At 58.7% G+C, this 57,378-nt stretch carries 52 protein-coding genes (1 of these 52 cut by a window edge); 31 read left to right on the top strand and 21 right to left on the bottom strand.

Going from position 1 to position 57,378, the window contains the following annotated elements:
* Positions 1-251 precede the first annotated feature (251 nt).
* The 3 genes from ACR0JW_RS11930 to ACR0JW_RS11920 all read left to right on the top strand — a co-directional run bounded on the left by ACR0JW_RS11930 (position 252) and on the right by ACR0JW_RS11920 (position 4,047).
* Complete coding sequence (locus ACR0JW_RS11930; RefSeq protein WP_480713947.1) at positions 252-611, top strand: hypothetical protein; 360 nt, start codon at positions 252-254, stop codon at positions 609-611.
* Positions 608-1,825: an HlyD family secretion protein gene (locus tag ACR0JW_RS11925; RefSeq protein ID WP_480713946.1), complete on the top strand. Its 1,218-nt coding sequence runs from the start codon at positions 608-610 to the stop codon at positions 1,823-1,825. The genes ACR0JW_RS11930 and ACR0JW_RS11925 overlap by 4 nt, the downstream gene beginning before the upstream one ends.
* A gap of 278 nt (positions 1,826-2,103) precedes the next feature.
* Positions 2,104-4,047, top strand: a complete 1,944-nt coding sequence (locus tag ACR0JW_RS11920; protein ID WP_480713945.1) for a DUF3604 domain-containing protein — start codon at positions 2,104-2,106, stop codon at positions 4,045-4,047.
* A 95-nt stretch (positions 4,048-4,142) separates the two neighbouring features.
* Here the strand turns inward: ACR0JW_RS11920 and ACR0JW_RS11915 are convergent, their stop codons facing one another.
* Entirely contained in the window at positions 4,143-5,780 is a 1,638-nt protein-coding gene (locus tag ACR0JW_RS11915; protein ID WP_170681812.1) for a sulfatase-like hydrolase/transferase, read from the bottom strand.
* A 114-nt stretch (positions 5,781-5,894) separates the two neighbouring features.
* Between ACR0JW_RS11915 and ACR0JW_RS11910 the strand changes: the two genes are divergently transcribed.
* The 6 genes from ACR0JW_RS11910 to ACR0JW_RS11885 all read left to right on the top strand — a co-directional run bounded on the left by ACR0JW_RS11910 (position 5,895) and on the right by ACR0JW_RS11885 (position 11,014).
* A complete protein-coding gene (locus ACR0JW_RS11910; protein WP_480713944.1) occupies positions 5,895-7,397 on the top strand; it encodes a metallophosphoesterase family protein in 1,503 nt (500 codons plus the stop codon).
* A 198-nt stretch (positions 7,398-7,595) separates the two neighbouring features.
* Entirely contained in the window at positions 7,596-8,180 is a 585-nt protein-coding gene (locus ACR0JW_RS11905; protein ID WP_170681959.1) for a VOC family protein, read from the top strand.
* A 97-nt stretch (positions 8,181-8,277) separates the two neighbouring features.
* The gene (locus ACR0JW_RS11900; RefSeq protein ID WP_170681814.1) at positions 8,278-8,775 is read left to right on the top strand and encodes a GNAT family N-acetyltransferase; all 498 of its coding nucleotides are present in this window, start codon (positions 8,278-8,280) and stop codon (positions 8,773-8,775) included.
* Between the two features lie 216 nt (positions 8,776-8,991).
* Entirely contained in the window at positions 8,992-9,711 is a 720-nt protein-coding gene (locus ACR0JW_RS11895) for a hypothetical protein (RefSeq protein ID WP_170825248.1), read from the top strand.
* Positions 9,708-10,334, top strand: coding sequence for a hypothetical protein (locus tag ACR0JW_RS11890; RefSeq protein WP_170681816.1), 627 nt, complete (start codon positions 9,708-9,710; stop codon positions 10,332-10,334). The genes ACR0JW_RS11895 and ACR0JW_RS11890 overlap by 4 nt, the downstream gene beginning before the upstream one ends.
* 299 nt (positions 10,335-10,633) lie before the next feature.
* Complete coding sequence (locus ACR0JW_RS11885) at positions 10,634-11,014, top strand: carbohydrate porin (RefSeq protein WP_170681817.1); 381 nt, start codon at positions 10,634-10,636, stop codon at positions 11,012-11,014.
* A 204-nt stretch (positions 11,015-11,218) separates the two neighbouring features.
* Here the strand turns inward: ACR0JW_RS11885 and ACR0JW_RS11880 are convergent, their stop codons facing one another.
* From ACR0JW_RS11880 to ACR0JW_RS11865, 4 genes are all read right to left on the bottom strand, one after another.
* Positions 11,219-11,890, bottom strand: a complete 672-nt coding sequence (locus tag ACR0JW_RS11880; RefSeq protein ID WP_480713943.1) for a nucleoside triphosphate hydrolase — start codon at positions 11,888-11,890, stop codon at positions 11,219-11,221.
* Entirely contained in the window at positions 11,887-12,669 is a 783-nt protein-coding gene (locus tag ACR0JW_RS11875) for an ATP-binding cassette domain-containing protein (RefSeq protein WP_170615755.1), read from the bottom strand. Before ACR0JW_RS11875 ends, ACR0JW_RS11880 begins: the two co-directional genes overlap by 4 nt.
* Complete coding sequence (locus ACR0JW_RS11870) at positions 12,669-13,739, bottom strand: ABC transporter permease (protein WP_170615753.1); 1,071 nt, start codon at positions 13,737-13,739, stop codon at positions 12,669-12,671. The genes ACR0JW_RS11875 and ACR0JW_RS11870 overlap by 1 nt, the downstream gene beginning before the upstream one ends.
* A gap of 117 nt (positions 13,740-13,856) precedes the next feature.
* Positions 13,857-14,876: a sugar ABC transporter substrate-binding protein gene (locus tag ACR0JW_RS11865; protein WP_170681818.1), complete on the bottom strand. Its 1,020-nt coding sequence runs from the start codon at positions 14,874-14,876 to the stop codon at positions 13,857-13,859.
* 186 nt (positions 14,877-15,062) lie between these two features.
* Here ACR0JW_RS11865 and ACR0JW_RS11860 point away from each other — a divergent pair, with 186 nt between their 5' ends.
* Positions 15,063-16,262 (top strand): ROK family transcriptional regulator, encoded by a 1,200-nt coding sequence (locus ACR0JW_RS11860; RefSeq protein ID WP_170681961.1) that lies wholly within the window; start codon positions 15,063-15,065, stop codon positions 16,260-16,262.
* Between the two features lie 148 nt (positions 16,263-16,410).
* Here the strand turns inward: ACR0JW_RS11860 and amaB are convergent, their stop codons facing one another.
* The 4 genes from amaB to ACR0JW_RS11840 form a co-directional block, all read right to left on the bottom strand.
* Positions 16,411-17,907, bottom strand: a complete 1,497-nt coding sequence (gene amaB, locus ACR0JW_RS11855; protein WP_480713942.1) for an L-piperidine-6-carboxylate dehydrogenase — start codon at positions 17,905-17,907, stop codon at positions 16,411-16,413.
* 18 nt (positions 17,908-17,925) lie between these two features.
* Entirely contained in the window at positions 17,926-19,032 is a 1,107-nt protein-coding gene (locus ACR0JW_RS11850; protein ID WP_170681820.1) for a saccharopine dehydrogenase NADP-binding domain-containing protein, read from the bottom strand.
* Positions 19,033-19,452: 420 nt separating this feature from the next.
* Complete coding sequence (locus ACR0JW_RS11845) at positions 19,453-19,728, bottom strand: hypothetical protein (protein WP_170681821.1); 276 nt, start codon at positions 19,726-19,728, stop codon at positions 19,453-19,455.
* A gap of 301 nt (positions 19,729-20,029) precedes the next feature.
* The gene (locus ACR0JW_RS11840) at positions 20,030-21,688 is read right to left on the bottom strand and encodes an NAD+ synthase (protein WP_170681822.1); all 1,659 of its coding nucleotides are present in this window, start codon (positions 21,686-21,688) and stop codon (positions 20,030-20,032) included.
* Positions 21,689-21,844: 156 nt separating this feature from the next.
* Here ACR0JW_RS11840 and ACR0JW_RS11835 point away from each other — a divergent pair, with 156 nt between their 5' ends.
* Positions 21,845-23,317 (top strand): 2-isopropylmalate synthase, encoded by a 1,473-nt coding sequence (locus tag ACR0JW_RS11835; RefSeq protein ID WP_170825250.1) that lies wholly within the window; start codon positions 21,845-21,847, stop codon positions 23,315-23,317.
* 7 nt (positions 23,318-23,324) lie between these two features.
* On the opposite strand, the gene ACR0JW_RS11830 is transcribed toward ACR0JW_RS11835, so the two are convergent.
* Entirely contained in the window at positions 23,325-23,990 is a 666-nt protein-coding gene (locus tag ACR0JW_RS11830; protein ID WP_170681824.1) for an SDR family NAD(P)-dependent oxidoreductase, read from the bottom strand.
* Between the two features lie 286 nt (positions 23,991-24,276).
* Between ACR0JW_RS11830 and ACR0JW_RS11825 the strand changes: the two genes are divergently transcribed.
* Positions 24,277-25,851 (top strand): 2-isopropylmalate synthase, encoded by a 1,575-nt coding sequence (locus tag ACR0JW_RS11825; RefSeq protein ID WP_170615737.1) that lies wholly within the window; start codon positions 24,277-24,279, stop codon positions 25,849-25,851.
* 167 nt (positions 25,852-26,018) lie between these two features.
* On the opposite strand, the gene ACR0JW_RS11820 is transcribed toward ACR0JW_RS11825, so the two are convergent.
* Complete coding sequence (locus ACR0JW_RS11820; RefSeq protein WP_170681825.1) at positions 26,019-26,804, bottom strand: 23S rRNA (adenine(2030)-N(6))-methyltransferase RlmJ; 786 nt, start codon at positions 26,802-26,804, stop codon at positions 26,019-26,021.
* A gap of 156 nt (positions 26,805-26,960) precedes the next feature.
* Between ACR0JW_RS11820 and ACR0JW_RS11815 the strand changes: the two genes are divergently transcribed.
* From ACR0JW_RS11815 to ACR0JW_RS11790, 6 genes are all read left to right on the top strand, one after another.
* The gene (locus ACR0JW_RS11815) at positions 26,961-28,007 is read left to right on the top strand and encodes a rod shape-determining protein (RefSeq protein WP_039523195.1); all 1,047 of its coding nucleotides are present in this window, start codon (positions 26,961-26,963) and stop codon (positions 28,005-28,007) included.
* A gap of 61 nt (positions 28,008-28,068) precedes the next feature.
* Positions 28,069-28,971: a rod shape-determining protein MreC gene (gene mreC, locus ACR0JW_RS11810; RefSeq protein WP_170681826.1), complete on the top strand. Its 903-nt coding sequence runs from the start codon at positions 28,069-28,071 to the stop codon at positions 28,969-28,971.
* Positions 28,964-29,500, top strand: a complete 537-nt coding sequence (locus tag ACR0JW_RS11805) for a rod shape-determining protein MreD (protein WP_170681827.1) — start codon at positions 28,964-28,966, stop codon at positions 29,498-29,500. Before mreC ends, ACR0JW_RS11805 begins: the two co-directional genes overlap by 8 nt.
* Positions 29,497-31,446 carry a penicillin-binding protein 2 gene (gene mrdA / locus ACR0JW_RS11800; RefSeq protein ID WP_170681828.1) on the top strand — a complete coding sequence of 650 codons (1,950 nt, stop codon included), beginning with the start codon at positions 29,497-29,499 and terminating at the stop codon, positions 31,444-31,446. The genes ACR0JW_RS11805 and mrdA overlap by 4 nt, the downstream gene beginning before the upstream one ends.
* On the top strand, positions 31,443-32,582 hold the full coding sequence (gene rodA / locus ACR0JW_RS11795; protein ID WP_170615727.1) for a rod shape-determining protein RodA: 1,140 nt from the start codon (positions 31,443-31,445) through the stop codon (positions 32,580-32,582). The genes mrdA and rodA overlap by 4 nt, the downstream gene beginning before the upstream one ends.
* Before the next feature lie 15 nt (positions 32,583-32,597).
* Positions 32,598-33,530, top strand: a complete 933-nt coding sequence (locus ACR0JW_RS11790) for a 2-hydroxyacid dehydrogenase (protein ID WP_170681829.1) — start codon at positions 32,598-32,600, stop codon at positions 33,528-33,530.
* Between the two features lie 13 nt (positions 33,531-33,543).
* Here the strand turns inward: ACR0JW_RS11790 and ACR0JW_RS11785 are convergent, their stop codons facing one another.
* Positions 33,544-35,559, bottom strand: a complete 2,016-nt coding sequence (locus ACR0JW_RS11785; RefSeq protein WP_480713941.1) for a M3 family metallopeptidase — start codon at positions 35,557-35,559, stop codon at positions 33,544-33,546.
* A 142-nt stretch (positions 35,560-35,701) separates the two neighbouring features.
* On the opposite strand from ACR0JW_RS11785, the gene ACR0JW_RS11780 reads away from it, so the two are divergent.
* Complete coding sequence (locus ACR0JW_RS11780; RefSeq protein WP_170681831.1) at positions 35,702-36,913, top strand: aminotransferase class I/II-fold pyridoxal phosphate-dependent enzyme; 1,212 nt, start codon at positions 35,702-35,704, stop codon at positions 36,911-36,913.
* A gap of 90 nt (positions 36,914-37,003) precedes the next feature.
* On the opposite strand, the gene ACR0JW_RS11775 is transcribed toward ACR0JW_RS11780, so the two are convergent.
* From ACR0JW_RS11775 to ACR0JW_RS11755, 5 genes are all read right to left on the bottom strand, one after another.
* On the bottom strand, positions 37,004-38,047 hold the full coding sequence (locus ACR0JW_RS11775; protein WP_170681832.1) for a molybdopterin-synthase adenylyltransferase MoeB: 1,044 nt from the start codon (positions 38,045-38,047) through the stop codon (positions 37,004-37,006).
* The gene (dut, locus tag ACR0JW_RS11770; protein WP_170615717.1) at positions 38,047-38,502 is read right to left on the bottom strand and encodes a dUTP diphosphatase; all 456 of its coding nucleotides are present in this window, start codon (positions 38,500-38,502) and stop codon (positions 38,047-38,049) included. The genes ACR0JW_RS11775 and dut overlap by 1 nt, the downstream gene beginning before the upstream one ends.
* Positions 38,503-38,539: 37 nt before the next feature.
* The gene (gene coaBC, locus ACR0JW_RS11765; RefSeq protein ID WP_480713974.1) at positions 38,540-39,736 is read right to left on the bottom strand and encodes a bifunctional phosphopantothenoylcysteine decarboxylase/phosphopantothenate--cysteine ligase CoaBC; all 1,197 of its coding nucleotides are present in this window, start codon (positions 39,734-39,736) and stop codon (positions 38,540-38,542) included.
* 63 nt (positions 39,737-39,799) lie between these two features.
* On the bottom strand, positions 39,800-40,624 hold the full coding sequence (locus tag ACR0JW_RS11760; protein ID WP_170681834.1) for a ChaN family lipoprotein: 825 nt from the start codon (positions 40,622-40,624) through the stop codon (positions 39,800-39,802).
* Positions 40,621-41,499, bottom strand: coding sequence for an RNA polymerase factor sigma-32 (locus tag ACR0JW_RS11755; protein WP_170615711.1), 879 nt, complete (start codon positions 41,497-41,499; stop codon positions 40,621-40,623). The genes ACR0JW_RS11760 and ACR0JW_RS11755 overlap by 4 nt, the downstream gene beginning before the upstream one ends.
* A 99-nt stretch (positions 41,500-41,598) precedes the next feature.
* On the opposite strand from ACR0JW_RS11755, the gene cobU reads away from it, so the two are divergent.
* From cobU to ACR0JW_RS11735, 4 genes are all read left to right on the top strand, one after another.
* Positions 41,599-42,120 carry a bifunctional adenosylcobinamide kinase/adenosylcobinamide-phosphate guanylyltransferase gene (gene cobU, locus ACR0JW_RS11750; protein WP_170615708.1) on the top strand — a complete coding sequence of 174 codons (522 nt, stop codon included), beginning with the start codon at positions 41,599-41,601 and terminating at the stop codon, positions 42,118-42,120.
* Positions 42,117-42,695: a histidine phosphatase family protein gene (locus tag ACR0JW_RS11745; protein WP_170825253.1), complete on the top strand. Its 579-nt coding sequence runs from the start codon at positions 42,117-42,119 to the stop codon at positions 42,693-42,695. The genes cobU and ACR0JW_RS11745 overlap by 4 nt, the downstream gene beginning before the upstream one ends.
* A gap of 58 nt (positions 42,696-42,753) precedes the next feature.
* On the top strand, positions 42,754-43,626 hold the full coding sequence (locus tag ACR0JW_RS11740; RefSeq protein WP_170825254.1) for a glutathione S-transferase: 873 nt from the start codon (positions 42,754-42,756) through the stop codon (positions 43,624-43,626).
* 70 nt (positions 43,627-43,696) lie between these two features.
* Complete coding sequence (locus ACR0JW_RS11735) at positions 43,697-45,211, top strand: YifB family Mg chelatase-like AAA ATPase (RefSeq protein ID WP_480713940.1); 1,515 nt, start codon at positions 43,697-43,699, stop codon at positions 45,209-45,211.
* Here the strand turns inward: ACR0JW_RS11735 and gshB are convergent.
* From gshB to rsmI, 3 genes are all read right to left on the bottom strand, one after another.
* Positions 45,208-46,140 (bottom strand): glutathione synthase, encoded by a 933-nt coding sequence (gene gshB / locus ACR0JW_RS11730; RefSeq protein WP_170681839.1) that lies wholly within the window; start codon positions 46,138-46,140, stop codon positions 45,208-45,210. The genes ACR0JW_RS11735 and gshB overlap by 4 nt on opposite strands.
* Before the next feature lie 61 nt (positions 46,141-46,201).
* Complete coding sequence (locus tag ACR0JW_RS11725; protein WP_170681840.1) at positions 46,202-46,573, bottom strand: YraN family protein; 372 nt, start codon at positions 46,571-46,573, stop codon at positions 46,202-46,204.
* Between the two features lies 1 nt (position 46,574).
* Positions 46,575-47,432, bottom strand: a complete 858-nt coding sequence (gene rsmI / locus ACR0JW_RS11720; RefSeq protein WP_170681841.1) for a 16S rRNA (cytidine(1402)-2'-O)-methyltransferase — start codon at positions 47,430-47,432, stop codon at positions 46,575-46,577.
* Between the two features lie 88 nt (positions 47,433-47,520).
* Here rsmI and ACR0JW_RS11715 point away from each other — a divergent pair, with 88 nt between their 5' ends.
* Genes ACR0JW_RS11715 through murJ form a run of 3 tightly spaced genes read left to right on the top strand, consistent with a single transcriptional unit; the run spans position 47,521 to position 52,989 of the window.
* On the top strand, positions 47,521-48,693 hold the full coding sequence (locus tag ACR0JW_RS11715) for a penicillin-binding protein activator (protein WP_170681842.1): 1,173 nt from the start codon (positions 47,521-47,523) through the stop codon (positions 48,691-48,693).
* Positions 48,653-51,451, top strand: coding sequence for a [protein-PII] uridylyltransferase (locus ACR0JW_RS11710; RefSeq protein WP_170681843.1), 2,799 nt, complete (start codon positions 48,653-48,655; stop codon positions 51,449-51,451). Before ACR0JW_RS11715 ends, ACR0JW_RS11710 begins: the two co-directional genes overlap by 41 nt.
* On the top strand, positions 51,448-52,989 hold the full coding sequence (murJ, locus tag ACR0JW_RS11705; protein WP_170681844.1) for a murein biosynthesis integral membrane protein MurJ: 1,542 nt from the start codon (positions 51,448-51,450) through the stop codon (positions 52,987-52,989). The genes ACR0JW_RS11710 and murJ overlap by 4 nt, the downstream gene beginning before the upstream one ends.
* Positions 52,990-52,993: 4 nt before the next feature.
* On the opposite strand, the gene ACR0JW_RS11700 is transcribed toward murJ, so the two are convergent.
* Entirely contained in the window at positions 52,994-53,680 is a 687-nt protein-coding gene (locus ACR0JW_RS11700; protein WP_170681845.1) for a rhomboid family intramembrane serine protease, read from the bottom strand.
* 86 nt (positions 53,681-53,766) lie between these two features.
* Between ACR0JW_RS11700 and trpS the strand changes: the two genes are divergently transcribed.
* From trpS to ACR0JW_RS11675, 5 genes are all read left to right on the top strand, one after another.
* Positions 53,767-54,795, top strand: a complete 1,029-nt coding sequence (gene trpS, locus ACR0JW_RS11695) for a tryptophan--tRNA ligase (protein WP_170615686.1) — start codon at positions 53,767-53,769, stop codon at positions 54,793-54,795.
* Positions 54,796-54,853: 58 nt separating this feature from the next.
* Positions 54,854-55,717, top strand: a complete 864-nt coding sequence (locus tag ACR0JW_RS11690) for a branched-chain amino acid aminotransferase (protein WP_480713939.1) — start codon at positions 54,854-54,856, stop codon at positions 55,715-55,717.
* A gap of 77 nt (positions 55,718-55,794) precedes the next feature.
* Positions 55,795-56,250 carry a universal stress protein gene (locus ACR0JW_RS11685; RefSeq protein WP_170615682.1) on the top strand — a complete coding sequence of 152 codons (456 nt, stop codon included), beginning with the start codon at positions 55,795-55,797 and terminating at the stop codon, positions 56,248-56,250.
* A 9-nt stretch (positions 56,251-56,259) separates the two neighbouring features.
* Positions 56,260-56,853, top strand: a complete 594-nt coding sequence (locus ACR0JW_RS11680; protein WP_170681847.1) for a 2-hydroxychromene-2-carboxylate isomerase — start codon at positions 56,260-56,262, stop codon at positions 56,851-56,853.
* 69 nt (positions 56,854-56,922) lie between these two features.
* On the top strand, positions 56,923-57,378 hold the 5' portion of the coding sequence (locus tag ACR0JW_RS11675; protein WP_170615678.1) for a NifU family protein. It continues 108 nt past the right edge of the window; 456 of the gene's 564 nt are visible here — the first part of the coding sequence; its start codon is at positions 56,923-56,925; its stop codon lies beyond the right edge, outside the window.

Genomic DNA, 57,378 nt, shown 5'->3' with positions numbered 1-57,378 from the left:
TTTTAAGGCGATCCGGGACACCGCCAGACAAGAGTGGTCCGGCGCCAGCATTCACGGACTGCAACCCACGGCACTTGGCGAGAAATCTCCGCAAGGGCGGCGCTGGGATCCCCCTTATGCCCCGCAGGAACGGCCCTCCGAACCTTCACAGAAACCATCCGGGACCTGACGTTCCCAACAACCGAAACGCTTCGTTCGCAGCTTAGCTGCGTAAGAAAAGGACTTGAAACATGAAACCACCCGCGTTCCTGATGGCACCCGTACTTGGCGTCATCTCAACCCCTGCTTTCGCCTCTGGCGGTGACCCCCGTTGGTGGGTTACGCCGGGCCAAACCGATACTTATGCCTGGGTTGGCCTGATCGTTTTCTTTCTGGCGATCCTATTGGTCGTACATCTCTATGCACGTTTCGACCGCTATACCGAGCATAAGGCAAGCGGTACGCCCTTGCGCACAACCATTCCGATGATGCTGACCGTGGCTTTGGCCTACGAACTGATGCCGGCCCTCAGCCATTTCAGCATTCTGCTTCCCGCTGCCTTGCTGCTGACCGCTATTGCCCGCGACTTCATGTTGTGGTGGCGCCCGTCGAATGAGGAGGCGGTAAAATGATCGAACTGCTTGTCACATCCTTCCCGTTTGTTCTGCGCGTCTCCTACCTGAAGTGGCGCGGGATGCCCGTAACTCTGTACAACGTCCACCGCGCGGTCTTCATGTGGTTTGTACTGGCGCTGATCGTATTCTTCGCCGTTTTCTACTACTACCCCAAGTCTTACACGGGCCTTGTGCCCTTCAGAACCGTACCTGTTGTTGCCGAGAACGGCGGAACCGTCACAGACGTCTATGTAAAAGGCGGCGACCGCGTAAAACCGGGTGATCCATTGTTTGCTGTCGAGAATTCGTCTGAACGAGCTGCGGTGGATTTCGCAACGCGCAAAGTTGAAGAGATCGAAAGCGCAAAACTGGCAGCCGAGTTGCAGGTCCAAACTGCGCAAGCGGTGCTGGATGCGGCGGTCACTGCCAGAGAACAGGCCGAGTTGGTGCTGATGGACCACGAGGCGCTTCGGTCCAAGGGTTCCGCCGCTTTTCAGGTAAGCCAGCTGGAACGGGCGCAGGCAACCCTGGATACTCGTGAGGCCGAAGTCGAAGCCGCAGAAACACAATTGGGTGTGGCTCAGGTGCAGGCGACTGCCGTTTTTCCGGCCCAACTCGCATCGGCACGGGCGTCGCTGAAGCAGGCCCAGGTCGAGCTGTCCAAGACTTTGACACACAGCACTGTCGACGGAGTGGTTGAACAAGTCACCCTGAATGTCGGTTCGCGCGCAGCGCAAGCAGCGATGAGCCCCGCCATGCTGATCGTACCCGACCGGAAAGATGCCGAGCGTGGACGCATTGTCGCCGGGTTCTCGCAGGTCTCGCGCACCGAATTGTACGAAGGTATGGCCGCAGAGGTTGCTTGCGAAAGCAACTTCAACATTTCGATGCGCAACACCATCCTGCCTGCTCGTATCGTGCGCATTCAGGAGCCGATTTCCTCAGGCCAGCTTGCCCCAAGCGGTCGCCTGATCGAGCCTGGCGAAAAGGCGAAACGAGGCCAGATCGTCGTGCACCTTGACCTGGTGCACCCTGAACATCGCGCCCTTCTGGTGCCGGGTAGCGGCTGCATTGTTCAGTCCTACACCACGAGTTTGGACGGCGACCTGGAGGGAACAACCGTGGCACATGCCATCCAGGCCATGGGGATCATCAAGGCTGTCGGTTTGCGGGTCAAAGCATGGTTCGGCCTGGCGTCAGGCATCGGCCTGATTGGTGGCGGGCACGCCTGATCGCCTTGAGGCTGGCGTCTTCTTTACCTGCGGCTCCCGGCAAAAGCCGGGAGTCGTTTGGGCTGTTTTGGCCGGCCATCGCGTCAATCGCTCTCAAATTTGCGGTAGTCATTCGCTTCCGCGCAGAGTTCCGGAACCCGGAAAGTAGCCACTCAGAACAAATCAAAACTTTCTCAACCACGCACATGCCTCACTATTAAATTTTGGTCCTTCTCCTTGACGGACCACTGCGCCAAATGTTGCCATGGGCGGACATTCAGCTGGCCTGGGAGGCTCAAATGAAATTTTTTCTGACATCGACAGCAATTGTTTCTGTCGCATTTTTTGCGACCTCTTCCAAAGCTCAGGAGACCGCACAAGGTGGGCAGGTCGGGGAGATGACCATATCGGTAGACGATATGCGCGAACCCGCGCCCGCAGATTTCTCGCCCTATGCCGGGCGCGACTTTCCGACTCGTCCCCTGTGGGGCGATACCCACCTGCACACGTCCAATTCGCTGGATGCGCGTGGATTTGGGGTCATCCTGAGCCCGGATGACGCTTATCGATTTGCACGGGGTGAGGAGGTCACGACATCACACGGCCTCCGCGTACAGCTGTCTCGTCCGCTCGACTGGCTTGTTGTTTCCGATCATTCGGATGCCATGGGGGCAATGAATGAAATCATTGCGGGAAACTCGACGCTGATGCGTGATCCAACGCTTCGAGACTGGAGCGAGCGACTTAATGCAGGTGGAGACGTTGCTCTCGGTGCGACTATGGAGGTCATTGAGACATTTGCCGGAATTACCGGGGAAGCCCTTCCCGAGGCTGTGTCGGATCGCAGGTTCGTGCAGTCCGTTTGGGACGAGTTCACGCAAACTGCCGATCATCACGATGACCCTGGTACGTTTACTGCGTTCATTGGATACGAATGGACATCTACCGAAGCCGGCAACAACCTCCATCGCAACGTGATTTACCGTGATGATGCCATTCGCGCACGGCAAATGCTGCCCTTCACGACCGCAGAAACCTTTAATCCGGAAAAGCTGTGGGACTGGATGGAAACATATGAAATGGAAACCGGCGGTCGTGTTCTGGCCCTTGCCCACAACGGCAACGTTTCCAACGGCCTTATGTTTCCGGTCGAGACCAATCCGGAAACGGGTGAGCCTTTGACGGCGGACTACGCTGAACGGCGCGCGAAATGGGAGCCGATGTACGAGATCACCCAGATCAAGGGTGATGGGGAAACCCATCCGTTCCTAAGCCCGAACGATGAATTCGCGGACTATGAAACCTGGGATAAATCCAACCTTGGCCCGACGCCCAAAGAAGACTGGATGCTTCAGTACGAATATGCCCGCGAGGCTCTGAAGAACGGTCTCAAGCTGGAAGCGCAACTTGGCACCAATCCGTACAAATTCGGTGTTGTGGGTTCGACCGACAGCCATACCGCGTTGGCGACGGCGGAAGAGGACAATTTCTTTGGAAAGCACTCAGGCGTCGAGCCGGAGCCCGGTCGATGGCAGCATGTCGTAGGTGAATTTGACGCGTTGAGGATCCTCGGCTGGGAAATGGCAGCCTCTGGCTACGCGGCGGTTTGGGCCGAAGACAACACGCGCGAAGCCATATTCGACGCCATGGAGCGCAAAGAAGTTTATGGAACAACCGGTAGCCGCATGGCGGTTCGTTTCTTTGGTGGCTGGGACTTCACAGAGGAGGACGCGCGATCACGTCTGCCTGCCGAAATAGGATATGACAAAGGCGTTCCCATGGGCGGCGACCTCTCTGAAGTGCCTGAGGGCGCGGATGCACCGACATTCCTTATTGCTGCTCTCAAGGACCCGTATTCCGGCAATCTCGACCGTGTTCAAGTTGTGAAGGGTTGGGTAAATGCCAACGGCGACACGGAAGAGCAGGTGTATGACGTGGCGTGGTCGGGAGACAGGCAACCGGATGCCGATGGCAATCTACCCGCAGTGGGTAACACCGTGGATGTCGCAACGGGTACGTTCACCAACTCAATCGGTTCTCCGGAGCTGTTGACGGTTTGGAAGGATCCCGACTTCGATCCTTCATTGCGGGCATTCTACTACGTTCGTGTTTTGGAAATTCCAACGCCCAGGTGGACAGTTTACGATGCCGTTCGGTTCGGGGACGAACTGCCCGCAGATGTGCCTACCTCAACACAGGAGCGCGCGTACACTTCGCCAATCTGGTATACTCCAGAGGGCTGAGATGTCCGGCAGCCGACGTTGACCAGGACCAATGTCCGATGGCACCTGGGACATCGATACCAGGCGAACGCCTGGGCAGTCACCTGGAATGAACGTCATTGCCAGCTTGCGAAGACCTCGCGGGCCAGTTCGCTTTCCGGGCGCAGGTTTTCAATTCCCTCATAGGGAACACCTTTGCCGAGTGGCAGGTGCGGGTATTTTGCGATCATTTTCTGATGGCGCTTGACCATGTCCTGAAAGGACGCACCAGACCAAAGCGAGCCTCCAATGTCCGGCATCTCTTCCCGTGGGTCGCGCAGGAGATTGAAGACGGGTGCTGCTGCGCCGGGAACACCAGGCGGTGGCATGTGCATCTTGAATTCCTGCTTCACAACAGAGCGAAGAACCGGGCCCTCGTAGATGTAGACATAATCCCTGCGCGAGTTTCCTTCTCCCTCCAGGAACAACGCAGTTTGATCGATGCCGTCAATAATGCGGTCGCGCGGAATGAAGGCGCTGGCGCCACCAATTCTGGCCAAGGTGGTGAAAAGGTCTGATACGTGCACGATGTCGCCCGCATAACTGCCTTCCTCAATTGCACCGGGCCAGCGGATAAAGGCGTCAACCCGAACGCCGCCCTCCAGGTGTTCGGCTTTTCCGCCGCGATAGATCAATTGCTGCATCCCTGAATTCGGAGAGTATTGCTTGAAAATCCCGTTGTCGGCCATGAAGACGATCAGGGTGTTGTCAGCGAGGCCGAGTTCATCCACCTTGGCGAGCACCTCGCCAAACCAATCATCGATGACCTCCATCTTGTCGGCCATGAATCCGCCGTTTCTGGTCCGTTGTTGGTCTGAGTAGACAAAGTTCAGGGGATACAGCGGCCAGTATTGCAGGAAGAACGGCGCATCCTGGCCAGCCAATCGTTCCAGTTGTTCAAGTATTTGCTGCTGGTAGCGTTCGTTCATCCGCTCGTAATGTGCCTGGGTCCATTCCTCGCCGGCCTCGATGTCGACCTCACGCGCTAATCCACCCGCCTCGGCCTCCAGACCGGTCACCAGTCCGTACGGCTTGAAACGCTCATCGATCGCAAACTGATTGGACTGCCCCGAGGAATGGAAGCCCAGCATATTGTTGGCCACCATAGCCTCGCGCGTCATCAAACTGAGTTGCACTTGCTGATGGACGGGAAAGAAGGCGACATCAAATCCCTGATTATGAGGGAAGGATTGCTCGATATCGCCCTGATGCCATTTCCCGACATGTGCGGTATTGTAACCAGCTTGTTTGAGCACCTCGGGGAGCGTCACTTCCTCGGACGAAAGGCCTTCTCCGACAAGAGCAACCTTCACCTCTTCCTGACCGGCACGCACGGGGTGACGTCCAGTCAGGAAAGCTGTGCGCGTGGGCGTGCATGAAGGCTCGGTGTACATTCGCATCAAAGAAAGGCTTTCTTCAGCGAATTGGTTGATGTTGGGCGTGTCGAAACCCGCAACATAATTCATGGCCCGATTGCCCATTAGGCCAAAGCTCACATCGTCGATCAGGACGTAGAGGATGTTCGGAGGAGCATCGCCGTTTGCCTCGCGCAACTCCTCGAGGCGGGCGTCAATCTCAACGTCCTGCGCATCCCACTGCTCGCCAAATTGGACGCGCAGATATGCGAACTCACCATCGTGGATTATCCGGTTGTCTTGCGCACTTACGCTGCCCGCAGCCAACACGAACGCTACGACTTTTGCTCCAAATGACATCAGGACTCACTCCTCCAGATCGTTTTGCCGCCGTACTGCCTGATCACACAAGTAATTTTCATTTGTGTCAAAGGGGGCCAAGACCACGGCAGTCGTTGCTTCGATGTGCCGGCAATGTGGAACGCAAATGGAATTCTTTTGGTTTGCGGCGGCCATCAATCAAAAAAGTGTGGAAACCGCAAGTTGCAGGCACACCAGCCTTTCATTTCCAAAGATGTGTTTTCCGCTATTGTCACAAACTTTGGAGCTCGGTTACTGGATGCAATCCACATCGCAGCTTTACGGGATTTCCTTCCGACCAGCTTCAGCAGGATTTCATGTACACTGGACTTTCAAGGGCCCGACCGTAGATTTGGGGCATTCTTTGAAAGAGGTACCCGCGTGTTGGTCAGGACCGGTTCACTCGTTTTCGCGGCATTGAGTTTGCTTTGTTTCGGCGCTGCGTCTTCTGTCGCTGATGTTGTGCATCATTGGGTCCAGCTTGGGCCCGATGACGAAGTTGTTGTGCGCGCAACCTCTACGGCGCCTGACTGCCCCAACTTGCAAGTCGATGGCCATTTGGTCGCCATGAACAAAAGGGCGATATCAGACAGCCAGTTTCCGGAAATCGTCTGCGAGCATCGCGCGCCAAAAGGGGCGCAACAGATAATGCTTGAGGGAACCGCGCTGCCAATTCTGAATTCAAGCGTCCAGCGGATTGTCGTGATTGGAGATACCGGGTGCCGCATTCGGGGCGGCAGGGTTCAGGCCTGCAATGATCCGGTTGCCTGGCCATTGGAATCGATCGCGGCAGAAATTGCATCCAGATCACCGGATCTGGTCATCCACGTTGGCGATTACTTGTACCGGTCAAGTGAGTGCCCAGACCCGGAAAAGTGCGGTGGGTCTCCATTTGGTGACAATTTCCGGGCCTGGTCTGCAGATTGGTTGGACCCCGCAGAATCCCTGTTCGCTCTTGCCCCATTCATATTTGTACGAGGAAATCATGAAAGTTGTGGCCGCGGCGGAAAAGGGTGGTTCCGGTATTTCGCACCTGGGTTCGTTCCGGCTGATTGTCCGGCTGTGACTGAACCCTGGATAGCCTCTGTCGACGGGCTTGATCTGATTGCATTCGACTCGTCCGCCGGTCCTGCCCCACAAAGCAGCCCCGATCTGTTGCCCGAATACAGCCGAATGGCCCGGGATATGTTTGCAAACATCAGTGGCGAATCCTGGTTTCTTACTCATCGCCCACTTTGGGCGAACATGCATGCTTTCGGTGAGCTTATCGACGGCGACGACACACAGCGCGCGGCATTTGGTGAGGCCACGCCAGAACCTTTGAGCCTTGTCCTGTCCGGTCATATTCACGCGTTCCAGGCAATCGACTTGGCAGTTGGGCCGGTGCAGGGGATAAGCGGCAACGGCGGGACACAGCTGGATCCAATGCCCACAGGTGTTGCAACCAATGTTGAAGTCGCCGGAAGCCTGGCAAGCCTTGTGGTCAACAACAGCGATTTCGGCTTCCTGATGTTGACCAGAGAGACAGAAGGCACTTGGTCGATGGAGGCGATTGACGCAAAAGGAAACGCATTAAATCGATGCCGTCTGAGCAACCGGACGCTTTCCTGCGAGTGACATATAATCGGGCAATGTCACCGTTCATTTGTTCAGGTGTCCGTCAAGCGTCCGCTCAAGTACGGACAGCAGGTCCAAATTTACAAAAAGCCAAGGTCTGGTTTGCGGACGAAACCGACGGTTCGTTCTGGCGTTCCGCCGTTGTATGATAACTAAAGTCAAAACAGGGTGGTAACGGAAATGGAAAAGAGCGACGAACTGCGAAAAATCCAAACCCAGGGAGTTCACCATATCACGCTTGTCGGAGCGGATCGGCAAACCTCGATCGACTTTTGGGAAGGTGTGTTGGGTATGCCGTTTGTCTTTGATCAACCGAACCTCGACAATCCGAACGAAGGGCATCTTTACTTCGATCCCGGTGACGGTCGATTGATCACCGTCTTCACAAATGAGGACCGCAAGCCTGACCCAACCGTTGTTCCCGAAGACACCGGGTCACTGCACCACCTTGCCCTGAACGTAAGCCAAGCGACATTCTGGCAGGTCCCAGCACGGCTTGATGCGCGCGGCGTCGTGCATACTGGTCCTGTCGATCGCGGATTCATGGATTCGATTTACTTTCGTGATCCGCTCGGGCTGCGGATCGAATTGGCCTCGTACCGCTTTGAGCCACCCGAAGGCTGCCGGCACGCCGACGTTATGATAGAAGCGCACCGCATCCGGGTGGCTCGCGGAGATCACCATATCGACAAGGAACATCTCGCTGACGCCATTGAGCTTCTGGTGCGAAGGGATCAGCAAAGCCTGTCCGCGGACCGCTCAGCCAGAAATCCTTACTCCTGATCGATGTAAGGGATCTTTGCGAGAACGCTTGGCTCATTTCGACCGTGTTCCAACAAATTGAAGTGGGTAGACTGAAACAATGGAAGTCTTGATACGAATGGCATCGACTGAGGCCGAATTCGAACAAGTCCGCGACTTGTGCCAACAGTGGTTGGACTGGCATTGGAAAAACTACCCAACCGACTGGCCAACCAAAGGAAACCCGATGGACCCGGCCCGGTTTCAGGCAATACTGGACGATCTCCCCTCTCTACATGCCAGACCACATGGCGGCATTCTTCTCGCGTTGCTCGATGATCAGCCGGTTGGATGCGTGATGTACAACGAGGCGCGTCCCGGAGTTGCCGAGTTTAACCGCATGTTCGTGAACGACAATGGTCGTGGCTTTGGAATTGGTCGCCAGCTCTTGGATCACATGTTCGGGCAGTTGATCGAAGACGGTTATCAACGTGTGCGTTTTTCGTCGGCGAAGTTTCTCACACACGCCCGGTCAATGTATGAAGCTGCCGGCTTTGCGGACGCACCACATCCCGACGAATTTCCCAACGAATGGCGGCAGTATGTCTATTTCATGGAACGTCCTCTGACGAGCTAGTCTATTAGTTTTTTTAGAACAGAAGGACCGTGGTACCTCAACACCCACCAAATCTCGCGACCGAGATGGATGTTTGGCTGATTGCTGCTCGATATCAAATTGAACTGTGTCAATCAGATATCAGGGAGTATTGTGAACTGCGTCCAAGGAGCAGTTCTGCATTCAAGGACGCTAGTTTTCACAGATTGTCAGTCTTGGCATTGGGTGGAAACGGTGATGTCCCTCGGCTATCCAAAGCGGCTTTTCGAAGCACTTATGAAGCCCTTCATGGCGATGGTTCTTTTTTCTTTGTCAATTGCGGATCACGCCACCGCTGAACAAGCGCTGGAAGATCTTACAGAAAAAGACATTCGTGGAATGCGGTATTGCGAGTTTCTTTTGATCTACGATGATCGGGTGGACATTCATAATACAACCGGATCAAGTGATTGCGCCGAAGAAAACTGGCAATCACTTGATGTTGCTGCTCTTGCAAAAGAGAACGGTGCCAAAAATGCTCAGCCGAATGGGCCGAAGTTTTGGGCCATGGACGAACAGATTCTCAAAATGGGTGGCCAAAAAACATTCGGCGGTATTGATGCGCGCTACGCAGCCACGCTTCCGGTATCGGCACTTGGCGCAGGAGAGGGGTCCGACTCGTATGTAGGTTTCACGAGTCCCAAGAAACAAACTATGGTCTTCGAAGCTGGCAAGCCAATTTACGAACTGGTTGACGGAGAAGGAAAAACCTATGTTCTGAATGCCTATGGATCAAAGGTTCTTAATGGAGATCCTGGAAATCTTGGTGATCAATTGTCTCCGGCTGAGGGTTGGAGTTTTACGGTCATCGCTCCTGACAAAAGGGTGGTCGTTGAAGCAAGCAAAGATGCGCCTGTTCAGATGGTCGGTGACGATTTCCATCAGTACTACACCCTGTTGGACATAAACGACCAATGAAGACCTCTTTCAAGGTGAGCGCACCGTCACTGTTCCGTGTCTGTGCCCTTGGAGTGGCCGTACTGCTTAGCTGTGGCGGTTCTGCTATTGCGCAGAACGCGCCCGATAGCCAAACCAACACGCTGTCAGGGTACGGGCCTTCTGCAGACATCGAAACTGGTGACAGTGTGACTGCGGACCTTGCGATAGATGATCAGCGTGTTGACGGGATTCTAAGCTTTCCGAGGATCGAAGAGTTCATTTCACCCTGGTTTGCTTGGAAAAAACGCATCAATGATGAGTACGGCCTGAAACTCCAGTTCAGCTATCAGTCCCTGCGCCAGGAATTGAACAGGACGCTTGCTGAAAAGGACGCTGCCGCCGCACGTCTTCAATTGCAGGGGTCTTGGGAACTTGCCGGAAGAGGGACGAAGAATACAGGCCAGCTGACCTTTCGACTTGAAGAGCGAACAACACTGGGAACAACAATTCCACCAACAAGTTTGGCGTCGCAATATGGCGGCCTGACACCATCTGGAGGATTTAGTGATTTCGGATTTGCTCTGACCGAATTGGCCTGGCGTCAATCGCTGCTGGAAGGTCGGTTTCGTTTTGTGATCGGCAAGATAAGTGCTTTGTCCTAGTATAATGGTCACGCGCTTTCGTCGAGCTTGCGTGGGTTTCAAAACCTTGCCTTGCAAAGCAGTCTGACCAAACCATCTCTCGGCAGGGGGATAGGCGGTGGCGTTGCGTATAAGTTTACGCCTCACTTCGGTGTCGTCGCCGGCGTTCACGATGCAAATGCTAAGACAGCAGGAAACCCGTTCGACACTATAAAGAGGGCGAATTCTACAAATTCATTGAGTTTCGCTGCTGGCCGACAACACCAGACAGGCGTCGGTGGGACGTGGTTCGCCTTCAGTTTTGGCATCAGGATGCCTTGGTGGCAAAAGGTGTACCGGAATCCAAAGGACTAACGTTCCTTGCCAGCCACTTATACGACGACAAATGGTTCCCGTTTTTCATTGCGGGGCACTCAGATGGGAACGGGTCAATTATGAAGACCGACGTGACCGCCGGGTTGGGCATAGCATTCGACACCAAGTATCGAGCAGCAAGCGACGTACTTGGTCTTGGTGTAAGTTGGGGTGACCCGTCAGACCCAACGCTGCGGAATCAGATAACGACGGAGGCTTTCTACCGCCTGACCCTGGTGCAGAACTTTGTCATTACTCCATCAATACAATGGATCAAGAACCCGGCTTCAACGACAGCGCTTGACGATGTCCTGACGGCCAGCATCTGCTTCAGGGTTACTTTCTAGTTCTCGAATGTGCCTGCTGATCGGTGGAGCACCCTGAAAAACCGGATCGGTAATAGCGTAAAACAGGTCCTGGGATTTTCCAAAGCTGGACTTGCCGTCGGCAGAGGAATTTTTCAACTGTCCATCGTCAGGGGTTTTGGGGCCGTTGGGGGCGTGATCTAAGAGAGGATCTGGCGCATCTTTTTGGTTTGACTACTCGGCGGTTCAGAACGCGTAGCGCACGCCGAATTCGGTATAGTTCTGATTTAGGACCAGATCGGCCTTTCGACTTTTTCCAAGAACCAGTTCGGCGTTGGGCAGGTCGTTCCCGGTTGCGCGTTGCAGTGCCGTTACGGGGTCGAGGCCGTGTTTGATCCATCGTTGCTGCAGCCTGTTTTCCAGTTCTTCCAATGTCGGGCTGACAAACACCGTCAGGGCAAAGACATCCGCCAATGCATTCCAGGGATCACTGTCCATCAGAAGGTAGTTCCCCTCAACGACGACAATCGGAGTTTCTGGATGAACGGCAATCGCATTTGCAATCGCCAGATCCATCTGTCTGTCGAATTTTGGGTGAAAGACCTCATGCTGCGCGGACTGCAGCGTTGCGATTGCATTGCAAAATCCGACCGCGTCGAAGGTTTCAGGTGCACCTTTCTTGGCCAGTAGTCCCCGTGCTTCGAGGACGCGGTTGTCCAGATGATAACCGTCCATGGGCACCAGCGTTGCCTGTGGAATCCCCGAGCCCTGATCAGTGTTGAGCGATTGAACGACGGCCTCCGCCAGGGTCGATTTTCCGGATGCAGGGGGGCCGGCGATTGCGACAATCATCCGGGCACCGGCCTGCCGTCGGGCGGCAATCAGGTCGCAAACGTGTTTTACGTCCTGCTCGATCACGCGGCGTCCTCTTTCGGGGGTTCCTTGGCGCCGGTCATGAAAGCCACAGCGTCGGACATCGTGTAGTCCTTGGGATCGATTGTGCAGAGCCGTTTGCCCAACCTGTGTACGTGAATACGATCGGCGACTTCGAAGACATGGGGCATGTTGTGGCTGATCAGGATGATCGGAATGCCTCGCGCCCGAACATCCTGGATGAGTTCAAGCACCTTGCGGCTTTCTTTCACGCCCAGTGCGGCTGTTGGTTCGTCCATGATGATGAACTTGGTCGCAAACGCAGCGGCACGGGCAACGGCCACGCCCTGGCGCTGGCCTCCGGACAGGGTTTCGATTGCCTGATTGATCGATTGAACGGTCATCAAACCAAGCTCGGTCAGCTTGTCACGCGCGAACTTCTCCATGGCTGGTCGGTCGAGCTGACGCAGGTACTTGCCCATGAAGCCCTGTTTGCGGATCTCGCGGCCCATGAACATGTTATCCGCAATCGAAAGTGCAGGGGACATCGCAAGTTGTTGGTAGACGATCTCGATCCCCATGTTCCTCGCGTCAATCGGAGAGGTGAAGTTGACCTTCTTCCCCTCTATCAGGATTTCGCCCTCATCCGGGATCGTGGCGCCGCAGATTGCCTTGACGATGGATGATTTGCCCGCGCCGTTATCCCCGATGACCGCTAGGATTTCGCCCTGACGCAGTTCAAAATCGGAATGGTCGATGGCGGTTACATGGCCATAGCGTTTTACGATCCCGCGGCCCTGGACGACTGGAGTTGTGTCTGACATCAGCCCGATACCTTTCTGATCCACTGGTCAACCGCGACCGCCGCGATGATGAGAAGTCCGATAAGCAGGAAGGTCCACTGTGCGTCCGCGCCCAGTAGCCTGAGGCCAAGGGTGAAGACGCCGACGATCAGGGCACCAAACAGGGATCCCAGAATTGAACCGCGCCCCCCAAACAGCGAGATACCCCCGATCACAACCGCGGTGATGCTTTCGATGTTGGCCAATTGCCCGGATGTCGGCGAGACCGATCCGATACGCCCGATCAGAGCCCAGCCAGCGAAAGCACAGATCAGACCGGACAACATGTAGACCGACATCAATGTTCTGTGGACATTGACCCCTGATAGTTCTGCGGCTTCTGGATCGTCCCCCACTGCGTAGACATGTCGGCCCCAGGCCGTGTGTTTGAGCGCGTAGGCCAACACAAAGATCAGCACGAGCATGAATATGACGCCAACGGTGAAGGTTGCTCCACCGATGCTGAACTTGGTGCCGAAGAACTGAAGGAAGGGGGCGTTTGCCTCGATGTCCTGACTGCGAATGGTTTCGTTCGCGGAATACAGGAAATTTGTGGCCAGAACGATCTGCCACATGCCAAGCGTGACGATGAAGGGGGGAAGCTTGACGCGGCTGACAAGCCAGCCATTGAGCGCTCCGATCATGGTTCCGGCGGCCAGTCCGCACATTACGGCAATTGGCACCGGAATGCCGTATCGGAAGGAAAACTGCCCCATGATGACAGAAGAAAATACCATGATCGCGCCAACGCTCAGATCGATGCCAGCGGTCAGAATGACCAGGCTTTGCGCTGCGGCCACGATGCCGACGATCTGCACCTGTTGAAGGATCAGGGTCATCGCGAAGGGCGAAAAGAACTTTGAGCCCAAAAGCAGTCCGAAAATCAAAATCGCACCGACCAGGACGATTAGCGGCACAAAGGACGGGTTAACATGCAGAAGATGCTGCAACTTCCCCAGAACGCCGTGGCGATGATCCTCAAAAGTCGCAACAGTTTCTGTTTTGCTGGCTGCGGATTCAAATCCCTGGGCGCTTTGGTTTGCTTCGGACATATCTCCCCCTTTTCGTGGGCGTCATGCCGCCCACGAGATTAGTGTACAGGAAGTTTCGGTTTGCTGGCGAAAGGAATGATGAGGCGCTTCGGCGCGCCTCATCCAACAGGCCCGCGCTTAGCCCCAGCAGAGCTCCAAGCCTTCAGCGACCGAAATCGATTCCACACCGTCAACGGGCTGATCGGTAATCAGTGCAACGCCGGTATCGTAGAAGTCTTTACCGGGTGTGTTTTCTGGCTTCACGCCCTCGTCGGCCCATTTCTTCACGGCCTCAACGCCAAGCGACGCCATCAGCAGGGGGTATTGCTGGCTTGTGGCACCTATTACTCCGGCCTCAACGTTTTGTACGCCGGGGCAGCCGCCATCGACCGAAACGATCAACACGTCGTTTTCACGCCCGATGGATTTCAGAGCCTCATAGGCACCCGCCGCCGCCGGTTCATTGATCGTGTGAACCACGTTGATCGTTGAATCCTTGGCCAGAAGGTTTTCCATGGCACGGCGTCCACCTTCTTCGTTTCCGTCGGTTACGTCGCTGCCGACCAGCCGTGTGTCTGTTTCATCGCCGATAACATTTGGATCCGCCAATTCCACTCCGAACCCGTCGAGGAAGCCCTGATTGCGCAGAACGTCCACGGTCGGCTGGCTGACATTCAGATCAAGCGTCGCGATTTTGGCGTCCGCTGCTGCATCACCCATTTTGGCCTTCGCCCATTGCCCGATCAGCAGACCTGCCTTGTAGTTATCTGTCGCAAATGTCGCGTCCGCCGAGTCAATCGGGCTGAGCGGCGTATCCAATGCGATCACAAGAACACCAGCGTCCCGAGCCTGCTGAACCGCGGGGACAATCGAACTTGTGTCAGACGCTGTCAGCAGAATTCCCTTGGCGCCATCGAGGATGCAGGTTTCAATCGCCTGGACCTGAGTTTCGTGGTCGCCGTCGATTTTGCCAGCAAAAGCCTTCAGGGTCATGCCAAGCTCTTCCGCCTTCGCGGTCGCACCCTCCTTCATTTTTACAAAAAATGGATTGGTGTCGGTCTTGGTGATCAGGCAGACGGTCTCACCGGCCGCTTGCGCAGATGCGGCAGCCAGTGTGAGTGCAGTCGCCGATGCGGCAAGCTTGAGTAAATTTCTCATGTTGTCCTCCCATAAAATCATCGTCGTCCCGCATGGCGCGCCAGCGAGACCTACCTCCATCCTCCAATGCAGGTCGTATTCAACAAACCGCGATTCGAGCCTCGATGTCAATAAGTAAATAAAGTTTATTTATTAATTCGATCAGATATCTTTTCATAAGAAAACAAGGTGGTTATGTTCGGGATTATGGAGAAAGAAGCACTTAAAATGCTGACCGGCGGGGTAAGTCAAAGCGGTGTTCGCGATCATAACGAGCGCCTGATTTTGACGGTTTTACAACGCCATGGACCGGCAGCGGGTGCGGATGTTGCCCGGTTGACCGGCCTTTCTCCTCAGACCGTTTCAATCATCCTTCGCAAACTTGAAAAGGATGAGATTCTCAAACGTGGAACCCCTTTACGTGGGAAAGTTGGCAAGCCTTCGGTCCCGATGGAGTTGAACCCGGAAGGCATACTTTCTGTTGGAATGAAGATTGGGCGGCGCAGTGCAGACCTGCTTTTGATCGACTTTACAGGCAAGCCGCGCCGCCAGCTTTCCACCACTTATGACTACCCGCTGCCAGAAGCCGTATTCGGGTTTCTGGAGGCTGGCCTGGAAACGCTTTTGGCGGATGAGCCCCGGAAACTGCGGGACCGCGTGTGCGGGATTGGAATTGGCACCCCGTTCGAGCTTTGGAAGTGGCACGACCTGACGGGGCTGGCGGCCAAACAGTTCCGGTCCTGGAAGAACGTAAACTTCTTTACCGAAGTGGCCAGGTTCAGCAGTTTGCCTGTTTTTGTCGTCAATGATGCGACAGCAGCGTGTCACGCCGAACATCTCTACGGTCGCGGTGCTGAATACCGCGACTATTTCTACTTTTTCATCGGCTCGATGATCGGCGGCGGGGTCGCTTTGAATGGCACGGTGTTCGAGGGCAACCAGGGCAACGCCGGGGCCCTGGGCGCGATGCGCACCACCGGCCCCCTGGGCGAAAGCCAGCAGCTGATCGATACTGCCTCGCTGTTTTTGCTTGAGGACAGGCTGGTCGAAGCGGGCGTCGATCCGCGTATTCTCTGGAAGAAGCCGCAGGATTGGAGCAGCATTTCCCGTTATGTTGAGCCGTGGATTGGCACAACAGCTCAGGAATTGGCCAAAGCCGCGCTCTCGATCTGCGCTGTCATTGATTTCGAGGCAATCTTCATAGATGGGGCATTCCCGCCGGAGGTCAGGGAAGAACTGGTTTCAAGGGTGCGTCGCTATCTGGCCAACCAGGACAAGCGGGGGTTGATTCCGCCGGTCGTTGAAAGTGCAGCGGTCGGGGAAAACGCGCGCGGCATAGGCGCTGCGAGCAGTCCGATCTTTCGCCAGTTTCTGTTGAACACAAATGCGGGGCTTTCCGGAATGTAGCGGAAGCGCATTACAGGCATATTGGAGCAGAAGCTCGCAAAATCCATTCGAAACAAAACTCCCCCAAGCATCTGCGCCCGGGGGAATTTTAGTTTTGTATCTTTGACCTGTCAGATCGGCTAATCGGTCAATCTCAATGGACGAAAGTCTAGATGTCGAACTTGACGCCTTGCGCCAGCGGCAGTTCGGCCGAGTAGTTCACGGTGTTGGTCTGGCGGCGCATGTATGCCTTCCAGGCATCCGAGCCACTTTCGCGCCCGCCGCCGGTTTCTTTTTCACCGCCAAACGCGCCACCGATCTCGGCGCCGGAAGGTCCGATGTTGACGTTGGCAATGCCACAATCCGATCCGGCCGCGGTCAGGAACTGCTCGGCCTCGCGCATGTTCAGGGTGAACACGCAGGATGACAGGCCCTGCGGCACATCATTCTGAATGTCCAGCGCTTCGGCAAAGTCGTCATATCCCATGACATAAAGGATCGGCGCAAAGGTTTCGGTCTTCACCACCGCGCTTTGACTGGGCATTTCGACGATAGCAGGTTCCATGTAGACGCCGGCCGGCACGTTTTCGGTCACCCGATTACCGCCAAAGACAGTTCCGCCCTCGGCTTTTGCGGCCTCCAACGCTGCGGTCATGGCCGCGCCCGAGGCTTCATCCACCAGCGGGCCGACCAGGGTGCCTTCGGCCAGCGGATTGCCGATGGGAAGACCGGCATAGGCCTTCTTCAGACGGCTCACCAGTTCCTCGCGGATCGAGTTGTGCGCGATCAGGCGACGCAGGGTGGTGCAGCGCTGACCGGCGGTGCCAACAGCCGAGAACACGATGGCACGAACCGCCATTTCCAGATCGGCCGAAGGGCCAACGATCATTGCGTTGTTTCCGCCCAGCTCCAGAATGCACTTGCCGAAACGTTGCGCCACGATGGGGGCCACCGCGCGGCCCATGCGGGTCGAACCGGTTGCCGAGATCACCGGAACATCCTCGCTGGCCACCAGCGCTTCACCCAGCGCGGCGCCTCCGATCAGAGTTTGCAGCAGGCCGTCAGGCGCATCGCCGAACCGGGCCAGCGCGCGTTCGAAAATCTTCTGGCAGGCCATGGCGGTCAGCGGAGTCTTCTCGGACGGCTTCCAGATCACCGGATCGCCACAGACCAGGGCCAGCGCCGCGTTCCAGGACCAGACCGCGACCGGGAAGTTGAAGGCCGAGATCACGCCGACCGGACCTGCCGGATGCCATGTCTCCATCATCCGGTGACCGGGCCGCTCGGAGGCGATGGTCAGACCGTAAAGCTGACGCGACAGACCGACAGCGAAGTCGCAGATATCGATCATCTCCTGCACTTCGCCCAGACCTTCCGAGGTGATCTTGCCAGCTTCCCAGCTGACCAGAGCGCCCAGATCATCCTTGGCGGCCCGCAGCTCCTCGCCCAGCAGGCGGATAAGCTCGCCGCGGCGCGGTGCAGGAACAACACGCCAGGCTTTGAAAGCCGATTGCGCGCGGGCAAAAACAGCGTCCATCTCCGCAACCGGTGTCTCGTGTATTTGGGCCAGCAGGCTGCCATCGATCGGAGACGTCACCTTGAGCGTGCCGCTGTTCAGTTCGGCCTCGGTCAGATCCAAATTCGCAAGCGTGGTTTGGGCTGTCATCACAATGTCTTTCATATCTCAGGCTGCCTTGTTCTGTTTGGTGACGTCACCAGCGCGATAAAGCTGGCCGAATTCGGTGTTGAGGAAGTCATCAAATTTGACCTGTTCCTGCCGGACAAACCCCTTCGCGGGCAGTGCGCCAATGCGCATCAGGTCAACCACGCCCAGAACACCTGCGGCGGTGGTGACCTGAATGGCGCTCCAGACCTGTCCGTTGATGGTGCGGGCAAAGGACTTGTTGATCAGGGACTTCTCGCGCAGCACCCCGTCAATCCTGCCCTTGGCGGTGCAGTAAACCAGAACGACGTCCTGGTCGGTGCGGGGCAATGCGGCTTCGAAAATCTCTTTCAGCAGATCGCGGCGGCGTTCCAGCCCAAGATCGTTCAGGAGCAGTTTCAGAATGTCGCAATGGCCCGGATAGCGGATCGAGCGATAGGACACGGCCCGCGCCTTGCCTTCCAGCGTTTCCGGCAAAGTGCCCAAGCCACCGGAAGTGTTGAAGCACTCGTATTCCACGCCGTCATGGCCCAGAACCTCGTAATCTTCCAGCGGTGCAGTCTTGACCAGCTTGCCGTTCACGATGGCATCGCACGGGTTGCAGTATTCGTTGATCAGCCCGTCGGTTGACCAGGTCAGATTGTATTTCAGCGCATTCGTCGGATACAGCGGCAATGCGCCCACCCGCATATGCAGGCTGTCGATCTCGTCAAACTCTGCCGCCAGTGAAGCGCCGGCAATCCCAACAAAGCCGGGTGCTAGGCCGCATTGCGGCATGAACGCCGTCTCGCTGCCCTCGGCAAGCTCGCGCACCGCCTGGGTTGCGGCGACATCTTCGGTCAGGTCGAAATAATGCGCGCCCGCAGCCTTGGCTGCCTTGGCAATGGTCGGGGTCAGAAAGAACGGTGCTGCCGAAATGACGGCATCAAATCCCGTTAGCTCTTTGGCCATGCCGTCCGCGTCAGTGGCGTCGATCTGTTTGGTGCCAACGCCTATTTTCGCGATATCGCCCAAGGCTTTCAGGTCATGATCCGCAACCGTAACACTGTAATTCGGCGACCCTTTCAAAAGCGTCGCGATCATCTGCCCGATCTTGCCGGCCCCGATGACACAAATATTCCAGGACATCAGTTTCTCCACAAAAACTGTCTTGCGTGGAAAATGGCTGAAAGGGGTTACGCTTCATAGGGGCCAATCTGACGAATTGCACCCAGAAGACGTCAAAATGACGGAAATATTGTCAACTTGATAAATTGGCTGTGAAGCACCTTGGGCGTGCCGAGGGTTGCAAATCGGCATGACTGTGAAATCATGAACGGCTCAAACAGCCGAAGGCCTTCTGGGCGCGTTGACGATACGCCCTGGCACCCGTCTCTTTTTCCAAAGACATTAAGACTTGGCGACCGCTCGCCCCTGAATGGTTCCCGGGCGCGGTGTATCAGGGGCGATCCGGGGGCGTGGCGCAGCAGGTTTCAATTGCGCCCTCAAACTCGAGCCGCAATTGAAAGCAATGCGATCTAAGTTTCCAGCGAAAAGCTGTGAGCTGGACTACGCCGCGCCCGAAAACTCGGCCCACTTCTGACGAAGTGTCGCCGTCAGGCCGGTTGGCTGAGGTTCAGCCTGCTCCGAAATCTCTTCAGCAGAAGCCAGCACTGGAAACTCGGAGCGTACAGTTTGAAGCGACGGAGTGCTTTGCGAGAGCTCCTCACACATGACCGCGGCAATTGCGGCCTCCAATTCGGCCTCGTCCAATTCCTGCGCCGGGGACTCCATCGTCTGTAGACGCAGATACGGGTAATACGGCCTTTCATATTCCTCATGCATTGTAACACCAAACCGTTAACTCAGACATTCGCAGATCAATGCGCCACAATTGAATCCAACACATCGCCTGAAAACTTGTTCTGCCAGGAATGCGTCACACTCGCCCCACATGCGGCGGCATTGCAGCTTAAATGTGGCAAAACATTGTCAGTCGGGCAAGCTTGGAGCGGCACCGGACGGCAAAAAACCATTCAAACTGACCAGCTTAGCAAACAAAGGGGTAGGTTTTGGCGGGACTGTTTCCCGTTGCTCCATTATGGGAACGTTTTCTGCCCACAATCGCGAGGGTCAGTTCCGATACTCAATCGGTGTCACGCCACCGATTCACGATGGGATACCGGCGATCCAACCAAAAGGCGCGTTTGGTCAGCCTTGTTCCCGGCGCAGACTGAAACCGCTTGTACTCGCTGATGTAGATCAGATGTTCGACCCGGCGGGCCTCGGCCTCGTCAAAACCAGCCGCCACGCAATCGGCGATCGAGCCGTCCTGGTCGACCAGGATCTCCAGGATGGCATCCAGAACCGGATAGTCGGGCAGGCTGTCACTGTCCTTCTGGTCCTCGCGCAGTTCTGCGCTTGGGGGCTTGTCGATAACTGACGGGCGGATGACCTCACCCGCCGGTCCCATCATCCAGTCGCGATGATTGGCATTGCGCCAGCGGCAGGTCTCGAACACGCGGGTCTTGTACAGATCCTTGATCGGATTGTAACCGCCGTTCATATCGCCATAAATGGTGGCATATCCCACCGCGACCTCGGATTTGTTGCCGGTTGTCAGCAGCATCTCGCCAAACTTGTTGGAAATCGCCATCAGCAGAAGTCCACGCAGGCGAGACTGAACATTCTCTTCGGTCAGGTCTTCGTTTCGACCTTCAAACAACGGGGCGAGCGAATTGGTGACAGCGGCGCGGCTTTCCGAGATCGGAACAAAATCGTAGTGCACGCCCAACGCCCTTGCGACGGCCTCGGCGTCGTCCAGCGAGGCCTGGCTGGTATATTCCGACGGCAGCATCACGCAGCGCACGTTTTCCGACCCGAGAGCATCCACCGCTATTGCCGCCACCAGCGCGGAATCGATGCCGCCTGACAGACCAAGCAGGGCTTTGCCGAATCCGGTTTTCCCCATGTAATCGCGCAAGGACTGAACCATTACGCGATAATCCTGTTCCCATTCATCCGGTTGCGGCACGATTTCTACCGGTGCAATGCGCCAGCCATCTTCGCTACGTTCCAGATCAATATGTGTGATCGCTTCATCAAACACGGGCATCCGGAAAGCCAGCTCTCCACCCGGATTCAGGCCGAATGTTCCGCCGTCAAAAACCTGGTCGTCCTGACCGCCCACCATGTTGAGGTAGATCAGCGGCAGTCCGGTTTCGACAACGCGCGCCACCATGTGGTTCAGGCGTATGTCGTATTTGTCGCGGAAATACGGTGATCCGTTGGGGATCAGCAGAAACTCGGCGCCGGTTTCTGCCAGCGTTTCGGTTACATCCTCGTGCCAGCTGTCTTCGCAAATCGGGCTGCCGATGCGGGTGTTGCCCACCGAATAGGGGCCACCCAGCGGTCCGGCGTCATAAAGGCGGACTTCGTCAAAAACCGTTTCATTGGGCAGGTGATGTTTCAGGACTTTGCTGGAGATCCGCCCACCCTTGAGGATCAAATAGGCGTTGAACAGTTTGCCATCCTCAACCCACGGACCGCCAATTGCCAGCGCCGGCCCATCGGCGCAGCGTTCAGCAAGCGATTCGACCGCAGCCATGGCCGCTTGGTGAAACACCGGCTTCAGGATCAAATCCTGCGTGTTGTACCCGGTGATGAACATTTCGGGCAACGCCACCAGATCGGCCTTGGCATCGCGCCCCTGTGCCCAGGTGGCAAGGGCTTTGGCAGCATTGCCGTCGATATCCCCGACAACGGGGTTGAGTTGCGCCAGAGTGATGCGGAAACGGTCGGCCATACTGCCCTCTTGCCCTCGACTGTCCTATTGCCATTTACCAGATCGCACCGTGAGGAAAAGACAAATGCGGCAAAAGCCGTTGCCCTGCCCTGAGTGGTGCCTTAGTTTTGCGCAACAGAACGCATTCAAAGCATGACCGGCCAGGCGTGAAAACCCATGAACTTGTTTCGCATATCTATAGCCGTTTCACTTTTGGCCCTGACGGCGGTCAACGTGGCCGCGCAGGGTGACGAAGTCATCATCGCCGATGACGAGGTTGGCGGCGTGTACGAGGGCACGTTCGAAAACGGGCTACGTCATGGGACCGGCACGTATCGCCTGCCGGACGGTTTCGAGTATGCCGGCGAATGGTTCGAAGGCGAGATCAAGGGCAAGGGCATCGCGCGCTACGCCAACGGCTCGGTCTATGAGGGGATGTTTGCCAAAGGCCAGCCCGAGGGGCGCGGCAAGATCGTTTTTGCCGATGGCGGCAGCTACGAAGGCGATTGGGCCGGCGGATCCATCAACGGGACAGGTATCGCCGAATACGCAAACGGAATGCGGTATGAAGGCGAGTTCAAGGATGACCGCCATCACGGCAAGGGCATGATCAAGGATCCTGCCGGTTATGTCTATGACGGTGATTGGGTCGACGGCGTGAAGCAGGGCAAAGGCCGGATAACTTACGCCGAAGGCGGCGTCTATGAAGGCGATATCGAAAACGGGCTGCGTCATGGCCAGGGTACGCTGACGCTTTCTGACGGGATGATCTACACGGGGGACTGGTCACAGGATCTGATCACCGGCAAGGGCCGTCTCACCCAGGCCAACGGCGATGTCTACGAAGGGGACATGGTCGAAGGTCGGCGCGAAGGAAAAGGCAAGGCGACCTACAAGAATGGCGCGACATATGAAGGCGACTATGTGGATGATCGCCGCCACGGCAAAGGCCGGTTTCTCGGCGCGGACGGGTTCGACTATAACGGCGAGTGGTCCGAAGGCCAGATTGAGGGATTTGGTGAGTTGATCTATCCGGATGGATCAACCTATGTCGGGGACTTTCAGGCGGACCTGCCGCACGGCAAGGGTATGAACACTTTTGCGGACGGTACGATCTACGAAGGTGATTGGATCGCCGGCGTGTTCGAAGGCAACGGCAAGGCGACCTATCCCAGCGGCGTCGTCTACACCGGACAATTCAAGAATGCCCGCAGCCATGGCCAGGGCGTTCTGACATTTGCCAACGGCTACAGATACGAGGGCGAATGGGTTGACGGCGAACGGCACGGCAAGGGCAAGGCCAGTTTCGCCGACGGCACCGTTTACGAGGGTGATTTCCGGAACGGTGAGCGCCACGGTGAAGGAACGATCACAGCGCCAAACGGGTTCAGCTACACGGGCGGCTGGATTGACGGTAAGATCAGTGGTGACGGTATTGCCACCTACGCGACTGGCGACGTTTATGAAGGCAGCTTTGTTGACAACAAACGGCAAGGCAACGGCACCATGAAATATGCCAACGGGCTGGAAGAAACCGGTGTCTGGGAAAATGGTGCGCTTGCGGAAAAGGCTGACGAACCCCCGGACGCCACGGATGCGGATGAACCAACGCAGGAAAACGCTGAGGAACCGGCCGCTTCGGATGGGTGACCCTTACCTACCAGGGTATCCGCTCGCCGGCCCAGTCAAAAAAGCCGCCGCTATCCGCAGGCGTTAATCCTTCGATGACGGACAGCAGATTGCGGGCAGCTTCATTCGGTTCGACCGCCGGGTGCCGCCCCAGATATTTCCGTGTAAACTCGGTTTTGACCGTACCGGGGTGCAGCGCCACGCAAATCGCCTGTGTATGTGTGCGATCCAGTTCAATTGCAGCGGTGCGCGTAATCTGATTGACCGCTGCCTTTGCGGCGCGGTAGCTGATCCATCCCCCAAGCCGGTTGTCCCCGATGGAACCGACGCGCGCGGACAGGATGGCAAATACGGAACGCCGATCCCGTGGCAGCAACCGATGAGCGTGGCTAAGCACAAGGGCTGGCCCAACCGCGTTCAACGCGAACTGGTCTATCATCGCCGTTGAAGACAGCGACCGGATGGTCTTTTCCGGCCCGTGGCCATCGATCTCAAGCGCGCCAGTGGCGACCAGAACCAGATCAAACGGGCCCTGAAGCTTGTCCAGCGCGGAGTGAACGGTGTCGGGTTTCGTCAAGTCAAATCCACCAGCCGAGCGGGACAACCCGGTCACGCTGACCTGTTGCAGGTCCAGCTGCCTGCAAATGGCGCGTCCAATTCCTCCGCTTGAGCCGATGATCAATGCTGATTTCATGTGCGCCAACCTAGAAGGATACCCGTCTGAATCAATGCCCGGCTTAAAAGGCCGGGTCCGGTCAGAGGATCGCAAATTGGTTCTTTTCATTCCTTGCGGGCTCTGTATAACCTCACAGTCATGATCAACCGCGCAGATATCCCTTTTGCTGACACCGCTTTTTGCGGTGCGTCGCTGCGTGGCCTACTGATCCTAATCCGCCTCTGAGCGTGCCATTCGGCGCGCCCGCTCAGAGGAGGACGCCCGCGCGCCATAGGCTTTAGGACAGAAGAAGAAAGAGAATCCCATGACCAACGTGACCGACCAAGACCGCGTCTTGATCTTTGACACCACCTTGCGCGACGGCGAGCAAAGCCCCGGCGCCACCATGACCCATGACGAAAAGCTTGAGATCGCCGAGCTGCTGGACGACATGGGCGTCGACATCATCGAGGCCGGTTTCCCAATCGCCTCTGAGGGTGACTTCAAAGCGGTGTCCGAAATCGCCCAACGTTCAAAAAACAGTCGCATCTGCGGTCTGGCCCGCGCAAATTTCGCGGATATCGACCGCTGCTGGGAGGCGATCAAACACGCCGAACAGAACCGCATTCATACATTCATCGGCACCTCTCCGCTGCATCGCGCCATTCCGAACCTCACGCAGGACGAGATGGCGGAAAAGATCCATGAAACGGTCAGCCATGCCCGCAACCTGTGCGAGAATGTGCAGTGGTCGCCAATGGACGCGACCCGGACGGAATGGGATTACCTGTGCCGCGTTATCGAGATCGCGATCAAGGCAGGCGCGACCACGATCAACATACCCGACACTGTCGGTTATACGGCACCACTGGAATCCGCCGATCTGATCAAGCGCCTGATCGAAACCGTTCCCGGCGCAGATGAAGTCGTCTTCGCGACCCACTGTCACAATGACCTGGGGATGGCGACCGCGAACTCTCTGGCGGCCGTGATCGGCGGGGCGCGTCAGATCGAGTGCACCATCAACGGCCTTGGCGAACGTGCGGGCAATACCGCGCTGGAAGAAGTAGTGATGGCCATGCGGACCCGCAATGACATCATGCCTTTCCGCACCGGGATCGACACCACCAAGATCATGCATATCTCGCGCCGGGTCGCCACGGTATCGGGCTTCAACGTGCAGTTCAACAAGGCCATTGTCGGCAAGAACGCCTTTGCCCATGAAAGCGGTATCCATCAGGACGGGATGCTGAAAAACCGCGACAATTTCGAGATCATGCGCCCCGAGGATGTGGGATTGTCCGGCACTTCGCTGCCCTTGGGCAAGCACTCGGGCCGCGCGGCATTGCGGGACAAGCTGAACACGCTGGGCTATGAGGTCGGTGACAACCAGCTCAAGGACATCTTTGTTCGGTTCAAGGATCTGGCTGACCGCAAGAAAGAGGTCTTCGACGACGACATCATCGCGCTGATGACGCTGGACGATGACGAAGCCAACGATTTTCTGCAGTTGGTGTCGATGAAAGTCACCTGCGGTACCGGAGGTCAGGCAGAATCGACGGTTGAACTGGAGGTTGACGGAAAGGATGTCATCGCCACGGAATACGGTGACGGCCCGGTTGATGCGACGTTCAGGGCGATCCGCGCGATCTTCCCGAACGAGGCTCATTTGCAGCTCTATCAGGTGCATGCGGTCACCGAAGGGACGGACGCCCAGGCCACTGTTTCGGTGCGGCTGGAAGAGGATGGCATGATTGCAACCGGCCAATCGGCGAATACCGACACTGTGGTGGCCTCGGCCAAGGCTTATATCCATGCTCTCAACCGCCTGGTAGTGCGCCGGGCAAAAGCCGGGCCCGGGGCGGACACGCGTGAGATCAGCTACAAGGACCTGACCTGAAGGGCGCGAAAGCTCCCGCACCCGCGGCGGTCCGGCTGCGCCGAACCACCTTGCGGCTTTGGGCCCGGCACCGCGCTTTGGCGCGGTGCCGGGCCCGACCCAATTGACGGCATCTTTGATGTCGGCAATCGCGGCGGGAGTTTCCCTGTTGTTTGCGCGAACGTTTCTCAGATCCTGTCGAACAGGGCCGTAAGCCGCGCGGTTTCATCTTCGACACCGTACGGAGCGTTGATTATGAACATCCCCGAACCGATCATGTTGTGCCCCTCCCGGGCCGGTGGAAAGATCACTTCGTGGCGTATCACCTTTGGCAATGCCTGATTGGTCAGGGCCGCCAGCATAGGCTTATGACGATTGTCGGCCAGAATCGGGTACCACAGCGCGATCACCCCGACATTCCACTTGCGGTGCAGTTTGGCGACGTTCCCCGGTAAACGACCATATTCGGCCTTCACCTCGTAGCTGGGATCGATCAGCAACATTCCACGACGCGGCGTGGGCGGCAGCATGGATTGCGCCAGTTCATAGCCATCCTGCCGATACACCCGTGCGTTTCGGGCCGTTAACTCGCCTGAAAGGGCTGCGTATTCCTTTGGGTGCAGTTCCGCGAAATGCAAATTGTCCTGTGGGCGTAACAGGCTGGCTGCGATCATGGGAGAACCCGGGTAACAGGCCGGTCCATACCGGGCCTGTATGTCCGAGATTGCCCGGGCCAGCGGGTGTTCCGGATCGAACCAGGCCTCGCGCCGCGCCCTTTCGATGCCCGCGTCCGCTTCGCCGGTTTTGCGGGCCTCCTCCGAGTCCAGGTGGTATAGCCCGCGTCCGGCGTGGGTTTCGATGTAGCTCAGCGGTTTGTCTTTTTGCGTCAGATAACGCAGCGTCCAGGCCAGCAATGCGTGCTTTTGCACGTCCGCCAGATTCCCGGCGTGGTAAATATGTTGATATGAAAGCATTTTGCCTTCTAAAGTCCCTATCAATGAGGCGAAAAGGCGCTGATTGTCACGGAATCAGGCCTTTAATCGGGCGTGTTGGCACCCTATAAGTCATCCGTCCCGGAACCGTCGAGTCGCGGGCAGTAGAAAATTCTGACAGACAGGATCAGGGGAAACATGGGGATCTTTGGCAATCTGGGCGGCCTGTTCACAGCGGACATGGCCATTGACCTTGGGACGGCGAACACGCTGGTTTATGTCAAAGGGCGAGGCGTCATTCTGTCCGAACCCTCTGTGGTCGCCTATCACGTCAAGGATGGCGTGAAGAAAGTGCTGGCTGTGGGCGAAGACGCCAAGCTCATGCTGGGCCGGACCCCCGGTTCCATCGAGGCAATCCGCCCGATGCGTGAAGGGGTCATTGCCGACTTCGACACCGCCGAGGAAATGATCAAGCATTTCATCCGCAAGGTGCACAAACGCTCGACCTTCTCGAAACCGAAAATCATCGTTTGTGTTCCGCATGGTGCGACTCCGGTCGAAAAGCGCGCAATCCGACAGTCGGTTCTGTCCGCAGGGGCCCGTCGCGCGGGTCTGATTGCTGAACCCATTGCGGCCGCCATTGGCGCGGGAATGCCGATCACCGATCCGACCGGAAACATGGTTGTCGATATCGGCGGCGGTACAACCGAAGTTGCGGTTCTGTCGCTGGGCGACATCGTTTATGCCCGCTCGGTTCGTGTCGGTGGGGACCGGATGGACGAGGCCATCATCTCGTACTTGCGCCGTCAGCAGAACCTGCTGGTTGGCGAATCCACCGCTGAACGTATCAAAACCACCATCGGCACCGCCCGGATGCCCGATGATGGCCGTGGCCAGTCGATGCACATCCGTGGTCGCGACCTGCTGAACGGTGTGCCAAAGGAAATCGAGATCAGTCAGGCTCAGGTGGCCGAGGCGCTGTCCGAACCTGTCCAGCAGATCTGCGAGGCGGTGATGACCGCGCTGGAAACCACGCCGCCCGATCTGGCAGCGGACATTGTGGACCGGGGCGTCATGCTGACCGGCGGTGGCGCTCTGTTGGGTGATTTGGACCTGGCGCTGCGCGAACAGACCGGTCTGGCCGTGTCGATTGCCGATGAAAGCCTGAATTGTGTAGCGTTGGGAACCGGCAAGGCGCTGGAATACGAAAAACAACTGCGCCACGCGATTGACTACGAAAGCTAAGGCGCGCACCCTTCCAATTCAGGGTTAACAATCGGGCGCGAGCAGCACGGGAAGGAGTCCTGTGGCAAAGGACCGATCACAGCGCGACGAATACACCACCCCCTTACGCCGCTTGTTGTTGGGGATCGTTGTTTTGTGCCTGCTGGGTATCTTTCTGGTCTGGCGCATTGACAGCCCACGGGTCGAGAGGTTTCGCGCTCAGGTCGTGGATGCCGTGGTGCCCTCGATGGAATGGGCCATGGTGCCGGTCACGGCCACGGTCAACCTGGTCCGCGATTTCCAGAGCTATCAACGATTGAGCGAACAGAACCGGGAATTGCGCAGTGAACTGCGCCGGATGCGCGCCTGGAAAGAGGCGGCGCTGCAACTGGAACAGGAAAACGCCCGATTGCTGGACCTGAACAACGTCCGGCTGGATCCGCGCTTGACCTATATCACCGGTGTTGTCATGGCCGACAGCGGTTCCCCCTTCCGGCAGTCTGTCCTTCTGAACGTGGGACGACGGGACGGTATAGTCGATGGCTGGGCCGCCATGGACGGGATCGGGCTGGTTGGGCGTATCTCCGGCGTCGGCGCCGACACGGCGCGTGTCATCCTGATGACGGACGCCTCGAGCGCTATCCCTGCCACCATCCAGCCGTCCGGGCAGACCGCTTTGATCAAGGGGGACAATACAGCGGTGCCATTGGTCGAGTTTCTGGAAAACCGTGAACTCGTCCGACCCGGCGACCGGGTCATTACGTCGGGCGACGGTGGCGTTTTCCCGGCAGGATTGCTGATCGGTCAGATCACCGCCGATCCGGGTGGCAGGTTGCGCGTGCGTCTGTCCGCCGATTTCGAGCGGCTCGAGTTTCTGCGCGTGCTGCGTTACCAGTCGGCGCCTGCCATTCGCGATTCCGGGGATATCGTTGGTCCGCTGCGACCCGAAGCATCCCTGACCCCGGATGAGGCCGCAGATGGATAAGGCGGTTTCCCATCTCTGGGCCATGCGCTGCCTCTATGTTTTTCTGGTGGTTCTAGTGCTGTTTCTGCATCTGTTGCCGCTGAACACGCAGCCGGACCGCTGGCCGTTTCCGGATGTTCTGATCGCTCTCACATTCGCCTGGGTGCTGCGGCGCCCCGAATACACGCCCATCGCAATTGTGGCCGTTGTCATGCTGATGGCCGACCTGCTTCTGCAACGGCCGCCGGGGTTGCTGGCGGCACTGGTCGTTGTGGCAACAAACTATTTGCGCTCGGCAGCGCCGGGAATGCGGGACATCGGATTTTTTGGCGAATGGAGCTCGGTCGCGGCGGTGATGACCGGTATCTTTGTGCTCAACCGTTTCATTCTGTCGGTTCTGTCGGTCCAGCAGGCCGCCTTTTGGCCGACAGTTGTTCAACTGATTTTGACCATCGCCATCTATCCCTTGATTGTACTGATCAGTCAGAATGGTATGGGCGTCCGCCGTATTTCAGCTGCGGATGCCGGTATTGTCGGGGCGCGGGCATGAAGCAGAAACGCACCAAATCCCAGGGTCTTGCCTACAAACGTCTGCCGCGCCGGGCGTTGGTTCTGGGTGGTTTGCAGGCGGTCTTTATCGGTGGTCTGGCTGCGCGGATGCGGTTTATGCAGGTTGATCAGGCCGATCAGTACCGGCTGCTGGCCGAGGAAAACCGGATCAACATCCGCCTGATCCCGCCGACACGCGGGCGCATCTATGACCGGAACGGGCAGGTCATTGGCCAGAACTCGCCGTCCTACCGGATCGTGATCGTGCGCGAAGACGCGGGTGATATCGACACGGTCATTGCCAAGCTTTCGGAACTGATCCCCCTGAACGAGGATGAGATCGAGCGTGCCCGGACGGAAATGCGCCGGTCCGCACCCTTCCTGCCGGTCACGTTGGCAGATCAGGTCACGTGGGAGGACATCTCGAAAGTGGCGGTGAACGCGCCGGCCTTGCCTGGCGTGACGCCCGAAGTCGGTCTAACCCGCCAATATCCCAGGTATGAGGATTTCGCCCATATCGTCGGTTATGTCGGCCCGGTCAGCGACTACGACCTGAGCCAAATGGAAGACCCCGAGCCGGTTTTGCGCATTCCACGGTTCCAGATCGGCAAGGTCGGGCTGGAGGCCAAGCAGGAGGCCACTCTGCGCGGCAAGGCCGGGGCCAAGCGGGTCGAGGTCAACGCGACCGGTCGCGTGATGCGGGAACTGGACCGCCAGGAGGGTGAAGCCGGGGCCGACCTGCAATTGTCGATCGACGCCGATCTGCAGCAATACGCACAGGCCAGATTGGCCGGGGAAAGCGCGGCGGCCGTTGTGATTGACTGCGAAACCGGCGATCTGCGTGCGATTGCCTCGGCCCCCAGCTTTGATCCCAACCTGTTTGTACGCGGTATCTCGGTCGCCGATTACAGGTCGCTGACACAGGACAAATATCGCCCGCTGGCCAACAAGACGGTACAGGGTACCTATCCACCGGGGTCGACGTTCAAAATGATCACGGCCATGGCTGCGCTTGAGGCCGGTGTGATCGGACCCGGCAACACGGTATATTGCCCCGGTCATCTGAAAGTCGGCAGCCGCAGGTTCCATTGCTGGAAGCGCGGCGGGCACGGTACGGTCGATCTGGAAACCTCTCTCAAACGCAGTTGCGACGTCTACTATTATGATGTTGCCCTGCGCGTGGGCATCGACAGGATATCCGACATGGCCCGAACCTTCGGGCTGGGCATCAAGCACGATATTCCGATGTCGGCCGTGGCAGGGGGGCTGGCGCCAAATCAGGAATGGAAACAGCGGGTCCACGGGCAGGAATGGCTGGTCGGGGACACCGCGAACGCCTCGATCGGTCAGGGCTTCATGCTGGCCTCGCCCATGCAGCTTGCCGTCATGACCGCGCGGATCGCCACAGGCCGCGCCGTGACGCCGCGCCTGGTCCGGTCGGTCAACGGGGTCGAACAGCCCTCGGGCGCAGGTGAGCCACTGGAGGTCAATCAGCGGAACCTGTCACAGGTGCGCAAAGCGATGTTCTCGGTCTCCAATGACCGGCGCGGAACGGCCTACCGCAGCCGTATCATCGCAGATGAGTTTCGCATGGCGGGTAAGACGGGAACCAGTCAGGTCCGCAACATTACCAAGGCTGAACGCGCTGCTGGTGTGATCCGAAATGAAGATCTGCCTTGGGAACGGCGGGACCACGCGCTGTTTGTCAGCTTTGCCCCGTACGATAATCCGAAATACGCCATAGCCGTCGTCGTTGAACATGGCGGCGGCGGGTCCAAGGCGGCCGCCCCTGTCGCGCGGGACATCATGCTTCAGGCGCTCTACAACGGTACGCCCCCGCTTGAGGCGTATCCGGTTGCCGACCGCGAGCGCATCAAGGAACAGCAAAAAAGGCTGGAGGGCGACCGCCGCCCCAAAGCGCGTCCGGATGAAAAGGACCGCGCATGAGCTATCTTGAATATGCCGTCAAATCCACGCCGTCGGGGTTTCGCAAGTTTCTGTATATGAACTGGCCGCTGACCCTGCTGTTGATCAGCACGGCCAGTGCCGGGTTCCTGATGCTGTATTCGGTGGCGGGCGGTTCGTGGACCCCGTGGGCCGAACCGCAGATGGAGCGGTTCGGGATGGGTCTGGCGGCCATGTTCATTGTGGCGCTTGTTCCGATCTGGTTCTGGCGCAACATGTCGGTTCTGGCCTATCTCGGCTCGATCGTTCTGCTGATCTTTGTCGAGCTTTTCGGCACGGTCGGCATGGGCGCGCAGCGCTGGATCGACCTTGGGTTCATGCGGCTTCAACCGTCCGAGGTCATGAAGGTTGCCCTGGTCATGGTGCTGGCCGCCTATTACGACTGGTTGCCGTCTCACAAGACCTCGCGCCCGCTTTGGGTGCTTATCCCTGTTGCCCTGATCCTGATCCCAACCTTCATGGTGCTCAAACAGCCTGACCTGGGTACGTCGATCCTGTTGCTGGCCGCTGGCGGTGGCCTGATGTTTCTGGCTGGTGTCCACTGGGCCTATTTCGCCGCCGTAATAGCAGCAGGTGTCGGGCTGATCGCCACAGTGTTCAACAGCCGTGGGACAGACTGGCAATTGCTCAAGGACTACCAGTTCAGGCGCATCGATACGTTTCTCGATCCTTCCACCGATCCGCTTGGCGCGGGTTACCACATTACACAGTCCAAGATTGCCCTGGGATCCGGGGGCTGGAACGGACGCGGGTTTATGCAGGGCACTCAGTCGCGGTTGAACTTCCTACCCGAGAAACATACCGATTTCATCTTTACCACACTGGCCGAAGAGTTCGGGTTCGTCGGCGGCATCACGCTGTTGATCCTGTATGCTCTGATCCTGATTTTCTGCATGGTTACCGCGCTGACGACCAAAGACCGTTTCTCATCGCTTGTGACTTTGGGCATTGCACTGAACTTCTTCCTGTTCTTTGCCGTCAACATGTCCATGGTCATGGGTCTTGCCCCGGTTGTCGGCGTTCCGCTGCCCATGGTCAGCTATGGCGGCTCGGCCATGCTGGTTTTGATGGCCGCGTTCGGCATCGTTCAAAGCGCGCATATCCATCGTCCTCGTTAATCTGAAAGGCAATCCATGACAGTGAATGTCCTGTTTTCCGCACGTCCCGGGCTTTGGCCGGTTTATGAGCCGTTGCTGCGCCAGGGCCTGTCCGAAGCCGGGCTGGAGTTTGAGTTGTCGCCAGAGATTTCACCGGAACAGGTCGACTACGTGGTTTACGGACCGACGGGCGGATTGCGGGATTTCGGGCCCTTCAGTCGGCTTAAGGCTGTACTTAGCCTGTGGGCCGGAATTGAAAGTATCGCGGACAATGAAACCCTGACTGTGCCGCTGGCCCGGATGGTCGATCACGGGCTGACACAAGGCATGACAGAATGGGTCGTCGGGCATGTGCTGCGCTACCATTTGGGGATGGATCGTCACATCACCGTTCAGGACGGCGTCTGGACGCCCGAAGCACCGCCGCTCGCGCAGCAACGACACGTAACGGTGCTGGGTCTGGGCGCTTTGGGGCTGGCCTGCGCCAAGGCACTGGCCGCGCTGAATTTCAATGTTACCGGTTGGAGCCGCACGCCCAAGGACATCGACGGCGTGACCTGTCTGCATGGGCAGAAGGGGTTGGAAACGGCGCTGTCACAGGCAGAAATCGTGGTTCTGCTGCTGCCCGATACGGCAGCGACGGAAAACACGCTGGACGCGGAAACGCTGGCCCTGTTGCCCAAAGGTGCACGGATCCTCAACCCGGGTCGCGGGCCGTTGATCGACGATGATGCCCTGCTGGATGCGTTGAATTCAGGGCAAGTGGGTCATGCCACGCTGGACGTGTTTCGGACCGAACCACTGCCGCCCGAGCATCCGTACTGGGCACATCCCAACGTGACTGTGACACCTCATATCGCGTCCGAAACCCGCGAGATCACTGCCGCGCAGGTTATCTGCGAAAACATCCGGCGCGGTGAGGCGGGCGAGCCCTTCCTGCATCTGGTGGATCGCCAGTTGGGGTACTGACGACCCATCCAGTTCAGGCGGCGATCAGGCCCCGCCCTTTCAGCAGTGCCTCGACACCCGGCAGACGGCCACGGAAGGCGAGATACAGGTCTTCGGCCTCGCGTGAGCCTCCGGTGGACAGGATGTTGTCCTCAAGCGCCTGGGCGCGATCAGGATCGAAGGCGCTGCCCGCCTCCTCAAATGCCGCAAAAGCGTCGGCATCCATAACTTCGGACCACATGTAGCTGTAGTAGCCGGAACTGTATCCGTCCCCGGAAAAGACATGCGCGAAATGCGGAGTGGCGTGGCGCATTCCGATGGCTCGCGGCATTCCGATTTCGGCCAGAACTTCGGCCTGTTTCGCCATCGGGTCGGCTGGGGCCGCGCCGTCGTGGAATGCCAGATCGACCAGAGCCGAGGCGACATATTCCACGGTCTGAAAGCCCTGATCGAAATTGGCCGCTTTCAGTACCTTCTCCAACATGTCCTTTGGCATCGGTTCGCAGGTTTCTGCATGCGTTGCGTATTCTGCCAGTACCTCGGGCACTTCCAGCCAGTGTTCGTAAAGCTGGCTGGGCAGTTCCACAAAGTCCCGCGCAACGCTTGTGCCCGAGATGCTTTCATAGGTCACATTCGACAGCATCTGATGAAGGGCATGGCCAAATTCGTGAAACAGGGTGCGCGCGTCGTCGTAGGACAGCAGCGCCGGGTCGCCTTTGGCGAAGTTGCAGACATTAATGACAACTGGCGCCTGTTCCTTGGGGAATTTCGCCTGCGCGCGCATTGCGCTGCACCAGGCACCGGACCGTTTGGAACCGCGCGCGAAGTAGTCCCCGATGAACACCGCGATATGCTTGCCATCGCGCGTCACCTCCCACGCGCGGCAATCGGGGTGATAGAGCGGGACATCCAGCGGCTTGAATTCCAGCCCGAACAGCCGATTGGCGCAGGCAAAGGACGCCTCGATCATACGTTCCAACTGCAGATACGGCTTGAGCGCGGCCTCATCCAGATCATGCTCGGCCTTGCGCCGTTTTTCCGCATAATACCGCCAGTCCCACGCTTCCAGCGGCCCGTTGACCCCGTCCTCCTGCATCATTTGCGTCAGGGTTTCGGCATCGGCATCTGCGCGCGCCTTTGCAGGCTTCCAAACCTGCATCAGCAGGTCCCGCACTCGATCCGGCGTCCGGGCCATTTCCGTTTCCAGTTTGTAATCGGCAAAGCTGCCATAACCCAGCAGCGTAGCGCGTTCTTCGCGCAATAACAGGATTTCAGCGGCAATCTCGCGATTGTCGGTTTCCCCGCCTTTTGCACCACGCGCCGCCCACGCGAGATACGCCTGTTCGCGCACATCGCGGCGGGGCGAGAACTGCAGAAACGGCACGATCAAGGACCGTGACAGGGTCACAACCGGGCCATCCAGCCCTTTCTCCTTGCCGGCCGCACGGGCGGCATCGGTAACAAAACCGGGCAGACCGGCCAGATCACCCTCGGTCAACTCCATGAACCAGTCTCTTTCATCCGCCAGCAGGTTCTGGGTGAAGGATGTGCCCAACGTGGCCAGGCGGGATTTGATTTCCTGCATGCGGGTATCGTCATCACCCTGCAACGCCGCACCCGCGCGCACAAAACCGCGATGGGTCAGCATCAGGACACGCGCCTGTTCGTCGGTCAGGCCCAATTCACCGTGCCGCGCCCAAAGATCGGCAACCCGCTGAAACAGAGGTTTGTTGGATGAGATCGCGGAAAAATGGGCCGCCAGTTTGGGTGAGAAATCGCGCTGCAGGGCTTCGCGCGCCGGGTTGCTGTCCGCACCTGCGACGGTAAAAAAGACCGCCAGAACCTTGTCCAGCTGTTCCCCGGCGGCTTCGAGTGCCTCGATTGTATTGGCGAATGTCGGGGCGTCCGGATTTGTCGCGATGGTATCGATCTGGGCGGTGTGCGCGTCCAATGCCCGATCCAGCGCCGGGGCAAAATCATCGTCCGAAATCTCGGCAAATGGGGCGATTGCAAAGGGGGTGTTCCAGTCGGACAGGATCGGGTTGGTCATTCAGATCTCCTTTGTCCGACAAGGTAGGCAGCCTGCCTGTGATGGTCCAGAGGGCGGGCGCGCAAGTCGCCTGAAAAAGTCGCAATCCGGCTTGCATCGGCAGCGTGGCGCACGCAGGGTCGTCGGCAAAGGGAGACAGGATATGACCAAGCCGAACCGTCCCGCCGGGATCATGACCAGGGCCATCCACGCAGGCGATCCGCCGGATGCCTCGACCAACGCGTCTGCTCCGCCGATCCACATGAGCTCGACCTATGTGACCGAGGATCTGGCGGGTTTTTCGGCCCATGACCTGACGCCGGACAGCCCGTTTGTCTATTCGCGCTGGGCGAACCCGACGGTCGCGGGTCTGGAGGCCAAGATTGCCGCGTTGCAGGGGACTGAAGCCTGTCTGGCAAGCGCGTCCGGGATGGCTTCTGCGTCAGCGATCTTTTTCACCGTTCTGTCCGCCGGAGATCATCTGATCGTGTCGGATGTTTCTTATGCAGGGGTCGCGGAACTGGCCCGCGAGACTTTGCCGCGTATGGGGATCGAAGTCTCGGCGGTCAACATGTCCGATCCGGCCTCGGTGGCGGCCGCAATTCGCCCCAACACCCGCCTGATCCACACGGAAACGCCGGTGAACCCGATCGGTCGCCTGACCGATCTGGCCGCCGTCTCGAAACTGGCGCGTGACGCCGGGGCGTTGCTCAGCTGTGATGCGACCTTTGCATCGCCTTTGGGCATGGACACGGTGGGTCTTGGCGTTGATCTGACGATACATTCGATTACCAAATATATCGGCGGCCATGGTGATGCGATTGGCGGCGCCGTTGCCGGGTCCGCCGAGCTGATCGCGAAAATGCGGATCGAGGCGGGTATTCACCATGGAGGCGTTTTGTCCCCCTTCAACGCCTGGCTGATCGCGCGCGGGGCTTCGACCCTACCGTTGCGGATGAAAGCGCATGAGGCTGGCGCAATGGCAGTAGCGCAATGGCTGGAAGGCGACCCACGTGTCACGAAAGTCATCTATCCGGGTCTGGGCTCGCATCCGCAGGCGGATCTGGCGGCACGGCAGATGTCGAACAAATCCGGCATGATCGCATTTCAGGTCGGCCGCGCCGCTGATGGTGAACGTATCGCACAGCAGATGATCGAGCGGCTTGAGGTGATTCACTACGCGGTGTCGCTGGGGCATCATCGCAGCCTGATATTCTGGATGGGAACCGATGGCCTGATGGAGACGTCCTTCCGGCTGAGTGGCGCGCAGCTTGAGGACTACCGCGCCTATGCCGGCGACGGGATTTTCCGCCTGTCTGTCGGGCTGGAAGACGCCGAAGACCTGATCGCCGATCTGGATCGCGCATTGGGTTAGCGCCACGCTCCCGCCCCCGCAGGACACATCAAAGATGTGCCCGGGCGGGGTTGGGCCGGGCCGCGCGCCGCTGGCGCGCGGTGGACAGTGTCAATTCCGGGTGCTTGCGCAGATCGGGCAATCGTCGCGTTTGGACAGGGTGATCTTGCGGCTTTCGCCGTACAGCGCGTCATAGATCAGCATTTCGCCGCGCAAAGCCTGCCCCGCGCCGGTGATGACCTTGATGGCTTCCACCGCCATCATGGATCCGACCACACCGGGTAGGGGTCCAACCACGCCCGCTTCGGCACAGGAAGGAGCCAGCCCGGGGGCGGGGGCTTCGGGGAAAATGCATTGATAGCAGGGGCCATCCGTGGCCGGATCAAAGACGCTCAGTTGCCCCTCCCATTGCGACAGCGCGCCTGAGATCAGCGGCTTGCCAAGCGCGACTGCCGTTCGGTTGGCCAGATAGCGAGTGTCGAAATTGTCGGTACCGTCCAGGATCAGGTCAAAGTCACGAAACAGTTCTTCGGCGATGTCGTTTGTCAGGCGGCGATGATAGGGCAGGACCACCACATTCGGGTTCTGCGCCTCCATTGCCTGTTGGGCGGAAAACACTTTGGGCATGCCGATATCCGCGTCCCGATGGATCACCTGCCGCTGCAGGTTGGCGTTTTCGACCTCATCATCGTCGATCACGCCGATTGTGCCGACACCTGCCGCTGCCAGATATTGCAGGGCCGGGGCGCCAAGCCCGCCGGCACCAATGACCAGAACCCGCGCCTTTTTCAGCCGTTTCTGCCCGGGTCCGCCCAGTTCGCGCAGAACGATGTGTCGGGCGTAGCGGTCAAGTTCGGTTTCGCTGAATTGATCAGATGGCATAGCAGGCTCCTTGGCAGGCACTGCGCGAGCGCGCAGCATCCTCAACAACCTGCCATAAATCAGAGCAAGACCGGCCGCGCCACCCAGGATCAGCCAGACGGCCGCCGATCCGCCGGTCGCCTGCCTTAGCGGGTTTCCATCCGGCAGCACCAGTTGGGCAATGATGACCCCGGCCAACAATACGGCAACGGATACATTCCGCGCCCCGCGTGAAACTCCGGCAAAATACCCGATGCCCCAAAGCCCGGCGGCAAGCCCCAGAACCAGTATCATCAGCCGCGCCCGGTCGAACCGAAGCCACTTGCCCCGCGTTCGGTGTCGGACAGGGCAACCGCGGCCTCGAACACGGCCTGCACAACCGGGGCCACCACAAGTTGCGCAATGCGTTCGCCATGCGTGATCTCGAACACATCCTGCCCAGCATTCAGAACGATCACACCCAACGGGCCGCGATAGTCGCTGTCGATGGTGCCGGGCGTGTTTGGCAAGGTAATTCCGTGTTTCAGCGCAAGCCCGGAACGGGGGCGCACCTGCACCTCATACCCGTTGGGAATTTCGATCCGCAGCCCGGTCGGCACCAGTGCCCGCTGACCCGGTTCAAGCCGGATCGGCGCGCCACCCGGCAGATTGGCCCGCACGTCCGCGCCCGCCGCGCCCGATGTTTCATACGAGGGCAGGGGAACCGAAGGGTCCGCTCCATCTTCACGGATTACACGAATTGCTACCATTGCTGCACCTCTTGCCGTGCCACGCGGGGCCGGTATCTTATTCTGTCAAAGCGTCGGCGATTTTGGCGGCCAGTTTCCGGGCCACTTCATCCTTGCCCATGCGAGGCCAACTTTCGGCCCCATCTTGCGAGATGAGGGTCACGGCGTTTTCCGAACCGCCCATGATGCCCGTCGCGGGGCTGACATCGTTCGCGACGATCCAGTCGCATCCTTTGCGCGTGCGTTTGGCCGTCGCATTTTCGACTACGTCATTGGTTTCGGCGGCAAAGCCGACAACCAGTCTGGGCCGCCCTTCCGTCATGTGCGACACACGTTTCAGGATGTCAGGGTTTTCGGCAAACTCCAGCGCGGGCAGGCCGTCGCGGCTTTTCTTCAGCTTCCGATCGGACGCGCTGGCAACCCGCCAGTCAGCCACGGCTGCGGCAAACACGCCGGCATCGACAGGCAGGGCTGCATCGACCGCCTCGGACATCTGGCGCGCGGTTTCCACTGGGATGACCTGCACGCCATCGGGCGGAGGTACATCTGCTGGGCCGGTTACAAAGATCACGTCGGCCCCCAGGGATGCCAGCGCGCGGGCCACGGCCGTGCCTTGCGCGCCAGACGACCGGTTGGCGATATAGCGCACCGGGTCGATGGGTTCGTGGGTCGGTCCCGACGTCACCAGAATACGCTTTCCGGACAGGGGGCCATTGCCCAATGCGGCCTCGATCGCGGCCACGATCTCCAGAGGTTCCGACATGCGGCCCGGTCCGAACTCGCCGCAAGCCATATCGCCTTCGTTCGGACCGACGAACCGGACGCCATCGGCCTGCAATTGCCTTAGGTTTCGTTGCGTCGCGGGATGATCCCACATACGCACATTCATTGCGGGTGCGCACAGCACGGGCGTATCCGTTGCCATCAACAGGGTCGAGGCCAGATCATTAGCGAGCCCAGCAGCCATCTTGCCCATCAGATCCGCCGTTGCCGGAGCCACTACGATCAGGTCAGCAGAACGGGACAGCTGGATATGGCCCATCTCGGCCTCATCCGTCAGATCGAACAGATCTCGGTAGAGTTTTTCTCCGGCCAGAGCGGACACGGACAAGGGCGTCACGAATTCTTCTGCCGCGCCCGTCAGGACCGGAGTTACCGCCGCACCGCGTTCTTTCAGCCGCCGGATCAGGTCCAGCGACTTGTAAGCCGCAATCCCGCCGCCAATGATCAGCAATATGCGTTTGGATGCCAGCATCATATGCCCTTCCCGTCCCGGTCGGTCCCGACATTAGGCAACGCAGGCAGGTTGTTCCAGTTGTTAATTCTGTACACCAAAGGCTTCGCACGGATCTTCTCGCTCGGCAGTGGGGCTGTCGATTACAGCGTCAAACGTGCCTTCGACAACACCATCTTCGGACTGGCCCAGAACATAAACCTTCAGACCGGGGCTCAGGCGCGACAGGAAGGTCGGAATACCGCGATCCTTGCGAGCGTGGCCGTTGCCCGTGATAACCGCGACCGGCCCGCCGGTTTCATCCTTTGCGCGCAGGATCGCGCGGGTCAGAACTGCGTCCCGCAACCTTTGAATCGCAACCATCTGGGGCAACATCTCGGTCGGTACCGCATTGCAATGCGCGGCAAGCTGATCGGCCTCGCGCGCGGCCTGATCATCGGCTGACAGGGGAACGGTCAGACCGTAGCGCGCCGCATCGGCGCCGAACGTCGTGGCGGCACCTCGTTCCATGGCAGTTCGGGCGGCCTTTCGTGGAACCATCGCCCCGTAAATCGGCGCATCCGTTGCCTCGAAGACGGGGTAATACATGCTGAGCGGTGGCCAGCCTGACTCGGCCCATTGCAGAATACGTGACAATTCCTCGGGGTCGGAGGCTGCCGTCTGAGCCAGACGTTTGGCACCCTCTTCCGTCACCATTTCCCAAACCACGGCAGAAGGCGAAACCGCCTCAAGCGCCTGGGTCTGAACCATGTGATGGCGCGGGTTGTCGTGAATTTCACCCAGTATGACCACATCCGCCGCCTGCATGGCGGCCGCCACATCATCGGGGATCAGGCCGTCGGCCTGTCCGGGTCGCGCCAACCCAGAGGTAAGGGTCAGGGCCCAAACAAGAATCGCAAAATGTTTCATGCGATGAAGTGTTGCACCTCGCGCGATTGGCCTTCAAGGTTCTTACGCATTTTCACAAAGGCGGCGGCTTCAAGCTGACGCACCCGTTCCTTTGACAATCCCAGTTCCTGCCCGAGGCTTTCCAATGTCCGGGAAGGTTCACGCAGTTTGCGCTCGCGCACGATGAAACGCTCGCGCTCATTCAGCGATTGCATCGCTTTCAGCAACCATTCACGCAGCTGTTCGGTGTCATGACGGCTTTCCACGGTTTCAGCGGCCTGCTCGCGATCGTCCTCAAGCGCGTCGATCCATTCGCGCCCGTCTTCATCGGCTGACTGCACCGCATTGAGCGAGAAATCTGAACCGGACAGACGCCCCTCCATCATTTCGACGTCGCGCAGCGGGACACCGATTTCGGCCGCGATCATCTGGTGAAGCTGATGGCGATCCAGTTCCATACCCTCGGTCGCTGCTTCACGTTCCAACCGGGCCTGAACCCGCCGCATGTTGAAGAACAGAGATTTCTGCGAAGAGGTCGATCCGGTCCGCACCATCGACCAGTTTCGCATCACGTAATCCTGCACGCTGGCCTTGATCCACCAAACCGCATAGGTCGAAAAGCGCACGCCGCGGTCCGGATCAAACTTGTCGGCGGCTTTCATCAGGCCCAACCCGGCCTCCTGAATCAGATCATTCATCGGCGCGCCATAGCGCTTGAACTTGGCGGCCATTGAAATCGCCAAACGCATATAGGCGGTGATCAGGCGATGCAGCGCCTGCTCATCTCGTTCATCCCGCCATGCATAAGCCAGCCGAAGTTCGGTTTCAGCGTCCAGCAGCTCGGCTTTCATTGCCTGCCGGGACATCGAAAAATCTTTTGCGTTATCCAGTGCCATGCAAATCTCCCCTTTCACAGGCGCGGGCCGGGCTTGCCATGCCGACCTGGTGTCGATACGCACAGAAAGACCAGATGGATCATTTGAAAGGTAGGGATCGTGAGCTCCGATTTAACCTTTGTACTGGGCGGGGCGGCCTCGGGGAAATCTGCCTTTGCGGAACAACTGGTTGTTTCAACTGCAAAAAGCCGGGTTTATCTTGCAACTTCACAAGTGCTTGATGGCGAGATGCACGCCAAGGTTCAGCGCCATCTGGATCAGCGCGGGGAAGGCTGGACCACGATTGAGGCGCCCATGGATCTGGCCCCGGTTCTGGCCGAACTGGCAGCGGATCAGATCTGTCTGATCGATTGCGCCACCATGTGGCTGACCAACCATTTGCTTGCAGAATCCGATCTGCAATCTGCGCAGGAGGATTTGCTGAACGCACTGCGCGATTGCCCGGCCCGGCTGGTTGTCGTGTCCAACGAAGTCGGTCATGGCATCGTGCCCGAAAACGCGCTGGCCCGCCGGTTCCGCGAGGCGCAGGGGCGTCTGAACATTGCGCTGGCCGCGCAGGCCAAGCTGGTCGTGCAGGTGACAGCCGGATTGCCGCTGGTCCTCAAGGGGCAATTGCCATGACACGTTTGTTTCTTGTCAGACACGGGCCCACACATGCCAAAACCATGGTCGGCTGGTCGGATCTGCCTGCTGATCTGAGCGATCAGGCCGCAATTGACCGGTTGCACGAGCACCTGCCATCAGATGCTCTGATCGTGTCATCCGACTTGTCCCGTGCGGCGGATACGGCAACGGCCATTCAGGGCACGCGGAGACGGTTGCCGCATCACCGTGATTTGCGGGAAATCAACTTTGGCCGCTGGGAGATGCGCGCCTTTGCCGAGATCGAGGCGGAAGATCCCGAACTTGCATTTGCCTATTGGGACAATCCCGGCGACATACGCCCGCCCGGTGGAGAAAGCTGGAACGACGTGCGCCTGAGGGTGGACCGGGCCATTGATCGGCTGATCGCAGCGTACACGGGCGCGGATCTGGTCATTGTCGCCCATTTCGGCGTTATCCTGACACAGGTGCAACGCGCGCTTGATCTGGATGCGCAACAGGCATTTTCACACCGGATAGACAATCTGTCGGTGACGCGGATTTCGCGGGACGGCAGCACATGGTCGGCCGGGCCAATCAATCATCTTCCGTGATAAGAGTGCCCACAATTCTCTGATTTACTGATGCAAAGCCCTGCGGCATCGTTGCCGCATGACTTATGACCTGTATATCGGGGACCGCCTGTTTTCCAGCTGGTCCATGCGTGGATGGCTGATGCTGGAAAAGTTCGGCCTGCCTTATCGAAGCCATTTGATCGGTCTGTATTCCGGCACGATGGACGAAGACATGAAACCTCTGGCTCCGGCACGGCTTGTGCCGGCCTTGCGTTTGCCGGACGGAACTGTGGTTGGTGAAAGCCTGGCCATGGCCGAGGCGCTGGCTGAACGGCACGCCGAGGCAGGCTTGTGGCCCGACGAACCGGCGGCCCGCGCAATCGCGCGCTGGCTTTGCACTGAAATGGTTTCGGGTTTTTCGGCGTTACGCAGCCAATGCCCGATGCAACTGCTTCACTGTTGGGTGGGTTTTGACCCTTCGCCCGAAACCCTGTCAGACCTGAAGCGCATCGAAACATTGTGGGATCACGCTCGTTCGGTGTCCGGTGCGGCTTCGGGTCCGTTGTTCGGCGCGTATTCTCTGGCAGATGTATTCTATACACCAGTTGCGGCCCGCATCATTGGCTATGGGCTGCCGGTGTCATCGGCAAGTCGCGACTATTGTCTGGAGCTGCTCTCGGACCCTTGTGTAAGGCAATGGCGGGCCATGGGGTTGACCGTGCAGTACGATCCTTTTCCTTACGCACAGGACCTTTCTTCAATCCCGTGGCCCATCGGCGGGGTTTCACAGGCGAGGCCAGTTGCAAGCGGCCCCTCCGCCAATGAAAACTGTCCCTATTCCGGTAAAGTAGCCACCCACTTCCTGGAGCTTGACGGCGCAAGTTGGGGGTTCTGCAACGCGTTCTGTCGGGACAAGACGGTGGCCGACCCCGAAGCATGGCCGAAATTCAAGGCGATGGTCGGGAAATGAACACCGCTGTTAACCATTCCTAAACCGCACCCATGGCAGCAACGTCCTGTTAACCAACAACAGGAAGACAATGGTTGCCCGCGCCCACACTGTCGCATTTCAAGGGGTTGATGCCCGTCCGGTCGAAGTTCAGTGCGCCGTTTCACCGGGGTTGCCAGCCTTTTCGATCGTAGGCCTGCCGGACAAAGCCGTGTCCGAAGCGCGCGATCGTGTGCGCAGCGCCCTCAGTTCCATGGCCATCGCCCTGCCGTCCAAACGGATCACCATCAACCTGTCGCCCGCCGATCTACCGAAAGAGGGCAGCCATTTCGACCTGCCCATCGCCGTGGCCCTGCTGTCGGCGCTGGAGATCATTCCTGCCGATGCCGTGGAAGGCACAATTGCGCTGGGCGAGCTGTCCCTGGATGGATCGCTGGTCCCCGTCGTCGGCGCCTTGCCTGCGGCCATGACCGCCGCTGCCGAGGATCGTTCCCTGTTGTGCCCCAAAGCCTCAAGCGCCGAAGCGGCCTGGGTTGATGCTACGCAAGTGATCGGCGCCGAATCTCTGGGCGATGTGGTCCGGCATTTCTCGGGTCAGTCGCCATTGCCGGTCGCGCAGCCCGGCGAAGTGACACTTGCGCCCATTGCGCGAGACCTGCGCGATGTGAAGGGGCAGGAACGCGCCAAACGGGCGCTGGAAATTGCTGCGGCGGGGCGACACCACCTGATCATGATCGGCACACCGGGATCGGGCAAATCAATGCTGGCCGCCCGGTTGCCCGGTATCCTGCCACCGCTGACAGCGGTCGAAACATTGGAAACCTCGATGATTCAGTCCCTTTGCGGCTTGCTGGACGAAGGCGGCATTAACCGCAGCCGCCCCTTTCGCGAACCGCACCACACCGCTTCGATGGCGGCCATCGTCGGCGGCGGAAAGGGTGCCAAACCCGGTGAGATTTCGCTGGCCCATAACGGGGTGCTGTTCATGGATGAGTTCCCCGAGTTTCCGCGCACCGTGCTGGAAACTTTGCGCCAGCCAATCGAAACCGGCGAGGTCATGGTCGCCCGCGCGAATGCGCACGTGAAATACCCTTGCCGGTTCATGCTGGTTGCGGCCGCAAACCCATGCAAATGCGGCTATCTGAGCGATCCTGCGCGTGCCTGTTCGCGGGTTCCGATGTGTGGCGAGGATTACCTGGGGCGCATTTCCGGTCCTTTGATGGATCGTTTTGACCTGCGAATCGAAGTTCCCCCGGTCGGGTTTACCGATCTGGATCTGCCGCCGTCAGGTGACAGTTCGGCTGTGGTTGCAGCGCGCGTGGAACGGGCGCGTGGCATTCAGGCAGCGCGATTTCAGGGAAACCCGTCGGTGCGTCAAAACGCTGATATTGAGGGGGCGCTGCTGGAGGAGGTTGCCGCGCCGGACGCCGAAGGCAGGGAGTTGCTGTTGAAAGCGGCCGAACGGTTTGGACTGTCAGCCCGCGCGTTCCACCGTATCCTGCGCGTTGCGCGCACGATTGCGGATCTCAACGGCGCGCCTGACATCCGCAAACCCCATGTGGCCGAAGCGCTGAGCTTTCGCATCAGCGCCCGGGCGATGGCCTAGAGCTTTTCCTCAATTGCGTCCCAGATTTTGCCTGCGACGTTGACCCCGTCGAACCGTTCCAGTTCCTGAATGCCGGTGGGCGAGGTGACGTTGATCTCGGTCAGATAGTCGCCGATCACGTCGATGCCGACAAACACCTGGCCTTTTTCCTTCAGCAGCGGACCGATCTTGGCGCAGATTTCCAGATCCCGGTCGGACAAGCCGATCTTTTCGGGCCGGCCGCCAACGTGCATGTTGGACCGTGTCTCGCCCTTTGCAGGAACACGGTTGATGGCACCAACCGGTTCCCCGTCCACCAGAATCACGCGTTTGTCGCCGTTTTGGACATCGGGCAGGAATTTCTGCACGATCAGAGGTTCACGCGAAAAGCCCGTGAAAAGTTCATGCAGCGAGGTCAGGTTGCGGTCATTGGTATCCAGGCGGAACACACCGGCGCCGCCGTTGCCGTAGAGCGGCTTCAGGATGATGTCGCCATGTTTTTCCTTGAAGGTTTTGATTGTCTCCAGATCCCGCGCAATTGTGGTTGGCGGGGTCAGGTCAGGAAAATCCAGAACCAGCAGTTTTTCCGGGTAGTTGCGCACCCAGAAGGGATCATTCACCACAAGGGCGTGCCCGTTCAGGCGGTCCAACAGGTGCGTGGAGGTGATGTAGTGCATGTCGAACGGTGGGTCCTGCCGCAGCCAGATCACGTCGAAATCGGCCAGATCCACTTCGCGTTCTGGCCCCAGAACCGCAGGATCGCCGGGAACGCGCTGTACCGTCATGTCCCGGCCAAGCGCTGTAATGCGACCTTCCTGATAAGCCAGTTGATCGGGTCCGTAGAAAAACAACTGATGTCCGCGGGCCTGTGCCTCTTCCGCCAGCCTGAACGAACTGTCTGCATTGATGTCCACGGTCCCGATTGGGTCCATCTGAAAGGCGATTTTCATGGCGTATCCCTCGTTTTCTCGCCTGATACATGGCGCAGAGGGGCAGGGGGTTCAATGGCGATCAAACCTGACCGAAGGCGTTTTCGATGATTTGAACCGCTCCGCTCGCGTCGACCAGAGCCGCGTCAAATCGGACATTCGTCAGCTGCCCATTGGGTTCATGCTCCAGAAACTGGGCTGCGGAGGCGTAGATTCGGCTGATCTGGCGGGGGCTGATCCGCGCCGCGGCCTTTTCAAAACTACTGCTTTTCTTGACTTCTATGAAGACGATGCCGTCCGCATCGCGTGCAATCAGGTCGATCTCACCACCGGCCCCGCGCCAACGACGGTGAGTGATGGTAAAACCACGTCGTTCATAATCAGCTGCAACGCACAGTTCCGCAGACTGACCCGCGTGGTAGGAAATTGAACCTCTGACCGAACGACTGGCCATTTCACTCCTTCCCGAGTTTCAGAGCCTTCTGATAGAGGGGGCGGCGCGGCAGTTTGAACATCTGCGAGACAAGATCAGCCGCGTCCCGAACCGAATGGGTTTCCAAAGCTCTTTGCAGAGCCTCTTCTACGTCAGAGTCCTTAACGGTTTGCGAATGGCCGCGATCAACCAGCAAGACAACTTCACCTTTTACGGTTTCGCCGCGATAGGCGTCGGCCAGATCGCCAAGCGTGCCGCGCCGGACCTCTTCAAATTTCTTGGTCAGTTCGCGGCACAGCGCGGCCTGACGGTCGGGTCCAAGACCCTCGGCCAGATCGGACAGGCTGGCGGCGACGCGCTTTGGTGATTCGTAGAACACCAGCGTACCGGGTATGTCGCGCAGCGCCTCTATCCGGCTGCGGCGCGCGCCCGAGGCATTGGGAAGAAAGCCTGCAAAAAAGAACGCATCCGTGGGCAAACCGGCAAGCGTCAAGGCCATCAGGGCCGCAGAAGGTCCCGGGGCACAGGTCACGGAATGCCCGGCCTCGGCCGCCTGTCGTCCAAGATCGTAGCCGGGGTCGGCAATCAGCGGCATCCCGGCTTCGGATGCGTAGGCCACCGACAATCCCTGCGCCAGGGCGTCCAGGATTTTCTGGCGCGCGCCTGCACTGCTGTGGTCGTGGTAGGCCTGGATACGCCGCCCTTCCAAGGGGATTCCATGAATCTCCATCAGGCGCCGCAGGCTGCGGGTGTCTTCGGCGGCGATCATGTCAACCGAGGCCAGTACATCCAGCGCCCTGAGCGTGATGTCGCGCGCCGTTCCGATCGGAGTGGCAACAAAATACAATCCCGCGCCTAATCTGACCTTCTGGAAATTCAAAGCTGGACCCTCACTGCATGACGTTTATTATCGCGGCTCAATAGAATAGCAGCGTTCCAAGCCGCCGGATCAGGGAGTTTTCATTTAGATGTTTACCGTTTGCAAGCCCGTTCGCAAGTTGGCGAAATCCGCCGTTGTCCTCGCCACTGCCGCGCTTCTGGCCGCTTGTGAGCCCGGCGGTCTGGGTGGGGGTCCTTCGATCAACGCATCCAAACCGGTGCCTGTCGCCCTACTGGTTCCACGCGGATCGGCGCAATCGGGGGATGCGGCATTGGCCCAAAGCCTTGAAAACGCCGCCCGTCTGGCCATGGCGGATCTTCAGAATGTGCAGATTGATCTTCGGGTTTATGACACTGCAGGAAACGCGGGTATCGCCGGCACGGTGGCCAAACAGGCCGTGGATGACGGTGCGAAGATCATCATCGGCCCGGTTTACGCGCAGGCAGCCAATGCCGCCGGTTTGGCCGTTCTGGACAAAAGCATCAATGTTCTGTCCTTTTCCAACAACACCAGCGTCGCCGGTGGAAACGTGTTTGTGCTGGGACCGACCTTTGAAAACACGGCTGGTCGGCTGGTGAATTACGCGGCCCAGCAGGGCAAAACCGGAATGGTCGTCGTTCACAGTAACGATGGGGCAGGTCAGCAGGGCCAAACCGCAATCATTTCAGCCCTCAGCACAAGCCGGGTCAACAATGCGGGTTCGGTTGGATTTGACCGCTCGCAGCAGGGCGTCATCGGCTCGGTTCCCACGATTAAGGCGACGGTCGACGCAACCGGGGCCGATTCGATCTTTCTGACGGCAACCACCGCCGGTGCCTTGCCGCTGTTCAGCCAGTTGCTGCCCGAGGCCGGCATTTCCCCGGCCACGACGCAATTCATCGGGCTGACACGCTGGGATATTCCGCCGCAAACACTGGAATTGCCGGGTGTGCAGGGCGGCTGGTTTGCCTTGCCGGATCCGGCAAAGGCACAAGCCTATCGCCAGCGGTACAATGCGACCTATGGCGAGGCACCGCACCCGATCAGCGGTTTGGCCTATGATGGCATCGCGGCCATCGGCGCATTGGTCGGGCAGGGAAAATCGGACGCGCTGACAGGTGCCGCGCTTACTCAGAATGCTGGGTTTCAGGGCGTTGGCGGCATCTTCCGTCTGCGATCGAATGGAACAAATGAACGTGGTCTGGCGGTTGCCACGATCCAGAACAAACAGGTGGTTGTGATTGACCCTGCTCCACAAAGCTTTGCAGGCGCCGGTCTCTGAGCCCGAAGGCAGCCTGATCTGCCCGGCAAACGAGATTTTTGACAGTGAGGGCGTCAGTGCCCGTTTGTCTGAAGCCTTCGATAACTGCAATGACAATGCTGAAATGCGCGCGGAAACCGTGCGCGTTTTGCGTGATGCGCAGAAGGCCGGACGCATGGCCATCGCCAATGCGTTTGCGGAGCAACCCTTTGCCGCGCGACCATTGACGCGATCGTACACCTACCTGACGGACCAGTTGGTCGGAACCGCGATGCTGGTCTCCGGCCGGTATCTTCACCCGTTGGCCAATCCGACCCAGGGTGAAAAGATCGCGGTTCTGGCGGTCGGAGGGTATGGCCGGGGCGAGATGGCCCCTTCATCCGATGTCGATCTGCTGTTTCTGACCCCCTACAAGATCACCGCGTGGGCCGAGAGCGTGATCGAATCCATGCTCTACATCCTTTGGGATCTGCGATTAAAGGTCGGGCATTCATCGCGCACGATCCGGGATTGCCTGCGTTTGGGGGCGGATGATTTCACGATCCGCACTTCGATGCTCGAGCAGCGGTACCTTGCCGGGGACAGGGAATTGGCGACGGGGCTGGAAGAGCGCCTGAAAGCCGACCTGTTCAAGGGCAGCGAGCGTGAATTCATCGAAGCCAAGTTGCAGGAGCGGGACGCACGACACCTCAAGCAAGGCCAGCGATATATGGTCGAGCCCAATGTGAAAGAGGGTAAAGGGGGTCTGCGCGATTTGCAGTCATTGTACTGGATCGCCAAGTACATCTATGGCGTTCACGACGTGGCCGAGCTTGTTCCGCTTGGCTTGTTTACACCTGATGAATTCAAGGGCTTTGTCGAGGCCGAGGAGTTCCTTTGGGCTGTCCGGTCGCATCTGCATCTGATCACGGGTCGCGCGACCGAGCAGCTGACCTTTGATCTGCAGGTCGAGGTTGCCGACCGCATGGGCTATCAGGACCGCGCCGGTCGGCGTGCGGTCGAGGTGTTCATGCAGCGATATTTCCGGGAAGCAACGCGTGTCGGAGAACTGACGCGGATCTTTCTGACCAAGCTGGAGGCCGCGCATGTAAAAGGTGCGCCGCTGCTGGAACGCATCTTTCGCCGCCGCCGCCGCGTCAAATCAGGCTACACGGTGGTGCATGGCCGGCTGGATGTTGGTGACCCGGACAAGTTTCTGTCCGACAAACTGAACCTGCTGCGTCTGTTTGAGGAAGGGTTGCGGACCGGGATGCTGATCCACCCGGATGCAATGCGCCTGGTCACGGCCAACCTGCATCTGATCGACGATGAAATGCGCAATGACAAAGAGGCGCAGCGCATCTTCCTCGATCTGATGCTGAAACACGGCAACCCGGAACGCGCCCTGCGCCGGATGAACGAACTTGGCGTGTTGTCGGCCTTCCTGCCCGAGTTCGAGCCCATCGTGGCGATGATGCAGTTCAATATGTATCACAGCTATACGGTGGACGAGCACACCATCCAGTGCATCGTCAACCTGGCGCAGATCGAACGCGGAGAATTGGTTGAATCGCTGCCGCTCGCCTCGTCGATCCTGAAAGTGGGCGTCAATCGCAAGGTTCTGTATGTGGCGCTGCTGTTGCATGACATTGCCAAGGGGCGGCCTGAAGATCACTCGATTTTCGGCGCCCAGATGGCCCGCAAGATTGCGCCGCGTCTCGGGTTGAACAAGTCAGATACCGAAACGGTCGAATGGCTTGTGCGTTATCACCTGCTGATGTCGGACATGGCGCAAAAACGCGATATCTCCGACCCGCGCACGGTGCGCGATTTTGCCAAGGCGGTGCAGACAGTCAAACGGCTGGACCTTCTGACGGTGCTGACGGTTTGTGACATTCGCGGCGTCGGCCCAGATACATGGAACAACTGGAAGGCTACCCTGTTGCGCGCGCTGCATGCCGAAACAAAACGCGCGCTGGAAACGGGGATGGAGGATCTGAACCGGGCCAACCGCGGGGCCGAGGCGAAGAAGGCACTGCGGGTTGCGCTGGACGACTGGTCCAAGGCCGACCTGAAAACCGAAACCGGACGGCACTACGATCCTTACTGGCAGGGCCTCAATCTTTCGACCCACATCGAATTTGCCGAGATGCTGCAGGCTTTGGAAACCAGCGGCGACCCCGGAGCGATGGAAATCCGCCTGCACCCGGACGAAGACCGCGATGCCACCCGCGCCTGTTTCGCCATGGGCGATCACCCCGGAATTTTCGCGCGGATCGCCGGCGCGCTGGCGCTGGTCGGGGCCAACGTCGTGGATGCACGCAGTTATACGACCAAGGACGGCTATGTGACCGATGCGTTCTGGATACAGGATGCCGAAGGCCACCCATTCGAAGCCAGCCGCCTGCCACGCCTGACCCAGATGATCCACAAAACCCTCAAGGGTGAGGTGGTGGCGCGCGATGCGCTGAAATCGCGGGACAAGATCAAAAAACGCGAACGCGCCTTCAACGTTCCGACCCACATCATGTTCGACAATGACGGGTCTGAAATATACACGATCATCGAGGTCGATACCCGCGACCGTCCCGGTTTGCTGTTTGACCTGACCCGAACCCTGGCGGCATCCAACGTGTATATCGCCAATGCTGTGATCGCGACCTACGGCGAACAAGTGGTCGACACCTTCTATGTCAAGGATATGTTCGGGTTGAAATACTATTCGGAAAGCAAGCAGCGCGGGCTGGAAGCCAAGCTGCGTAAAGCGATCACCGAAGGCGCCGAGCGCGCGGCCTCATGAAGCAGATCCGTCTGTTTTCGGGCCTGTTCACGGTCGGCTTCTGGACGCTTGCCAGCCGCATCCTGGGATTTCTGCGCGAAATCCTTCTGGCCGCCTATATTGGTCCGGGGCCAGTCATGGATGCATTTGTCGCGGCCTTCCGCCTGCCCAACATGTTCCGTCGCTTCTTCGCCGAAGGCGCGTTCAACGCAGCGTTTGTTCCGATGTTCTCAAAGCGCCTTGAGGGCGGCGAGAACGCACAAGGGTTTGCGCAGGACGCCTTCAACCTGTTGGCGTTGGCTGTGTTGGCGCTGGTCGGCCTCGCTATGGTCTTCATGCCCGCGCTGGTCTGGGTCACGGCCGAGGGCTTCTATGGCGACGAACGTTTCGATCTGGCGGTGGACTATGGGTATATCGTCTTTCCCTACATCCTGTTCATGTCGCTGGCGGCCTTGTTTTCTGGCGTCCTGAACGCGACGGGCCGGTTTGCCGCCGCTGCGGCCGCGCCGGTGTTGCTGAACATCTTTGCCTGTTCGGCCCTTATTCTTGGTGCTGTATCCGGTGGCGAAGTCATCCGCTGGCTGCTGGCGGTCATTCCGGCGGCCGGTGTCGCACAGTTGGCACTGGTCTGGGTCGCAACCGAGCGCGCAGGTATCCGTATTCGTCCCGGGCTTCCCAAGCTCAGCCCTGAGATGCGCAATCTGGTTCGTGTCGCGGTTCCTGCTGCATTGGCGATGGGCGTGACGCAGGTCAACCTGGTGGTGGGCCAGTTGGTGGCGTCGAAAACCGAAAAAGCCGTCAGCTGGTTGTTTGCGGCGGACCGGCTGTATCAGCTGCCGCTGGGCGTCGTGGGCATTGCGGTGGGCATCGTGCTGCTGCCCGATCTTTCGCGCCGTTTGCGCGCGGGCGACAAGGATGGCGCGCGCAACGCCTTCTCCCGTGCGGGCGAATTCACGCTGCTGCTGACCATCCCATCGACTGTGGCGTTTGTGATCATTCCCACGCCACTGGTTTCGGTGCTGTTCGAGCGGGGCCAGTTCGGCCCCGAAGACACAGCAGCCACGGCGCTGGCCGTTGCGATTTACGGGGTCGGTCTGCCAGCCTTCATGCTGCAAAAGCTGCTGCAGCCGCTATTCTTCGCACGGGAAAACACCCGCACGCCGTTTCACTATGCGGTGGTGGCCATGATCGTGAATGCTGCCCTGGCCTTTGGCCTGTATCCGGTTGTGGGCTGGATCGCGCCCGCCATTGCGGCTTCGGCTGCCGGGTGGGCGATGGTGGCGCTTCTGGCCATCGGCGCACGCCGGATGGGGGAAGAGGCCCGCTTTGACGCCCGCTTCAAGCGCCGTGCTTGGCGGATCGTCGCGGCTTCGGTTGGAATGGGCGTTGTGTTGTTTGTTGCGCTGCACCTATTCGGCTGGGTCTTTGCCCTGCCAGGATGGCGTTATCCGGCCCTGTTCCTGCTGATTGCGATTGCCGCGATCACCTATTTCGCGCTGGGCCACCTGTTGCGGGCTTTTGAAGTATCGGAATTCAGGCGCGCCTTGCGCCGGTCCTGATCCGTCAGTCGCGCCGGATGCGCCCTACAATCCGGGCCCATCCACCCGGGGCCAAAAAGAATGACAGGCCAAAGCCGGTGGCAAACCCGCCCAGATCGGCAACCCAGTCGGACGTGCCGCCAAACAGCAGGCCGAACAGCAGTTGGATACCCATCAGCACGGCAATCAGGCTGAAAGCGCGTGACTGGTTTTCGCCGACCAGCGACAGTTTGCGCCACAAAAGCCAGGTGAACGCGCCGATCAGACCGTAGACCGGTGGGAACCCGCCGACCAGCGGGTATCGGGGATCCAGGATCAGCGCATAGGCCAGTGCACCGCCGATACCTGACAGCACAAAGATCAACAGCATGGGAAAGCCGCCAAACACCTCGGCCACCATTTTGCCCATTGCCAGCACGAACACGCAGACAAAAATGGCCTGCGTGAAATTGGCCGAGACAAAGGGATAGGTCACGAACCGGACAACATGTTCGAAGGGCCACCGCCCGTTTTGAACCATCCAGTCGAAGATGTCCGGCGAGAAGGCATAGCTTTGCAGCGCGTCCAGCCGCCATCCGACAGCCGAAGGTCCGCCGACGATCCCGCGCGTACCAAGGGAAAACGCCAGTTCGATACCCATGATGAACAACACCAGCGCCACAACGACAGGCGGCAGAGGGTTCACGGCAGGTGTATATTGTTCACTGCTCATTGGGCGGGCCTTTCGCGGCTGTTGACGTCCCTTGACCTCATGGGTAAGCGACGGGGGCTGATTTTTCCAGACGGGAGTTCCCTTCGATGACCGAAACTCAATTCACGCCGCGCGTGTTTTCCGGCATCCAGCCTTCGGGAAACCTGCACCTTGGCAACTACCTCGGTGCGCTCAAGCGTTTTGTGGATATGCAGGGCCCTGAGTTCGAGACCATCTATTGCATGGTCGACCTGCACGCGATCACCGTCTGGCAAGACCCGGAGCGTCTGCGCGAAAAGACCCGCGAGGTTTGCGCGGGTTTTATCGCCGCCGGTCTTGATCCGGAAAAGTCGATCCTTTTCAACCAGAGCCAGGTGGCCGAACACACGCAGCTTGCGTGGATCTTCAACTGTATCGCCCGGATGGGCTGGATGCAGCGGATGACGCAGTTCAAGGACAAGGCGGGCAAGAATGCGCAAAACGCCTCGTTGGGTCTGTTTGCCTATCCTGCGCTGATGGCGGCGGACATTCTGACCTATCACGCAACCCATGTGCCTGTGGGAGAGGATCAGAAACAGCATCTGGAACTGACCCGTGACATCGCGATCAAGTTCAATCACGACTATGGGGTGGATTTCTTCCCTGTGACCGAACCGGTCATCGGTGGTGCTGCGCCGCGTGTGATGAACCTGCGCGACGGAACACGCAAGATGTCGTCTTCGGATCCGTCCGACATGACCCGGATCAACATGACCGATGACGCCGACGCGATCGCCAAGAAGATTCGCAAGGCCAAGACAGACCCGGATGCGCTGCCGTCCGAGATCGACGGGCTGGCAGAACGCCCGGAGGCGCGCAATCTGGTAAACATCTATGCCGCCCTCAGCGACCAGACTGCCGAGCAGGTTCTGGCCGAAGCAGGCGGCAAGCAGTTCGGCGAGTTCAAACCGATGCTGGCCGAACTGGCGGTGTCGAAGCTGGCGCCGATCTCGTCCGAGATGGCCCGACTGATGGGCGAAGAGGCCGAGATCGACCAGATTTTGGCACGGGGCGCCGAGAAGGCCCGCGCGATTGCATCTCCGATCCTGCAGCAGACCTACGAAATCGTCGGCATGGTCGGCGCCAAACAGGGCTGATTACGCTGGACGTTGCCTCAACGCCTTCCTAGGTTTGCCAAAAGCTAGGGAGGGCGCCATGGCAGTCGGCAAAAATATACGTACCTATTTCGAGGGTCAGTGGCATAACGGGGATGCCCCGATCATGCGCGCGGCCGATCACGGTGCTTGGCTGGGATCGTCCGTCTTTGATGGGGCGCGGTATTTTGATGGCATGGCCCCAGATCTTGAGGCGCATTGTGCCCGCGTGAATCGCTCGGCCGAGGCGCTTATGCTGACGCCATTCGTAACCACTGATCAAATGATCTGGATCGTCCGCGAGGGGTTGGAAGGCTACAGCCCCGATGCCGCTGTCTATATCCGTCCGATGTACTGGGGTATCGATGGCGACGCGACCGCGATCGTTCCGCAGGAAAACAGCACCGGTTTCGCGGTCTGTCTGGAAGAAATTCCGATGGCGCCCGAGACTGCCTCGGCAACGCTGGGCACCACACGATTCCGTCGCCCGGTATTGGAATCCGCAGTCGTGAATGCCAAGGCCGGCTGTCTTTACCCCAACAACGCCCGCATGTTGCAGGAGGTGCGCGGAAAAGGGTTTTCAAATGCGCTTGTCACTGACGCCCTTGGACATGTGGCGGAAACCGCAACGGCCAACATTTTCATGGTTCGCGACGGCGAGGTGTTCACACCCACCCCGAACGGAACCTTTTTGGCCGGGATCACGCGCGCCCGTCATATCAAGAACCTGAGGGCGGACGGCGTCACCGTGCACGAAGCCATCCTGAGCTTTGATGACTTCCACAACGCTGACGAAGTGTTCATGACCGGGAACATGAACAAGGTCACACCGGTCACGGCACTGGAAGATACCCGGTATCAGGTTGGCCCGATTTCCCGCCGCGCCCGTGAGTTGTATTGGGACTGGGCCGCCAGCAACCGCTAACACGTCAATGCGGCGCGCTTCCGAGTTGCCAGTATCCCCACTGTCGGGCATGATCCCGGAAACAAAAGAGGATACAAATGCGTAAGTTCCTGGTCATACTTGACGACAGCCGCGAATGCCTGAATGCCATGCGTTTCGCGGCAATGCGTGCGGCGCATACCGGCGGAGGGGTAACGGTTCTGTCGGTCATCCCTCCGGATGAGTTCAACCACTGGATCGGTGTGGCGGAAGTCATGCGGGAAGAAGCGCGCGAGCGCATTCACGCACATTTCGAGGTGTTTGCGAAATGGATGCGCGACAAGCAGGGTATCGAACCCGAACTGGCCATCCGCGAAGGCGATCCGGTGCCGCAGATCATTGAACATGTCCAGTCGGACCCTGAAATCGGGGTGCTTGTTCTGGGTGCGGGCGTCGAAAAGAAAGGGCCCGGCCCGCTGGTGACGCAACTCACACGCAATTCCGGCAGTCTTCCGATCCCGATCACCATCGTGCCCGGGGATCTGAGCAAGGAAAAGCTGGAAGCTATTACCTGAGGCCCCAATATGACCCGCCGTATCCAATTCTGGTTCGAATTTGCTTCGACCTATTCCTATCTCAGTGCGATGCGGGTTGAACTGGTGGCGGCGCAAAAAGGGGTTGCCGTGGATTGGCAGCCCTTTCTTCTGGGTCCGATTTTCGCCGCGCAGGGATGGGACAATTCTCCGTTCAATATCTATCCCGCCAAAGGGCGCTACATGTGGCGTGATATGGAACGTCTGTGCAAAAAGCGCGGGTTGGCTTTCGTGCATCCGAACCCTTTTCCCCAAAACGGAGTTCTGGCCGCCCGGCTGGTTCTGGCCATCGAGGATCAGGACCAAAAAGCGGCATTTGCGCGCGCTGTGTACCATGCAGAATTTGCCGACGGGCGCACAATCTCGGACGAAAGCGTGCTGGCTGATTGTCTTGTCGTTGCCGGGTTGCGCAGCGATATGATTGCGCGATCAAAGGATCCGGCCATCAAGGAAGCTTTGTTCGAGCAGTCCAAGCGCGCTCAGGCCCTGGACCTGTTCGGAGCGCCCAGTTTTGTAGCAGGCGACGAGCTGTTCTGGGGGGATGACCGGCTGGAGGATGCGGTCGATTTTGCCAGTACGATTTAGAATCGTTCCAAATCTTGACTTCCACGGCGCCTGCCCGCATATCAGGTACAACCCAACCGGAGCCGCGCCATGTTCATTCAAACCGAATCGACGCCCAACCCTGCAACATTGAAATTCCTGCCCGGCCAAACCGTTCTGGAAGCGGGTACGGCAGACTTCCCAACGGCCGAAGCTGCCGAGAAGTCACCCCTGGCCAAGCGGATCTTTGAGGTGAACGGCGTTACCGGAGTTTTCTTCGGCAATGATTTTGTAACAGTCACGAAGTCTGACGACGTGCAGTGGGATCACATCAAGCCCGCAATTCTGGGCGCGGTGATGGAACACTACCAGTCCGGTCAGCCGGTTATGGGCGCAGACGCCGCAACCGCCTCGGGGCATGCCGAACATACTGGCGAGGACGCCGAAATCGTCAATCAGATCAAAGACCTGCTGGACAGCCGCGTGCGTCCGGCCGTGGCGCAGGATGGTGGGGACATCACCTTTCACGGCTTTGACCGCGGTGTCGTATATCTGCATATGCAGGGT

The organism is Ruegeria sp. BG6 (genome assembly GCF_056538465.1).
This window is presented reverse-complemented; position numbering and strand designations above follow the sequence as displayed.

Coding starts and splice junctions, on each gene's coding strand:
- trpS (WP_170615686.1), top strand. CDS start 53,767: ATGACCGAAACTCAATTCACGCCGCGCGTGTTTTCCGGCATCCAGCCT.
- ACR0JW_RS11725 (WP_170681840.1), bottom strand. CDS start 46,573: ATGGCCAGTCGTTCGGTCAGAGGTTCAATTTCCTACCACGCGGGTCAG.
- ACR0JW_RS11870 (WP_170615753.1), bottom strand. CDS start 13,739: ATGTCCGAAGCAAACCAAAGCGCCCAGGGATTTGAATCCGCAGCCAGC.
- ACR0JW_RS11825 (WP_170615737.1), top strand. CDS start 24,277: ATGACCAACGTGACCGACCAAGACCGCGTCTTGATCTTTGACACCACC.
- dut (WP_170615717.1), bottom strand. CDS start 38,502: ATGGTAGCAATTCGTGTAATCCGTGAAGATGGAGCGGACCCTTCGGTT.
- ACR0JW_RS11760 (WP_170681834.1), bottom strand. CDS start 40,624: ATGAAACATTTTGCGATTCTTGTTTGGGCCCTGACCCTTACCTCTGGG.
- ACR0JW_RS11820 (WP_170681825.1), bottom strand. CDS start 26,804: ATGCTTTCATATCAACATATTTACCACGCCGGGAATCTGGCGGACGTG.
- ACR0JW_RS11850 (WP_170681820.1), bottom strand. CDS start 19,032: ATGTCCTGGAATATTTGTGTCATCGGGGCCGGCAAGATCGGGCAGATG.
- rodA (WP_170615727.1), top strand. CDS start 31,443: ATGAGCTATCTTGAATATGCCGTCAAATCCACGCCGTCGGGGTTTCGC.
- ACR0JW_RS11840 (WP_170681822.1), bottom strand. CDS start 21,688: ATGGCCGACCGTTTCCGCATCACTCTGGCGCAACTCAACCCCGTTGTC.
- ACR0JW_RS11815 (WP_039523195.1), top strand. CDS start 26,961: ATGGGGATCTTTGGCAATCTGGGCGGCCTGTTCACAGCGGACATGGCC.
- ACR0JW_RS11910 (WP_480713944.1), top strand. CDS start 5,895: ATGTGGAACGCAAATGGAATTCTTTTGGTTTGCGGCGGCCATCAATCA.
- ACR0JW_RS11745 (WP_170825253.1), top strand. CDS start 42,117: ATGACACGTTTGTTTCTTGTCAGACACGGGCCCACACATGCCAAAACC.
- ACR0JW_RS11805 (WP_170681827.1), top strand. CDS start 28,964: ATGGATAAGGCGGTTTCCCATCTCTGGGCCATGCGCTGCCTCTATGTT.
- ACR0JW_RS11925 (WP_480713946.1), top strand. CDS start 608: ATGATCGAACTGCTTGTCACATCCTTCCCGTTTGTTCTGCGCGTCTCC.
- ACR0JW_RS11685 (WP_170615682.1), top strand. CDS start 55,795: ATGCGTAAGTTCCTGGTCATACTTGACGACAGCCGCGAATGCCTGAAT.
- amaB (WP_480713942.1), bottom strand. CDS start 17,907: ATGACAGCCCAAACCACGCTTGCGAATTTGGATCTGACCGAGGCCGAA.
- ACR0JW_RS11860 (WP_170681961.1), top strand. CDS start 15,063: ATGGAGAAAGAAGCACTTAAAATGCTGACCGGCGGGGTAAGTCAAAGC.
- ACR0JW_RS11700 (WP_170681845.1), bottom strand. CDS start 53,680: ATGAGCAGTGAACAATATACACCTGCCGTGAACCCTCTGCCGCCTGTC.
- ACR0JW_RS11755 (WP_170615711.1), bottom strand. CDS start 41,499: ATGGCACTGGATAACGCAAAAGATTTTTCGATGTCCCGGCAGGCAATG.
- ACR0JW_RS11875 (WP_170615755.1), bottom strand. CDS start 12,669: ATGTCAGACACAACTCCAGTCGTCCAGGGCCGCGGGATCGTAAAACGC.
- ACR0JW_RS11865 (WP_170681818.1), bottom strand. CDS start 14,876: ATGAGAAATTTACTCAAGCTTGCCGCATCGGCGACTGCACTCACACTG.
- ACR0JW_RS11900 (WP_170681814.1), top strand. CDS start 8,278: ATGGCATCGACTGAGGCCGAATTCGAACAAGTCCGCGACTTGTGCCAA.
- ACR0JW_RS11680 (WP_170681847.1), top strand. CDS start 56,260: ATGACCCGCCGTATCCAATTCTGGTTCGAATTTGCTTCGACCTATTCC.
- coaBC (WP_480713974.1), bottom strand. CDS start 39,736: ATGCTGGCATCCAAACGCATATTGCTGATCATTGGCGGCGGGATTGCG.
- ACR0JW_RS11920 (WP_480713945.1), top strand. CDS start 2,104: ATGAAATTTTTTCTGACATCGACAGCAATTGTTTCTGTCGCATTTTTT.
- ACR0JW_RS11830 (WP_170681824.1), bottom strand. CDS start 23,990: ATGAAATCAGCATTGATCATCGGCTCAAGCGGAGGAATTGGACGCGCC.
- gshB (WP_170681839.1), bottom strand. CDS start 46,140: ATGAAAATCGCCTTTCAGATGGACCCAATCGGGACCGTGGACATCAAT.
- ACR0JW_RS11735 (WP_480713940.1), top strand. CDS start 43,697: ATGGTTGCCCGCGCCCACACTGTCGCATTTCAAGGGGTTGATGCCCGT.
- ACR0JW_RS11915 (WP_170681812.1), bottom strand. CDS start 5,780: ATGTCATTTGGAGCAAAAGTCGTAGCGTTCGTGTTGGCTGCGGGCAGC.
- ACR0JW_RS11890 (WP_170681816.1), top strand. CDS start 9,708: ATGAAGACCTCTTTCAAGGTGAGCGCACCGTCACTGTTCCGTGTCTGT.
- murJ (WP_170681844.1), top strand. CDS start 51,448: ATGAAGCAGATCCGTCTGTTTTCGGGCCTGTTCACGGTCGGCTTCTGG.
- ACR0JW_RS11780 (WP_170681831.1), top strand. CDS start 35,702: ATGACCAAGCCGAACCGTCCCGCCGGGATCATGACCAGGGCCATCCAC.
- ACR0JW_RS11835 (WP_170825250.1), top strand. CDS start 21,845: ATGAACTTGTTTCGCATATCTATAGCCGTTTCACTTTTGGCCCTGACG.
- mrdA (WP_170681828.1), top strand. CDS start 29,497: ATGAAGCAGAAACGCACCAAATCCCAGGGTCTTGCCTACAAACGTCTG.
- ACR0JW_RS11845 (WP_170681821.1), bottom strand. CDS start 19,728: ATGCATGAGGAATATGAAAGGCCGTATTACCCGTATCTGCGTCTACAG.
- ACR0JW_RS11785 (WP_480713941.1), bottom strand. CDS start 35,559: ATGACCAACCCGATCCTGTCCGACTGGAACACCCCCTTTGCAATCGCC.
- ACR0JW_RS11775 (WP_170681832.1), bottom strand. CDS start 38,047: ATGATACTGGTTCTGGGGCTTGCCGCCGGGCTTTGGGGCATCGGGTAT.
- ACR0JW_RS11715 (WP_170681842.1), top strand. CDS start 47,521: ATGTTTACCGTTTGCAAGCCCGTTCGCAAGTTGGCGAAATCCGCCGTT.
- ACR0JW_RS11790 (WP_170681829.1), top strand. CDS start 32,598: ATGACAGTGAATGTCCTGTTTTCCGCACGTCCCGGGCTTTGGCCGGTT.
- ACR0JW_RS11740 (WP_170825254.1), top strand. CDS start 42,754: ATGACTTATGACCTGTATATCGGGGACCGCCTGTTTTCCAGCTGGTCC.
- ACR0JW_RS11690 (WP_480713939.1), top strand. CDS start 54,854: ATGGCAGTCGGCAAAAATATACGTACCTATTTCGAGGGTCAGTGGCAT.
- ACR0JW_RS11930 (WP_480713947.1), top strand. CDS start 252: ATGGCACCCGTACTTGGCGTCATCTCAACCCCTGCTTTCGCCTCTGGC.
- ACR0JW_RS11895 (WP_170825248.1), top strand. CDS start 8,992: ATGTCCCTCGGCTATCCAAAGCGGCTTTTCGAAGCACTTATGAAGCCC.